The organism is Meiothermus luteus (assembly GCF_003574085.1).
Taxonomy (GTDB): domain Bacteria; phylum Deinococcota; class Deinococci; order Deinococcales; family Thermaceae; genus Meiothermus; species Meiothermus luteus.
Genome location: NZ_QWKZ01000008.1, coordinates 1 through 43,761 on the forward strand (window position 1 = coordinate 1; position 43,761 = coordinate 43,761).

The following is a 43,761-nucleotide window of genomic DNA, read 5'->3' on the forward strand; positions in this document are numbered from 1 at the left end:
GTGTTGGGACCAGCTCCTTCCAGCCGATGTGGCCCTTTTCCAGCAGGCCCTTGACCGTCCCCACCCCCACCCCGGCTGCACGGGCCAGGGCCGCCAGGCTTTCGGCCTGGCCCAGGTCGCGCAGGGCGTGCCAGGCCGCTTTGGCCCTCTCGCCCAGCTTTTCCGGGGGTTCTCCTAAGGCCACCAGCACCCGCCGCGGGGCACGCCGCTCGGCCACCTCTTCCTCCAGAACCCCGCCCTCCCGCAGGTAGTCCAGCAGCTTGGGGTCGAGGCCCCGGGCGTCCTGCCAGCCTTCGGCTAGGGCCTCCAGGCCCCGAGGCAGCACCGCTGGGTCGGCCCCCGGCAACAGCCGCACACGGTGCAGCAGAGGGGGCTCGAGGAACGGCAGCAGGTCATCCAGAAGGGTGCCCAAAGGGCAGAAGCTGTCCCGCGCGGCGGCCTGGAGGAAGTCCAGCTCCTCTTGACGCAGCCAGGGAAAGGGGTCTAGGTAGGCTACGGCCTCGCGCAGGGCAAAGCCCTTTTGGGGCCCCTCCTCGTACCCCAGCACCAGGCCTACCCGCAGCTCCCCCCGCCAGGGCACCACCACCCGGCGCCCTAGGCCCTCTGTCCTTTCCTCGCCGTGGGGCGGGAGGTAGGACATGGGCTCGAGGGGTAAGGGCAAGGCTACCTGCAGGCGCCGCATCTGCTTTAGTCGGCGGCCACCTCGAGCCGCTGCCCAATCTCGGGGATGCGGGCCAGGAAGGACCCGGTGGGGCTGCCAGAGCGGGCTACCTCCTCCGGAGTGCCCTCGGCCACAATCTCCCCACCCCGGGCCCCACCCTCCGGGCCCAGGTCAATCACCCAGTCGGCAGTCTTGACTACGTCCATGTTGTGTTCAATCACCACCACGGTATTGCCCCCGTCCACCAGCCGGTGCAGCACCGAGAGCAGCTTGGCGGTGTCCTCAAAGTGCAGGCCGGTGGTGGGCTCGTCCAGGATGTAGAGGGTGCGCCCGGTGGAGCGACGGCCTAGCTCGGTGGAGAGCTTAATCCGCTGGGCCTCGCCGCCCGAGAGGGTGGGGGAGGGCTGGCCTAGCTTCATATAGCCCAGACCCACGTCTACCATAAGTTGGAGCTTGCGGGCGATGGTGGGGATGTTCTCAAAGAAGGCCAGGGCCTCCTCCACGGTCATGTCCAGCACGTCGGCGATGTTCTTGCCCCGGAGCTTTACCTCGAGGGTTTCCTTGTTGTAGCGCTTGCCTTTGCAGACTTCGCAGGGCACGTAGAGGTCGGGCAGAAAGAGCATTTCAATTTTCACCGTGCCGTCCCCACCGCAGGCCTCGCAGCGCCCGCCCTTGACGTTAAAGCTGAAGCGTCCGGCCTCGTAGCCGCGCTTGCGGGCCTCGGGGGTTTTGGCGAAGAGCTCGCGGATTTCATCAAAGATGCCGGTGTAGGTGGCGGGATTGGAGCGGGGGGTGCGGCCGATGGGCGACTGGTCAATCTCAATCACCTTGTCCAGATGCTCCACCCCCTCGAGGCCCTCAAAGCGGCCGGGGATGGTTTTGGCCCGCATCAGGTCGCGGGCTAAGGCCGCATAAAGGATGTCGTGCACGAGGGTTGACTTGCCTGAGCCCGAGGGGCCGGTGATGGCCACGAACTTGCCCAGAGGGATTCTCAGGTTCACCCCCTTTAGGTTGTGCTCGCGGGCCCCCTTGAGCACCAGCCACTTGCCGTTGCCCTTGCGGCGGGTTTTGGGGACCGGGATGCGCTTGCTGCCCCGCAGGTAGGCCCCGGTCAGGCTTTCCGGGTGGGCCAGGATGTCCTCGAGCCGCCCCTCGGCCACCACCTCCCCCCCGTGTACCCCGGCCCCTGGCCCCATGTCCACAATCCAATCGGCCTCGCGCATAGTTTCTTCGTCGTGCTCTACCACCAAGAGGGTGTTACCTAGGTCGCGCAGCTTCTTGAGGGTGGCCAGAAGGCGCTGGTTGTCGCGGGGGTGCAGCCCGATAGAGGGCTCGTCCAGCACGTAGAGCACCCCGGTCAGGCCCGAGCCCACCTGGGTAGCCAGCCGGATGCGCTGGGCCTCGCCGCCCGAGAGGGTGTTGGCCGCACGGTCAAGGGTCAGGTAGTCCAGGCCCACGTCCTCCAGGAAGCCCAGCCGGTTCACAATCTCCCGCCAGATGGGGGCCGCCACCTGCATTTGGAACTCGTTCAGGTTGCGTTTCTCGCGAGGCTCGGCCAGACCCTCTAGCCGGATGCGGTAGGCGCTGAGCTGGGCCTCGGTCTCCACCACCCGGTTCTCCGCCAGGGCCTCAAAGAACCGCTTGGCCTCCCGTACTGGCATGGACGAAACCTCGGCGATGTTGAAGGGCCCCACCCGCACCGAAAGCACCTCCCGCTTGTAGCGGGTGCCCCCGCAGCCCGGGCAGGGTTTTAGGGTCATGTAGGCCTCGTAGGCTTCGCGCAGCCCTTCGGACTCGGTCTCGTGGTAGCGGTGGTGCAGCCAGGGAATTACCCCCTCGTAGCTCACCGAGACCCGCAGGGTCTCGCGCCCGCCCCGGCGGTACACCACCTCAAAGGGTTCGGGCAGGCCGTACAGCACCGCCCACTGGGCCTCCTGGGGAAGCTGCTTGAAGGGGGTTCTCATGTCAAAGCCCAAATGTTCCGCGAGGGCCCGCAGCCGATCCCACAGGTACCCCTTGCCGTTGTCCCGGCCCCGGCTCCAGGGGAGGATGGCCCCTTCGGCCAGCGAGAGCTCGGGGTTCACCACCAGCTCGGGGTCGAAGACCTGATTGTAGCCCAGGCCCGAGCAGTCGGGGCAGGCCCCGTAGGGGGCGTTGAAGGAGAAGATGCGGGGCTCGAGCTCCTCCAACACGCTGCCGTGCTCCGGGCAGGCGAACTTCTCCGAGAAAAGCTCCTCGTGGCCTGTATCGGGGTACAGAACCCGCATCAGCCCCTCGCCGCGCAGGAGGGCCAGCTCCACCGACTCGGCGATGCGGGCCCTTTCCTCCGGCTTCAGGACCACCCGGTCCACCACCAGGTCTATGTCGTGTTTCTCGTACCTTTCTAGCCTGAGCCCCAGGGCTTCCTCGAGGGTGTAGATTACGCCATCTACCCGCACGCGGGCGTAGCCCTCTTTTTGCAGTTGCTGAAACTCCTTGCGGTACTCGCCTTTGCGCCCCCGCACCAGAGGGGCCATCAGGATAGCCCTGGTGCCCTCGGGCTTTTGGAAAAGCCGGTCGGTAATCTCCGAGGCCGACTGTCGCTCAATGGGCCGCCCGCAGTGGGGGCAGTAGGCGGTGCCTACCCGGGCGAACAGGAGGCGCAGGTAGTCGTGGATTTCGGTTACGGTGCCCACGGTGGAGCGGGGGTTGTGCGAGGTGGTCTTCTGGTCAATGGAGATGGCCGGGGAAAGCCCCTCAATGCTCTCCACATCGGGCTTCTCCATCACCCCTAGGAACTGCCGGGCGTACGAGGAGAGGCTTTCCACGTACCGACGCTGCCCCTCGGCATAAATGGTGTCAAAGGCCAAGGTGCTCTTGCCCGAGCCCGAGACCCCCGTGATGACGATGAACTGCCCCCGCGGCAGCTCAACGGTAATGTTTTTCAGGTTGTGCTCCTTGGCCCCGCGGACGATAATTCTGTCCATCTGCGCAATATAACACCTGGCCGTGCTTATGTAAATAACATATACCCCTTGGAAAAAGGGTGTAGAATGAGGCTTTACTTTTTAGCGCACCGCCAGGTCGGCCACCCAGACGATCTCACAGGCCCCGTTGCCGCTGTCGTGCCGGGTGGTAGAGGTGCGCCAGTGGAAGCCGTCGGGCCGGCTCACGTTCACCAAGAACCCCTCTATTCGGACCAGGTGGCCGGGCTTCAGGCGCTTTAGGCGGAGTTCAATGTTGGGGTTGGCCGGAATCATGTGCATGTTGGCGCTGCTAACGATGATTTCTTCTGGTGGGATGGGCGGTTCCCCACGCCAGGCGTAGAAGTAGAAGCGGTCCGACTGCCAGATGTGCAGCTTGCGGATAACGCTGGTGTCGGACATCCGCCCCCAGCCTAGGGCCAGGTCCACCGGGGAGAGGGCCGAGGCGGCGTCAAAGCGGTAGAGCCGCTTGGAGAGGACCCGGGCCTCGAGCAGGAAGTAGGCCACCGGCTCCAGCCGATAGCCGGGCTTTTCCAGCCGCACCACACTTTCAGGGCTGAGCTGGGCTTGCAGGGGGGCCCTGGGCGCCAGCACCCCTGGTCGGCGGGCGAGGGGCTGGTTTTGCAACCAGACGATAAAACCGGCGGTAGCCCCTGCGAGGAGGAGCAGCCAGCCCAGAAGCCTCATCCCCGCAGTTTAGCGAAGGGAAGCGGAAAGGCCTGGTCAAATTTCGTCCTTGGCCAGGTCGTTGAAGCGCACATGCTGGGCATGGAATTGTAGCTCCACCACCCCGGTAGGGCCGTTGCGCTGCTTGCCCACGATGATCTCAGCAATGCCGGCCTTTTCGGAGTGCTGGTTGTAGTATTCGTCGCGGTAGATGAACATGACCAGGTCAGCGTCCTGCTCAATGGAGCCGCTTTCCCTAAGGTCGGAGAGCATGGGGCGCTTGTTGGGCCGTGACTCCACCGCCCGGGATAGCTGCGAGAGGGCGATGACCGGGATGTTGAGCTCACGGGCCAACCCCTTTAGACCGCGGGAAATCTGGGCAATTTCCTGCTGTCGGTTTTCACCGGCGTTTTTCCCACCGCCGGGGCCCGACATTAGCTGGAGGTAGTCAATCACGATCAGGCCCAACCGGTGGTGGGCGTGCAGCCTGCGGGCCCGGGCCCGCAGCTCCATGAGGGTCAGGTCGGAGGTATCGTCAATCAGAATGGGGGCCTCGGCGATGCGGCCGGCCACGTCCACCAGCCGGGAGAAGTCGCGGTCGGTGAGCTGGCCCTGGCGCAGGCGGTTCATGTCAATCCGGGCCTCTGAGCAGAGCATGCGGGTGACGAGCTGCACCGCAGGCATCTCCAGGGAGAAGATGGCCACCCCCACACCCTCCCTGAGGGCCACATTCTGGGCGATGGTGAGGGCAAAGGCGGTTTTGCCCATGCTGGGGCGGGCGGCGATGATGTTGAGGGAGCCGGGGGTGAGGCTGCCGATGATGGCGTCGAGGTCGCGGAAGCCGCTCCGCACCCCGTCCATCTGGCCCTTGTGCTCGTAGAGGCGCTGGATGTGCTCAAAGGTCTGGTGCACCAGCTCCCGCATGTTCTGGAACTCCGAGCGGCTCCCCTGGGTGGAAACCTCCAGCACCTTCCGCCCTGCCGCGTCGAGGATGTCCTCCAGGCTCCCCTCCTCCTCGTAGGCCATGCGCATGGCCTCACCGGCTGCGGCTATGAGCCTGCGCAGCGTCCACTTCTCGGCCACGATGCGCCCGTAGAAGTCGGCATAGGCCGCGGTGGGGGTGTTCTCGGAAAGCCCCACCAGGTAGGAGAGACCGCCCACGCTTTCCAGCTCCCCAGCCTGGCGCAGGGCCTCAGAGACCGTGACCAGGTCAATGGGTTCCCGCCGAGCCCGAAGCCCCACCATGGCCTCCCAGATTTTGCGGTGGGCCTCTTTGTAGAAGGCCTCGGCGGTGATGTAGCCCTCGAGCCTGTCCAGCACCTCGCTGTCCAGCAGAACCGCGCCCAGTAGGCTGGCCTCTGCGTCCAGGTTGTGGGGGGGCACGCGGCCCTCTAGGGAGGTGGAGGTCATGGCAGACTCCCACTTTAGCCGAGGCGGATGGGTTTGGAAAGCCGTCCGGCCCCTAGCCGCCTAGGGCCAGTTTGGCCGTGGGTTCCCCTTGAGCTAGGGCCAGGGCAACGGCCCGTTTTTGCGAGGCCACGAACAGGAATTCGCGGTTTTCGGTGTGGGAAACCTGCCCCACCTTTACCCCTTGAGGGTTATAGATGCCGATCCGGGCCCCCACGTAGCGGCGGTGGGGTCGGGAGAGCCGCACCACGAAGCCCCACCCCTCGAGCAGAGCCTCTATCTCCTCGGGCCGGAAGAAACCCTCGTCGCTAAAGGACAGCACCAGGTGAGGGGCCTTTATCCTCGCCAGGAGCTGCTCCAGGGCAGCCTTGGCTTCCTTCTTGGAGTTGAAGGGGCTTTTGCGCTCCCGCACATCGGTCCGCTTCTGGGCCACCCCATAGGTGGCGGGGTTGTCAAAGCGCACCAGGGTCTCCCAGACGTGGTAGTTGCCCAGGTAGGAGTGGGCGTTGTAGGGAGGGTCTAGGTAGAAGAGGTCCCCCTCCAGAGCCCCTGCCACCTCCAGCGCATCGCCCAGGTGGGCCTCGCCGGAGCCTGGCAGAAGGGGCGGGTAGGCCAGGTGGAGCTCGTTCCAGGCCCTAGGGGCCCAGCGCTTGAGGTAGGCCATCTGGATCCCGGTGGTGGAGTCCACCTTGTCGGCAGCCAAAAGCAGGCTGGTGAGGAGGATAGCCCTTAGGGTGGGGTCGGCCTGGTACGCCTCTATGGCCTCGCGTATGGCCTCTATGCGAGCGCCGTTTTTGGGCTGAAAGTAACGGGCCTTTAGGCAGTAGGTCTGGGTGAACCAACCGGTTTTGGGCTTGAGGGCGGCCAGCCTTTCCAGGATGGGCTGGATTTTGCCCACTGGGTACTTCCGCGCGTCGGCCCCCACCAGGGCCTGGGCTAGGACTTGGGCGTAGGCGTTGTGGTCGTTGGCGATCACGTAGAACCCCTGGGCTTTCAGCGCGTGGCCCACCCGGGCGCTGCCGGAGAACAGGTCAACCACCCTGCGCAGGGGGGTGACCTGGCTTACCCTGCAAATCGTCTCGGTAATCCAGGGAACGAGGACCCGCTTGGAACCGATGTACTTAATCATGGTGCATCGCAAAAGTCCCTGCTCGGGCAGGCTATATTATTTGTACCCCTGATTACTCGAGCCGGGCGGCCTTGGAGGTAGGTTGAGGGCGTGTTCGGTTCCTTTTACAAGCCCAAGCACCCGGCCCACCGGGTTCCGCCGGGGCAGGTGCTCACCGACAAGTTTCCCGTGCTCACCTATGGCCCCACCCCCAGCCTGCGCCCCGAGGAGGTACGGCTGGAGGTCGGTGGGCAGGTGGAGAACCCTTTGAGCCTAGGTTGGGATGAGCTTATGGCCCTGCCCCAGACCGGGCTAAAGGCCGATTTCCATTGCGTGACCCGGTGGAGCCGGCTGGACGTGGAATGGCAGGGGGTGCGGGTCCTCGAGCTGCTCCAGCAGGCCCGCCCCAGACCAGAGGCCCGGTACGTGCTGGTCTACTGCTACGGCGGCTACACCACCAGTCTGCCCCTAGAGGACTTCGCCCGCGAGGAAAACCTGCTGGCCCATACCCTCTTCGGCCAGCCCCTGCCCCGCGAGCACGGAGGGCCGCTACGGTTGGTGGTGCCCCACCTCTACGCCTGGAAGAGCGCCAAGTGGGTGCGGGGTTTCCAGCTGTTGGAGCGGGAGGAGCTGGGTTTTTGGGAGCGGAACGGATACCACCGAAGGGGCGACCCCTGGAGGGAAGAGCGCTTTAGTAGCCCCGGCGAAAACCTTTAGAGAGGGGCATCCTAGCTAACCTCGGGCTTGTGAGCTGCTATACAATGCCTGCGTGGAACTGGCGGCCTTACTCTTAGCCTACTTGTTCGGGGCCATCCCTGCGGGGGCCTGGCTGGCCCGGGGCTACGGGGTGGACATCCAGAAGGTAGGCTCGGGCAACATAGGGGCGACCAATGTGCTGCGCACCTTAGGGGCAGGCCCGGCCCTACTGGTAGCGGCTTTTGATGTGCTCAAAGGGGGTATTGCGGTCTTGGTGGCCCGGTGGATGGGCCTCGAGGGGCCCCTTTTGGGAGGGGTGGCGGTGGCCGCGGTGCTTGGGCACAACTACTCGGTCTTTCTGCGCTTCACGGGAGGTAAGGGAGTGGCCACCAGCTTCGGCACGCTCCTCTTCCTAGACCCAGGGGTAGCCTTGCTGACCTTTCCGGTAGGGGTACTGACCATGTTCTTGACCCGCTTTGTCTCGGCAGGCAGCCTGGTGGGGGGGGCGACCGCGGTGGTGCTGGCCTTTGCCATGGGGCGGCCGCTTTGGCTGGTGGCCACTGTGGGCCTTTTGGCGGGGCTTATCTTCTGGACGCATCGGGAAAACATCCGGCGTCTTCAGCAGGGCAGCGAGCGCCGTTTAGGTGAGAAAGCCACCCCCCCTCGTTGAGGGCTTCTGCCGTAGAATGCCCTTGTGCAGGGGGAAGCCCAGAGCATAAAGCGCGGTTTTTACCTGGCCGCGTTGCTGGTGGCCCTGCCGGTGGTGGGGCTTACCTGGTGGTTGAACCAGGAGCACCCCTACGTGCGCTACACCTATCCCCTATTCCTGGGAGGCTTCTGCTTATGGGCCTGGCGGCTTTGGGCGGGGGCCAGGCTCGAGCGTATTGAGCGGGAGGTCATCCTTGCGGTGGGCTTGGTCTTTTTGGGGAAGCTGGCCTACGGCTTTTTCTCCCCGGAGCCGGACTGGTCCGAGATCGAGAGCGCCTACTGGGTGCTGGCCTTTGTGATGGTGCTGGTCTACCTGTCCTTCTCCCCGCGGCAGGGGCTTTGGGTCGGGTTGGGGGTGGTGGGCCTGACCCTGGTCCTGGGGCTGCTCCGATTTGGCGGGGAGTGGGCTTCCTCGGAATTCTTGTCCTTTTTGCGCAGCGAAACGCGGCTTTTGGCCATGGCCGGGTTGCTCTACCTGCTGGCGGCGGTAAAGGACCACCTGGCCCGGGCGAACCGCCAGGTAGAGGAGATGCACACCTTGGCCCGCACCGACCCCCTGACCGGTCTGCCCAACCGCCTGGCCTTAAGCGAGCGGCTCGAGGCGGAGATTCAGTCCCCTCACGGGCTTTTCCTGGCGCTTTTGGATGTTGACCACTTCAAGCAGATCAACGACCGCCACGGCCACGCCACGGGCGATGCGGTGCTCAAGGAGGTGGCCCGCCGGCTGCAGGCTGGCCTGCGGGAGGGGGATGTGCTGGGCCGCTGGGGCGGGGAGGAATTCATGATCCTCCTGAGGGAGGAAAGCCTGCAGAACGTGCTGGCGGCGCTGGAGCGCATGCGGGAGAGCATCGCTTTCTGGCCCTTTGAGGGGGTGGGGGCGGTTTCGGCCAGCTTTGGGGTGGCCGAGGCCCAGTTTGGTGATACGGTTCACGGCCTGCTCGAGCGCGCCGACCAGGCCCTTTACCAGGCCAAGAGGATGGGCCGCAACCGGGTGGAGCTGGCCGGCCTGAGCCCCTAGTCGCTGGCCGCTTCGGGGGTCTTTGGGCCCACTAGGTAGACCGCCCGCCAAGGGCGGAAGTTGGAGTGAAGCTCGTGGACCTCCACGCTGCCGTCTGGGCGGGTAATGGTGCGGGTGATGCGAGTGCGGAAGCCGTCCACCGCCCAGTCTACCTGCTTCACCTCGCCGGGGCGCAGGCTGGGGTCCACGATGTACTGGGGGGGAGGGTGGGGGGTGCGGGAGAGGATGACCGGGGGAGAAACGGTGACCTTCCGGCCGTCGGGGATGCCGTAAAGCCGCACGGTCAGGCTCGAGCGGGTGTAGGCGGTGCGCACCACCAACGGGCCTGGGGTGTCGTTCTGGGCCCGCAGGTTCAAATAGGGCTGGTAAACCGCCGCGTCGTAGCCCACGATGGGGTCGTACCAGCGCACCCGGTAGGCGTGCGGGTTGCGCTCAACGATGGGCAGCCCGGCCTGGTAGAGGGCCCGGAAGGCGGTGGTGGAAACCTGGCAGACCCCGCCCCCGACCCCTTTCACGGTTCGCCCGCCGGAGATAACCAGGGCTTCCTTGAAGCCGTTTTCGGGACTGATGTGGCCCACCGCTTGGTTGAAGTCAAACATCCCCCCTGGCGGTACGACGTAGCCGTCTAGGTTGCGCGCAGCGGCGTGGACGTTGGCGATGCGCTCAGGGCTCGAGCCCGCGTAGGTGGTGGTGGCCTCGGCTAAGAGCTGGAGGTCTTCAGGACGGGGTAGGTCGGTCACCCGCACCTGGGCCCGCTTGGGCACCGCCACCAGGCGGAACTCGCTCAGGTCAGGGCGCAGGAGCTGGACCTCTAGGCGTCTTAGGCTCTCGGGCTGATTGAGCTTGAAGCCGTCCTTTTCCGGGCGTACCTCCAGCCGGCCCCCCGGGCCCACCACGTAGCGGGCGTTCTCGGGTAGGCGGTCGTGGCGGGCGGCCAGTTGCTCGAGCAGGCGGCCCAGCCTCTTACGGTTCACTTGGAGCTCTTCCCCTACTTGGAGCAGAGCCGCCACCTGGTCCACCCCCAGGGTGTGCCGGTGGGTTTGTCCGCCGGGCTCCTCGTAGACCAGGACAATCGGGCGCAGGAGCTGGTTGGCCTGGGTGGCGATCCCCTCGAGCATCCCCGCGGTGAGGCGAGGGGCGACGGGACGGGGGAAGAACTCCAGGGTTCTCAGCCCGGGGTGGCGCAGGTAGGTTTCCAGCGCTGCTTGGACATCAAGCTGGAGGCCCACCTCCTCGGGCAGCACCTGGTAGCGGCCCTTTTGGTAGACCACCCGGGCATCCCGGGGGGGACGCTCGAGGCGCTTCGCGATGGCCCTCAGGCGCTCCGCCACGGCTTTGGGGTCTAGACGGGCCACCAGCGGAACTTCCACCTGTCCCCTTAGGGCGGCCAGCCGTTCGGCCAGGCGGCCACGCCCCACTGCAAAGGCCTGCTCCGCGGTGGCCTTGGGGTCGGGCTGCCAGCCCAGCTCCGTTGCAAGGACCTCTAGGCTCTGCTCCCCCGCTTTGAGGGTGAGCCGGGGCGGGGCCTGGTGTTCTACAGTAGCAGCGATTCGGGCGGTGGCCTCCTCCACGGTCAGTCCCCCCACCTGCACCCCCGCGGCCACCACGCCAGGGTATATCCGCTGCTGGTGCAGGTATTCAAATAGGGCCCAGCCCAGCGCCAGCCCCGCAAGTCCAGCGGTGCCTAGCAACCACGCCCGCCTCATCAGGAGCTGAGTATAGCGGCTTGGCCCGTGGGCCGTGTGAAGTGGGTCCCTAAGTTCTGTTAAGCCGGCCTTCAGCTAAGGCCCTGAAGAGAGGCTTCTGAAGCGCATCCGCAGGGATTTTAGCCGTTCCCGCACCCGCTCTTCCCAACCCTCCCCATGGGCCTCGTAGAAGGTCAACCCCTCCAGCCCTTCGGGCAGGTAGGGCTGGGCAAAGCTGCCCTCGGGGTCGTCGTGGTAGTAGGCGTAGCCGTGGCCGTGGCCCAGCCCCTTAAGTAAGGCGGTGGGTGCGTTGCGCAGGTTTAGGGGCACGGGTGAGTCTGGGTAGCGCTGCGCAGCCTGCTGAGCCTTTTCCCAGGCCACGTAGACGCTGTTGGACTTGGGGGCTAAGGCCAGGTAGACCACCAGCTCGGCCAGCGCCAGCTCCCCTTCGGGGCTGCCCAGCAGCTCATAGGCCTCCTTGGCCGCCACGGCCAGCCGCAGGGCCAGGGGGTCGGCCAGCCCAACGTCCTCTACCGCAATGCGCACCAGTCGGCGGGCCAGGTAAAGCGGGTCGGCCCCCGCGGCGAGCATCCGGGCCAGGTAGTACAGCGCGGCGTCCACATGGCTGCCCCGCACGGCCTTGTGCAGCGCCGAGATAAGGTCGTAGAAGGCGTCCCCCCCCTTGTCAAAGGCCAGGGTCCCGCGCCCCAGGGCTTCCTTCGCGTGTTCTATGCCGATTCTCCCACCCCCCAGGCTGGCGGCCAGCTCGAGGGCCGAAAGGGCCCGGCGTGCGTCCCCTGAGGAGGCTTGGGCGATGAGCTGGAGTGCTTCGGGGCTGGCCTCTGCCCGCAGGCCCTCAGGGTGGGCCAGGGCCCGCTCCAGCAAGCGGTACAGCGCCGCCTCGTCCAGCGGGTTGAGCACGTACACCCGGGCCCGCGACCGCAGGGCCGGGTTGACCTCAAAGGAAGGGTTCTCGGTGGTGGCCCCAATCAGGGTCAGAAGCCCTGATTCCAGGTGGGGCAGGAGGGCGTCCTGCTGGGACTTGTTGAAGCGGTGAATTTCGTCTAGGAGGAGGACCAGCCCCCCTTGGCGCTGGGCCTGGGCCACGGCTTCTCGGATTTCCCGGACCCCCACCTCTACCGCTGAGAGGGCCTGGGTGGCCCGTCCCGCCTCCTGGGCCAGCAGCCGGGCCAGGGTGGTCTTGCCGCTGCCAGGGGGGCCCCAGAGGATGAGGGAGGAAAGGCGGCGGGTCTCCACCATTCTCCGCAGAGGCTTTCCTGGTCCGGTGAGGTGTTCCTGGCCCACCACCTCGTCCAGGCTGCGGGGCCGCAGGCGCTCGGCCAAGGGTACGCTCACGCCGAGATTGTACCAGGGCACGGGCTTATCCCCAGCGACATCCCTAGGCCCCAACCGTATGCTGTTGGGTATGGGGCTATCGTTTCTTCCCTGGGCGCTTACGCTGCTGGGGCTGCTCCCCCTTTGGTTTTTCCCTAGGCAACAAAGCCTCTACCCCGGCGTGCTGTTCCTCCTGGCGGCCCTTCTACTGGCCACCGCGGCCAGCCTTTACGCGCGGGCGCCCCTGGGGCCTAAGGTGCGCTTTTTCTGGGTGCTGGGGGTTTCCAGCGTGGCCGTCCAAGCGGCGTTTCTGGCCAGCGGTGAGCTGGCCCAAGTGCCCGATGACCTGGTGGTGACGGCCTCGGTGGCCAGCCTAATCGCTCCTGCCCTCTTCCTCGCGGGCCTTTTTGTCCTCCTTCGGGGGGAGGCGCTCGGCCCCCTGCCGGTGCAGGGCGAGGGAGGGGTGCTGTCCCAGAGCGCTTTGCAAGCCCTGGCCCCGAGCCTTGAGGCCCTCTCGAGGGTGCGGCCGGTGACGCTTCTTTTGCTGCACACCCACCCGGACCAGCCAGGGGCCTCCCTTTTGCGGTTTTTGCGTCGGCCGGACCTGGTCTTTGAGCTAAGGCCAGGGCATTTCCTGGTGGTCCTGCAAGGGAGCGGCCCCGAGGGGGCCCAGGTGGTGTTCCGCCGCATCCGGCAGAGCCTGGCGATAAGGGCCTATGCTGTCTTGCCTCTTCAGGGCACCGTTCAGCAGGTCCTGCGGCAGCTCGAGGGGGAACTGGCCCACTACTATCTAACCCAGCACTAACCCCAGCCGTTCCTCAAAGGCCCTCTCCAGCCCGCTTAGCCCCAGCACCTCCCCCAGCGCCCAGAAGAAAACCCGGTAGTGTTCGGGCCGGGCGCTTTCGCCCATCAAGCCCAGCCGCAGCACCTTACCGGCGGTAGGGCCGATGCCGCCGGCCACGGAAACCCCTCTGGCGTACAGCCCTTTGCGGATCTCGGCCTCGGTGAGCCCCTTGGGGGGGCGCACCACCAGCACAGTGGGTAGGCGGGCCTCAGGGGCCGCGTAGGCGCTGAAACCCAGCTCCTCTAGGAGCGAGAGCACCGTGGCGTACATCTGCTGGGCCCGCTTTTTGCGGTTCTCCAAGCCCTCTTCCAGGGCCAGCCGAAGGGCTTCCTCCAGGGCGTAGTGCAGCAGCACCGGGGAGGTGCAGAAGTACCCTTCCTGCTCCCAGTAGACCGCCACCCGGGAGAGGTCGGAGTACCACCCCCGCACCTGTCCCAAGCACTCCCGCCCCCGCTCGGAGAGGGCGAAGGGGGCCAGGCCAGGCGGGGCCGAGAGGCACTTCTGGCTCCCGGTGAAGGCGTAGTCAACACCTAGCTGCTGCATGGAAAGGGGCATCATCCCAGCGGTGGTCACCGCGTCCAGCATGAGGAGGGCCCCGTGCTCCTGCACTATGGGTGCGATGGCCTCCACCGGGTTTAGCACCCCGGTGCTGGTCTCGCCGTGGACCAGGGCCACCAGCTTGTAGGGGCGGTGCTTGAGCTCCTCGGCAACCGCCTGGGGGTCAATGGGGTGGCCCGGCTCGGAGCGCAGCACCCGGTAGTCCAGGCGGTAGGCGTGGGCGATCTCCACCATCCGCTCGCCAAAGGTGCCGCTTACTAGGAGGAGGACGGGGTCGCCCTCGTCGGCCAGGTTGGTCAAGCCGGCTTCCATGCCCAGGCTTCCCGAGCCGGGCAAGGCGGCCAGCAGGGCCCCTTCACCCGGGTCAAACAGGTGGCTCAGGTAGCCACGGATGCGTCGGTTGGAGGCCAGGACCTCGGGGTCAAGGTGGCCGCGCATCTCCTTGCTGAGCGCGGCCTGGACCCGGGGGTGGATGGGGGTGGGGCCGGGGGTTAGAAGCACCATGCTCGTTTCCTCCAAACAAAAAGGTGCCCCACCGAGCAAACCTGCGCGGCCTCTTCCCTATGGGAAGAGCGCCGTTAGCGGGTAGCTCGAGCGGGGCGGCTGTTCATCGCGTTCCCTGGGCGGCCCCTTGGTCGGCTTGAGTCCGCACGGGGGGCCGCTTCTGCCCTGAATATACCCGGGGGCTTTAGGCTTTGTCAAAGACGGGGCTAAGTGCCTAGTGCCACAGGAAAAATACCTAAGCCTGCTAGACTAAACTTCGATGAACGACTACTACGCAATACTGGGGGTGGAGAGGAACGCTAGCCCAGAGGAGATCAAGCGAGCCTACCGGAGGTTGGCCCTAAAGTACCACCCCGATAAAAACCCGGGGGATAAGGAGGCTGAGGAGAGGTTCAAGCAGATCAACGAGGCCTACGCGGTGCTCTCTGACCCGGAGAAGCGTGCTCAGTACGACCGCTACGGTACGGCCGCGCCGGCTGGAGGAGGGATAGGAGGGGTGGGGGACCTCTTTGACCTCTTTGAGCAGGTCTTCGGCTTTCGCTCCCCAGGAGGGGGGCGGGCCCCGCGGGGTGAGGACCTCGAGGTACGCCTCGGGCTCGAGCTCTCCGACCTACTCCACGACGGCGAGAAGGAGCTAGAGTACGACCGGTTGGTGCCCTGTGAGGCCTGTGGGGGTCAGGGCGGCCGGCGCCAGGCCTGCCGGAGCTGTGGCGGCCGGGGCACCTTGGAGCAGATACAGCGCACCTTTTTCGGCAGCATGGTGACCCAGGTACCCTGCGGGACCTGCCGGGGACGAGGGTATGTGCTGAGCGAAGCCTGTGCTGCGTGTCGGGGCCAGGGCCGGGTCCGGCGCAGGGAACGCATCCGGGTTACCGTTCCGGCCGGCATAGAGGAGAACCAGCTCCTTAGGGTCTCGGGTTACGGCAACATCGGCCCGGGGGGGCCAGGGGACCTCTTCGTGCGCCCGGAGATACGCCCACACCCCCACTTGGTGCGGCAGGGGGCCAATCTGGTCTATGAGCTTAGGTTGGGTCTGGCCCAAGCGGCCCTGGGAGCCCGGGTGCAGATACCCGGTCTAGAGGGAGAAGTGGCCTTTGAGGTGCCCCCAGGTACCGGTGAGGGGGAGGTGTTTGAGCTGGAGGGCCACGGCCTGCCCCGTCCCGGGGGCCGTGGTCGGGGTAAGCTGCAGGTGGTGACCCGGATTGAGGTGCCCCGCAACCTGCCCAAAAAGGCCCGCGAGCTCCTGCGGCAGTACGCACAGGAGGTAGGTGAGGAGGTGGCCCCAGAGGGTTTTTGGGAAAAGGTCAAGCGGGTATTCAAAGGTTAAGGGCTCTTCACCCGCCCACGGTGGCTTTTGGATAGGACCTGGTCAAAGCTGGCCCGGGCCCGGGTTTTCATCTCCTCAATGGCCTTCCAGTTTGGCTGATGGCGGGCCAACACTGCGCTGGCCAAGACCTCTGGGTCGCCGGGTGCTTCCACGAAGGCCGCTCCCGCGTCGCGGCAGAACCCGGCTACCTTGGGGTCGTAGGCGATGCCCACGAAGGGGGTGTGGGCGGCGGCGGCCAGGATGGCCCCGTGCAGCCGGACTGAGACCACATACCCAGCCTGGGCCAGCAGGTAGCTTACCCGCCGGGGGTCCCAGGCCAGCTCCCGGGTAAAGCTCCTGAACCGCTCCAGCACCGGCTCGTCAAAGCCCGGCTGGAGCGCCAGCACCACCACCTCGTAGCCTTCTCCCTTCAGCCGGTCGGCCAGTTTGTGCAGGTTGGCGTTGGCCGCCTCGGTGCCGTACTTGGGGATTAGCACCACCATGTTGGGCTCGCGCTCCACGGGGGGCGGGGAGAGGAGCAAGGCGGGGTCGGCCCCTAGCTGGGCCTCCAGACCCAACCGACGGGCGTAGGCCAAGGAGTCCCCGTCCCGGAAAAGGCAGGGCACACCCCGCAGGGCCCGCTGCACCCGCCGCTCGCCCCAGGGGCTTAGCGGGCCTAGGGACTGATTGAAGACGAACACGGGTTTGCCCCGCCGCCGGGCCAGCCCGATGATGGTCAGGTAGTACCACAGGCTTGTCCGGGAGGTTTTGTCCTGTAAGAGCCCTCCTCCGCCCGAGAGGAGCAGGTCTATCCGGCCTAAAGAGCGCCAGACCTCGAGGGGATGGGCACGCTTTGCTGCTTCCACCCCGTAGCGAGCTGCGGTCTCGCGGGGGTCACCGGAGAGCACCAGCGGTTCATGCCCGCGGGCTTTTACCTCCTGCACGATGGCCTCTAGAATAGCCTCGTCGCCTGCGTTTTTGAACCCGTAATAGCCGCTCACCCCCACGCGCATGGCAACCCTCCGGACAATGCTATATATTGGCACGCCCAGCGGGGGCCTGCCCCTACCTGAACCACCATTGGCGCAACCGCCGGATGAGCCAAACCCCCGCTAGACCCAGGCCCAGGCCGATCAGGATGCCGTTGAGCACCCGGAAGAAGGAGATGCTGAGGGGGGTGTGGTAGTGGGAGAAGGTGTTTAGGATGGAGCCCATGCCCACCGCCACCAGGACCAGGAGGGTGTTCCTGAGCCAGTTGGGCCAGGGCAGGAGGAGGGCCACCGGGGCCAGGGCATGGGCGAAGATTTCCTTGAAGCGGGGCCGCACCATCACGTCCTGCAGGAAGGCCCTAAGCTGTAGCTCCCACTCCGGCACCAGGCTGGGGGCCGCATCGTTCCCGCGCCGGAGTACCGCCAGCCCCACCAGGGCCAGCCCCACCAGGGCCAGCCCTACCTCGCCCAGCCGTAGGGGATGGTTGTACAAGGCGGTGAGGGCAGGCTTGTAGGCGCGGGGTAGGAAGGAGAGGGCCACCAGCAGGGGAGGAACCAGCAGGGTGAGCGAGACCCCTCGGAACGGCTCCAGGCCCAGCACGCTCTCAGGGGTGCTGCCCAGGGCGGCCAGGAACACCACGCCGGCGAGCGCGTAGAGCACCCCGAGAAGCCACAGCCTGAGCCCTGGCTGGCGCTCCAGGAACCCTAGGGCTGGGAAGACCATGGCCGCCAACAGAGGTCCGGCTCCCTCTTGGGCCACCCCTAGGGCCAGCAGCACCAAGAACCCTGCCACCGGAAGGCCCAGGGGTTGGGGCAGGCTCAGCGCCAGCAAGGCCAGCCCTGACGCCACCCCTACCCAGGCCAGATGGCGCAGGGGCCAGGGGGCAAAGTCGCGGCTTTGGGGCTCGCCGAGGGGAATGTGGGAGCGCTCGAGGTCGTGCCTAAGGATGCGCAGGAAGGCCTCGGTGTCCCCAGGTTCCCGGTAGGGCCGTAGATACAGGAGTTGGTGCCCCCGTTCCCGGGCGGCCAGTACGAATTTGTCGGCCGTCTCGGCAGGGGCCAGCCGGTCTTGCCACTCCGGGCGGATGCTGAAGAGGCGGCGCACCGGTAAAGTCTGGGCCAAGGTGGCGAAACCGCGTTGGGGGGTTCCCTCAATCCAGGCGATGGGCTTTCCTGCTAGGCCCGAGGCCACCTCCTCTAGGTGGGCCTTGTAGCCCAACACGTCTAGACCGGTAAAAATCACCACCTCTGCCTCGGGGGGCACCAGCTCCACGTCGTAGCGGCGGTAAGGGTGGTCAAAGGGGCGGGCGGCCAGGTAGAAGCCCTGGTCCTTCAGGGCCCGGGCTAGGGCCTGGTCGTACCCGGCCGGAAAAAACTCCACGTTGACCGGGGTGGCCAGCCAGCTTTGACCGCCAAACTCCGCTCGTTCGGTGGGGATGGTCCAGCGGGCGGCTAGCTGGTCCAGCCACTCCCTAGGGCCGCCCAGGTAGAACCAGCCCGGGCGGAGGGGGGCCTCTGGGTAGAGCAGCCTCAGGGTGTTGTAGGGGTGGTAGACGAGCATCCCCCGGTTGACCCAGCTTCGCACCGGCTGCTCGTAGAGGGCCACCCCCTCTACCCCCAGGGTCCGGTAAGCTTGCATGAGCTCCAGGAAGTCCTTGCCCTGGGCCCTAGCCCGCTCCGCTACTTCCTCCCCATCCATGATGAGCACCACCGGGCCGGGACGCTCAACCTGCATGCGGGGCAGCAGGGCCGGGAAGGAGAGCAGCGCCGAGGCCGCTACTGTGATTCGCAACAGGGGTTTCCAGTCCACCTTGGGGCCTCCTAAAGCGCCTGTAGGCTGTGTATCAGGCTCCTGACCCGTGCGGTAAGCATGGCCAGGGCTTCTTGGTTGTGTCCGCCGTGGGGGATGATTACATCGGCGTAGCGCTTGGAGGGCTCCACAAAGGAGAGGTGCATGGGCCGCACCTGCTCGAGGTACTGTTGGATCACGCTTTCCACGCTGCGCCCTCGTTCCAGCAGGTCCCGCTGTAGGCGCCTTATAAACCGCACGTCGGGGTCGGTGTCCACGTAGACTTTGAGGTTCATCTCGGCCCGCAGGCGTTCATCAAAGAAGAGCAGGATGCCCTCCAGCACCACCACCGGGGCGGGCTGGACCAGGATGGTTTCGGGGGTGCGGGTATATTCCCTAAAGGAGTAGACCGGCGCTCGCACGGCTTGGCCTTGGGCCAGGCGCCGCACGTGTTCTAGGTAAAGCTCGAGGTCAAAGGCCTCAGGGTGGTCGTAGCTTAGGCGGCGGCGCTCCTCCAGGGGGAGGTGCTGGTTGGCCTTGTAGTAGTTGTCCATGGGCAGCAGGGCCACGGACTCCGGCCCCACCGCTTCCAGGATGGCCTCGGTTACGGTGGTCTTGCCGCTGCCGCTGCCCCCTGCAATGCCGATCACGAAGGCTCGACCCACGGCGCCCATCATACGCCGCGCCCACGCCCCTGGGTAGCCGCGCCGGGGTGTAGAGTGTAGGCAGCAATGGTGGTTCTAACCGGGGAGATATTCGTAGACCTGCTGGGCCGCAACCCCATGGGCCACACGACCCTGACCTACGCGGGTGTCCTGGGAGGGGCGGCCCTCAATGCGGCCTCCACCCTGGCCAGGGTGGGCGTTCCCACCCGTTTTGTGGGTGAGGTGGGGCAGGATTTTCTAGGCCGGTGGGCCCTGGCCCGTATCGCCGAACGCCGGATAGAGACCCGCTTCATCCAGGAGGTTCCGGGCATTGCTACCCCCCTTTGCCTGGCCGAACTGGACCCCCAGGGCGAGGCCCACCACAGCTTCTACCGGAGCTACGGGGCAAGCTCCTTTGAGCCCGACAGCGCGGCCATGGCCCGGGCCAAGTGGTTCCACTTTGGCTCGCTCTCCTCATTTCAGCCGCGCAACGTTCCCGGCATCCAGAAGCTTTTGGAGATTGCCCTTGAGCACGATGTCCCGGTCAGCTTTGACCCCAACCTGCACGCTCCGCCCGACGAGGGCTACTGGGAGCAGCTAAGGCGCTACATGCCCTATGTTTCGGTGCTCAAGGCCAGCCTGGGCGACGCCCGTAGGCTTTTCCCCTTGGTTCCGGCAGAGCCCCAGGCCCTGCTGGAGTGCCTGGTGGAGCTAGGGGCTCCGGTAACGGTGCTAACCCTGGGGGAGCGGGGGGCCTGGGCGGCCTTCCGCACCCGGGTCTACCGGGTTCCAGGGGTGCGGGTGCGGGTGGTGGACACCGTGGGCGCAGGGGATGCCTTTACCGCCGGGCTAATATACGGCTTTTTGAAGCAGGAGCTTACCTCCCGGCTCGAGCTGCTGGCCTGGGACGGTGCCCAGCTCCCGGTCATTCTGGCCGCCTCCTGCCATCTGGCCGCCATCACCTGCACGGTGGAAGGGGCCCACCCCCCCGAGGAGCCCCTCAACGCCTGGTGGGAGCGCTTTGGGTGAATTGTCCGCTCAGACCTGGGCCAGCGAGCGGGCGTCCTGGGCCATGGCGTGGCCGATGGCCTTCTCGTGGCCATCCACCTCAAAAGCGTGCAGCTTCCCGGTGTCAATAAGGAGCTCTACGGTGTCCCCGGGGCGCACCACGGCGTGGCCGTCCACCTTGGCGGTAAGCATGTGGCCGCCGATTTCGGCGTGGATTTCGGTATCGGCCCCCAGCGGCTCCACCACCTCCACCTTAGCCCGCACCACGTTTTCCCCCTCTGGGATGGAGGTCCAGCCTTTCAGGCCGATGTGTTCAGGGCGAACGCCCATCCAGACCTCCTTGCTGTTGTAGGGCATCAGGCTGGTCCCCAGGGTGCTGTTGGTCCGTACCTTGAAGCCTTCGCCCACCAGATAGACGTTGCCCCCTTCTAGCTGCACCCTGGCGCGGATGAAGTTCATGGAGGGGGAGCCGATAAAGCCCGCCACGAACTTGTTGCCCGGGTAGTCGTAGAGGTTGAGGGGGGTGTCCACCTGCTGGATCTCCCCGTCCTTCATCACCACGATGCGCTGCCCTAGGGTCATGGCCTCCACCTGGTCGTGGGTGACGTAGATGGTGGTCACCCCCAGCCGGCGCTGGAGCTTGGCGATCTCGGCGCGCATCTCCACCCGCAGCTTGGCGTCGAGGTTGGAAAGGGGTTCGTCGAACAGGAAGACCTTGGGCTCGCGCACGATGGCACGGCCCATGGCCACCCGCTGGCGCTGGCCGCCCGAGAGCTCGCGGGGCTTGCGCTGCAAAAGGTGGTCAATCTTGATGATGCGGGCCGCTTCTTTTACCCGCCGGTCAATCTCGTCCTTGGGCACCCGGCGCAGCCTCAGGCCAAAGGCCATGTTCTCGTAGACGTTCATGTGGGGGTAGAGGGCGTAGTTCTGGAAGACCATGGCGATGTCCCGGTCTTTGGGGGGCACATCGTTCACCAGCCGGTCGCCGATGTAGAGCTTGCCCTCGGTGATGTCCTCCAGGCCCGCGATCATGCGGAGGGTGGTGGTCTTGCCGCAGCCCGAGGGGCCTACAAAGACCACGAACTCGCCGTCTTCGGTCTCGAGGTTGAAGTCCTTGACCGCCGTGACCTTGTTGCCGTAGCGCTTGTAGACGTGCTCCAGCCTAATTTTTGCCATTTCGGCCTCCTAGTAGTACCCCTCCCACGCTGTGAGTCGCCGCAGTGCGGGCCCATCGGGGATTGCTGGGTACACCGCCAGTTTACCCGGCCATGGGAGTCGCCCGCAAGGGTAGCCTGGGGCTACCTGGCTGGAAGACCCCGGTAGAGTTCTTCCAGGCTCACGGCTACGTTGACGCAGGGCAGCCACAAGGCCCCCTTCTCTACCGCCTCATAGCGTCAGCCACCGTCTTCCATCCGCCGGTAGATTCCCAGCCGTTTCTCGAGCTGGGAGGCCAGCACGTAGGCCTGCAAACCCGGCAGCTTCTGATAAGCGAGCAGTTTTTCGCCCCGGTCAATGGCTTCTGTGGAGTCAGAAAGTACCTCCACCACCAAGCGGGCGGTTCTCTTGAAGCTCGCCCCCTCGAGGGGCTCTTCACGGCACAAACACATCCGGGTAGTAGGCCGCGGAATCCACTTTGAGCAACATGTTTTCGGAAAAAGTCTCGCAGCCTGCCTCTTCGCCAGCATTGAAAATCGTGAGCAATAAGCGGGTAACCAGTCGGTTGTGGTAGTCGGTCCTGCCCGCCATGGCGAACACGAACCCGTCCACAAACTCATGCCGGGTCTGGGATTTGGCCTCCAGTTCAAGAAACTCTTCAAAGGTTGCCTGGCGAACAGGGTTCTGCCTGGGCATGGCTACAGTGTAGCAAAACCCAAATAAAGCCTAGTCTGTGGCCTCACCCGCTTTGGCGGGCTCGCGTTTGAGGTTTTGCACCACCAGCTCGGAGATGTCCAGCACGCGGGGGGCCTGGCCTTCGGGCTCCTGGGTGGCTTCCAGGTTCATCATCTGCATACAGAAGGGGCAGCCCACCGCGATGGTTTTGGCCCCGGTTCCTTTGAGCTCGCGGTAGCGCTTCGTGGAAACCCGCTCGTCGCCGGGTTCTTCTTCCTTCCAGAACTGGGCCCCGCCCGCGCCACAGCAGAAGCTCTCCTTGCCGTGCCGGGGGGGTTCTTGCAGCTTAAGACCGGCGGCTTGAATGACCTGGCGGGGTTCGGCGAACACCCCGTTGTGCCGGCCCAGGTAGCAGGGGTCGTGGTAGGTGACTTCGCCGGCCATGGGGAGGAGCTCGAGCCGCTTGGCGCCAATGAGCTCGGCAATGAACTCGGTGTGGTGCTTGACGGTGTAGACACCGCCAAAGTCCCGGTACTCGTTGGCCAGCGTGTGGAAGCAGTGGGGGCAGGTGGTCACGATGGTCTTGGGTTTGGCCTCCATGGCGGCGTTGAGCGTCGCTACGTTCTCAGTGGCAAGCTGCATGAACAAAAACTCGTTGCCGGCCCGCCGGGCCGCATCCCCGGTGCAGCGCTCCTCCTTGCCCAGCACCGCCCAGCTCACCCCGGCCTCGTGCAGGATTTCCGCAAAGGCTCGAGCGGTCTTCTGGGCCCGGGGGTCGTAGGCGGGGGCGCAGCCCACCCAGTAGAGCACCTCAGCCTCGGGGTTCTGGGAGAGAGTCTTGACCTCAAAGGGGAGGCCCTCCGCCCAGGCCAGGCGCTTGTCGGCCCCTAGGTTCCAGGGGTTGCCGTTGCGCTCCATGCCCCGGAAGGCGTTGTTGAGCTGAGCCGGGAACTCGCCCTGCATCATCACCCGCTCGCGCCGCACATCCAGGATGTGCAGCATGGGCTCGTTGCCCACCGGGCAGACCTCCACGCAGGCGTTGCAGGTGGTGCAGGCCCAAAGGGCCTCCTCGTTCAGGGCGAACTCCATCAGGGGCCGTGGGCTCTCCTTGCCGGCGGCAAAGTCGGGGAGAATTTGGTTCAGCTCGTAGCGCTCGCTGATCAGGATGGCCGCCGGGGAGAGGGCCTTGCCGGTGGTGTAGGCTGGGCAGACCTCCTGGCAGCGGTTGCACATGATGCAGCTGTAGGCGTCCAGCAGCCGGGGCCAGGTGAAGTCCTCCAGCTTGGCCACCCCGAACTTCTCCATCTTTTCCAGCGCCTCAAAGTCCTGGGCGATGGGCAAAAGGGCCCCCGGTTTTTCCTTTTTGAAGGCCAGGTTCAAAGGGGCCAGGAACAGGTGGATGTGCTTGGAGCGGGCAAAGTAGGGGATGAAGAGCAGAATAGAGCCGATGGCGAACCACCAGAAGAGATGCTCGAGGATCACAATCCGGTCCACATCCACCCAGAGGAAGAGCCCTGAGGCCAGGCTGGCCACCGGCTGGTAGGGGTCGGGGCCGTAATCCAGGTTGGCGGCCTGGGCCGCTTTGTGGAGCAGCCGGCTGCCCACGTGAAAGAGGATGAAACCCCCCACGATGGCGCTGTCGGTGGGGATGCCCTGCCGCACCCGCTCGTGCAGGGGGGTCTTCGGGTTCCAGCTAAAGGTCTTGCGGCCCGCAGGGGAGTAGCGCCGGATTAGCAGGCCCACGATGCCCAGCAGAATTAGGGCGGTGAGGAGGTCGGCCACCAGGTTGTAGCCGTTCCAGAAGCCCCCCCGGGCCTTGAAGGGAAAGAAGCCCTCGAGCACGTCCACCAGGTTCACGCTCAGGTAAAACACAAAGCCGTAGAACACAAAAGCGTGCAAGAGGCTTACCCAGGGCCGCTTCTTGAAGACCGTCTGCATGGTGAGGGTCTGCCAGAGGGCCCTACCAAGACGCGCGGGCAGGTGGTCAAAGCGGTCTTCCGGCTGGCCACGGCGGATGGCCCGGTAGACGCGCAACAGCGCCCCGCCGCCGAAGTAAAGCGAGCCCAGCAGCAGGAGCAGGAAGAGGACTTTTTCAGGTACGGTCAGCATGGAACTCCTTTTGGGCTACAAAATTATACTTGGTACAAGTTTATCCACGCCCCCGCTTTCCGGCAAGATAGGCCCCGCGCGTGTGTACCTATCCCCGCTTGCGCCCTTCGACAGGGGGAGGGGCAGCCGTTATTATCGTGAGCGGCAAAGACGGGCGAAAGCCCGGAAAGGAGCTTTAGCGATGAAATCCCCTGTGCGTGTAGCGGTAACTGGTGCGGCGGGCCAAATTGGGTACAGCTTGCTCTTTCGCATCGCGGCGGGCGAGATGCTGGGCAAGGACCAGCCGGTGATTCTCCAGCTTTTGGAAATCCCCCCAGCGATGAAGGCCCTGAATGGGGTGATTATGGAGCTGGAGGACTGTGCCTTCCCCACCTTAGCGGGCATTGTGGCCACCGACGACCCCATGGTGGCCTTTGCCGATGCCGATTATGCCCTGCTCGTGGGGGCAATGCCCCGCAAGCAAGGCATGGAGCGGGCCGACCTGCTGCAGGCCAATGGGGCCATCTTCACCGCCCAGGGGCGGGCCCTCTCGGAGGTGGCCCGGCGGCAGGTGAAGGTGCTGGTGGTGGGCAACCCAGCCAATACCAACGCCCTCATCACCTACAAGAATGCCCCCAACCTCTCGCCCCGCCAGATTCACGCCATGACCCGCCTTGACCACAACCGGGCCATCTCCCAGCTGGCCGCCCGGCTGGGGGTGCCGGTGGGCGAGATTAGGCGGATGACCGTCTGGGGCAACCACTCCCTTACCCAGTACCCTGACCTCTTCCACTGCGAGGTGGGGGGCAAGAACGCCTACGAGCTGGTGGGGGACCACGACTGGTACGTCAACACCTACATCCCCAAGGTGGCCCGGCGGGGGGCGGAGATCATAGAGGCTCGAGGGGCCTCCTCAGCGGCGAGCGCAGCCAGCGCCGCCATTGACCACATGCGGAACTGGGCCTTGGGCACCCCTGAGGGCGACTGGGTGAGCATGGCGGTGGCCTCCGATGGCTCTTACGGGATTCCCGAAGGGTTGGTCTACAGCTACCCCTGCGTTTGTAAGGACGGCGACTTCCAAATTGTGCAGGGGTTGGAGATTAACGAGTTCAGCCGCGCCCGGATGGACGCCAGCGCCAAGGAACTGGCCGAAGAGCGGGATGCGGTGTTGCAACTCGGGCTGATTAAGTAGCCAGGCGGCTGGCCGCGCGGGTCTGGGGGCCTGTGCTACCCTGGGGTAGATGCGCCGCCGGGCCTTCTTGGGGCTTCTTTTGGCTGGAATTCTGGTGACCGGGGGGGGCGGGAAGGCCCCGGATGGTCCACCCCGGGCCTACAGCGCCACGGCCCAGGTGGTGGCCTTAAGGCCCCTGGAGGGTGGGGGATGCTGGGTGCGGGTGCGGCTACACCAGTGGGTTTCTCTCAGCCAAGGCTTTGCCTTGGGGGAGATACCCCAGCGCGGCCGGTTTTATGTCCTTTGGGCCAGCTCTGAAGGGTGTGTAGCCCTCCAGGTGGCTCAGGCCGAGGCCGCAGGGCACATCTACTACCAGGCCCGCGAGGCCCCCCGGGGGGGCTGGCGTATGAGCGGCGTTCCTGCCGTTCCGCTGGGATGCGCTGGGCCTTAGGCGGGCTTGGGGCCATACCGTTTTTGGATGTACTCCTCCACCATCGCGATGAACTCCTCGGCGATGCGATCGCCCTTTAAGGTAGTGGCGAGCTGGCCGTCTATATAGACCGGGGCCCTCGGGGCCTCTCCGGTACCGGGCAACGAAATGCCGATGTCGGCGTGTTTGGACTCCCCAGGGCCGTTGACCACGCACCCCATTACGGCCACCTTTAGGTTTTCCACGCCGGGGTAGAGGCTCCGCCAACGGGGCATCTGGGCGCTGAGGTAGCTTGACACCCGTTGGGCGAGCTCCTGGAAGAAGGTGCTGGTGGTGCGGCCACAGCCGGGACAGCTTGCCACGCTGGGGGCGAACTGCCGGACCCCCACCGCTTGTAGGATTTCCAAGGCCACCTCTACCTCCTTGGTGCGGGGCTCGCCGGGGGCAGGGGTGATGGAGACCCGGATGGTGTCCCCGATACCCTCGGCCAGCAGGGGCACCAGCCCGGCCGTGCTGTTGACGATGCCGCTGACCCCCATCCCTGCTTCGGTGAGGCCGAGGTGGAGGGGGGCAGGGGTGCGCCGAGCCAGCTCCCGGTAGACCCACCAGAGGTCGGGGGCTCGGGAGACCTTGGCCGAGAGGATGATCTGGTCTTCGCCAAGGCCGTACCTCAGGGCCCACTCGTAGCTGCGCACCGCCGACTCCACGATGGTCTTTAGGGTTACCTGGTGGGCTTCCTGAGGTTCGGGGAGCTTGGCGTTGGCCTCCATCATCTCGTCCAGCAGCTCCGCGTCCAGCGAGCCCCAGTTCACACCAATCCGCACCGGTTTGCCGAACTCCAGGGCCACCTCGCACATGGTGCGGAAGTTAGGGTCTTGCTGCTTGCCCCGGCCCACCGTGCCCGGGTTGATGCGGTATTTGTCCAGGGCCTGGGCCATCCCGGGGTACTTGCGGAGGAGGATGTGGCCGTTGAAGTGAAAGTCCCCCACCAAGGGCACCTCTACCCCCAGGTCAAGGAGCCTGCGTTTGATCTCGGGCACCGCCCGGGCAGCCTCGTCGTGGTTGACGGTCATGCGCACCACCTCGGAGCCGGCTCGAGCCAGGGCCCAGACCTGCCCTACCGTGGCCTCCACGTCGGCGGTGTCGGTGTTGGTCATGGATTGCACGATCACCGGGTGATCGCCCCCTATGGGTACCTTGCCCACCCAGACCGTAGGGGTTTTGCGGCGCTTCACCATACCTGTCCCAGTCTAATACGCGCCCCGGTTCGGTGAGTGGGTGGCGTAGGCTTTTTCGCAGACGAAAAAGCAGAGCGGTTCCCCGCTCCGCAAGGGCAAGAAGGCGAGGGCTAGGCCGGCTCTTGGGGAGTGGGCTCGGCCTTGGCCTTTGCGGCTTCGCGGGCCGCCTGGGCTTTGGCCTCCACGTCCTGGTTGAGCCGCTTGCGGTCGCCTTTGATGCGGGCCGCTTTTCCGCGCAGGGCGCGCAGGTAGTAGAGCTTGGCCCGGCGTACCTTCCCCCGGCTGACCACCTGGACGCTCTCAATAAGGGGGGAGTTGAAGGGGAAGATTCGCTCTACCCCTTCGTTAAAGGAGATCTTGCGCACCGTGAAGGAGCTGTTGTAGCCATTGCGCTTGATCTTGATGACCACGCCCTCGTAGGCCTGGATGCGGCTACGGTTGCCCTCCACGACCTTGTAGTTGACCCGCACGGTGTCGCCGGGTTTGAACTCTGGGATATCGGTGCGGGTGTACTTCCTCTCAACCACCTTGAGCAAAGCGCCACGGTTCATGTTTTCTCCTCAGCTCCAGCGGAACCTTCTTTGGGGTTCATGGAAAGGGGCCCTGGGGCGTATCCGCCAAGCAGATACTCGGGCGAAACCAACGCTAGATTCTAGCAGCCACAGGAGGGCTTGTCAAAAACCGGCTTGAAGGATGGGGGCCTACCCCTTATAATCCCAGCTTGGCACTCGTTTGGAGTGGCCGAAGACAGCGACGGGCCATGGCCTTAAAAATGTCGCCGAGGCGCTAGTAGGGAAGCGTTTTCGCAACCTTAGGCTTCGGATTTCCCTAAATCCGAGCGGTTTTGGCTGCGCTTGAAGCGCGAGAGGAGGGACTTTGCCGAGTAAGCGCAACGTAGAGAACCTCGAGGCGCTCACTGGGGCCCTTAGGGCTGCGCAGGGTTCGTTCTTCCTGGTGAACTACCAGGGGCTGGCGGCGGGGCCTACCGGCAAACTTCGCAAGGCCGTGCGGGAGAAGGGTGGGGAGCTTATCGTGGCCAAAAACACCCTGATTCGCAGGGCTATGGGCGACCTGGGGCTACCCCCCATTGAAGGGCTTAGCGGCCCTTCGGCGGTGGTGGTCTTCAACGACCCGGCCGCTGTGGCCAAAGCTCTAAAGGAGTTTGCCAAGACGAACGACAAGGGCATTCCGGCCTTCAAAGCGGGGATGCTCGCGGGCCAGGTTCTGACGGCCAAACAGGTGGAGGCCCTGGCTGATCTGCCCAGCCAAAAGGAGCTGCAGGCTGAGCTGGTGGGAGTGCTTTCGGCCACACTCTCCAACCTGGTGGGTGTGCTGGGGGCCAAGGCGCAAGAGCTGGTGGGCATCCTAGAAGCCCGGGTACAGAAGCTAGAAGCTGCGTAAGGAGGTACAAGGATGGCTTTGGATATCGCTGCGATTAAGGCCCAACTTTCCAACGCGACCGTTTTGGAACTCAAGCAGCTCATTGACGAGCTCAAGGAGGAGTGGGGGGTAACCGCGGCTGCTCCGGTGGCCGTGGCTGTTCCGGGGGCTGCTGCGGGCGGGGCCGCAGCTCCGGCGGCCGAGGAGAAGACGGAGTTTGACGTGGTCCTCAAAGAGGCCGGTGCCAACAAGCTCAACGTCATCAAGGAGCTGCGGGCCATCACCGGCCTGGGCCTGAAGGAGGCTAAGGACCTCGCCGAGCAGGGCGGTGTGGTGAAGGAAGGCGTTTCCAAGGAAGAGGCTGAGAAGATTAAGAAGCAGCTCGAGGACGCCGGGGCTAAGGTGGAACTCAAGTAAGCGCGGCGCTAGAGACCCCCGGCCATCGCCGGGGGTTTTTCCCGTGCTTCGGGGGCCCCCGGGGAAACCCGGGGGCCTCCTCTGGGTAGGGGAGCTAGCCCTCGGGCTGCAGGGCGGTGGGGGCTATGGCCTCGGGGGCTTGGGTCTGGGCGAGGATTTCCCTTACCCGCTCGCCCTGCACCACCTCCCGCTCCAGCAGCTCGGCGGCCAGCTTGTGCACCGCTTCGGCGTGGGCCGCTAAGACCTCCTTGGCCCGTTCATAGGCCCGGTCCAGGATAGCCCGGATGTCGGCGTCAATGAGGCGGCTGGTTTCCTCGGAGTGGTCCTGCTTTTTGGCGATTTCCTCGCCCAGGAAGATGGGCCCCGTGTTGGAGCCCCAGGCCACGTTTTTGAAGTGGTCGCCCATGCCCCAGTCCAAAACCATCTGTTTGGCCAGGGCGGTGGCCTGCTTGAAGTCGCCTGCAGCGCCAGTGGTAATGGTTCCCACAAAGAGCTCCTCGGCCGCCCGGCCCGCCAGGGTCATGGCCAGGCTGTCCTCGAGGTGTTCCTTGCTCATCAGGATGCGCTCCTCGGGCCTGCTCCAGCGTACCCCCAAGGCCATCCCGCGGGGCACGATGGAGACTTTCTCGGTCTTATCGGCATAGGGCAGCACCTCGCCGGCGATGGCGTGCCCGGCCTCATGGTAGGCCACCGCCCGCTTTTCCTGCTCGCTGAGCTTTAGGGTGCCCCGCTCGAGCCCCAGCATAATCTTGTCCAGCGCGGCCTGGAAGTGGGCCTGGGTGATCTCGCTGGCGTTCTCGCGGGCGGCCTGTAGGGCAGCCTCGTTGACCAGGTTCTTGAGGTCAGCCCCGCTGAACTGCGGGGTGAGGCGGGCCAGGGCCTCTATGTCCACGTCGGGGCCGAATTTCTTGCCCCGCATGTGCACCTGCAGTATCTCCTTCCGCTCCTCCAGGGTGGGCAGGCCAATCACCACCTGCCGATCAAAGCGGCCCGGGCGCAGCAGGGCTGGGTCCAGGATGTCGGGGCGGTTGGTTGCGGCCAGCACAATCACGCTGCTGTCCTTTTCAAAGCCGTCCATCTCGGAGAGGATTTGGTTTAGCGTCTGCTCACGCTCGTCGTGGCCCCCGCCGATGCCAGCCCCCCGCTTGCGCCCAATTGAGTCAAGCTCGTCTATGAAGATAATCGCCGGGGCGTTGCGTCGGGCCTCCTCAAAAAGGGTGCGAACCCGGCTGGCCCCCACCCCCACGAACATCTCCATGAACTCCGAGGCCGAAACCGAGAAAAAGGGCACGCCGGCCTCCCCCGCCACCGCCCGGGTCAGGAGGGTCTTGCCGGTGCCGGGCGGTCCCACCAGGAGCACCCCTTTTGGAATCTCCGCGCCGATGGCGATGTATTTTTGGGGATTCTTCAAAAAGTCCACCACCTCCATCAGCTCTCGCTTAGCCTCGGTGTGGCCCGCTACGTCCTTGAAGGTGGTGTTGACCCGCTTCTCCTTCCCGTATAGCCGGGCCCGGCTCTGTCCGAACTGCATCACCTGGCCGGCCCCGCCCTGGGCGCGCATGAAGAAAAACCACCAGAAGCCGATAAGCACCAGGATGGGCACCAGCGTATAGAGGAGCTGGGGCCAGATGCTCGGGGGGCGGTTCTCAATGACCACGCCGTTTTGCCGCAGGAGCTGGGTGAACTGGGGGTCGGTGTAGCCCGAGGGCAGCGCAATCACCGTGAAGCGGTCGGTGGTTTCAGTGGAGTTGCCCACCCGGACCCGCTCGGGGGCCTTGAAGAAGCCGTTGATGCGGCCCTCCTGCAGGATGACCCGGGCTACCTTGCCCTGCTCCACATAGGTAAGAAAGTCGGTGTAGGAGATGTTGCTGCGGGTGTTGCTGCTGCCGAAGAGGGTAAAAAGCCAGTAGGCCAGGATTACGACAAGAACCAGGCTCCAAGGGTTGATGCGTGTAGGCAAAACCAGACCTCCGTGGGATACCCTAAGTGGGGCGCCGACTACCTTGCGCCCAGACCCGCAGTATATGGTACCCAATTTGCCATCAGGGAATGGGTGCTAGGGGGGGTTGGCGGGAAAGTGGGTTGGCTCACCCCCAGGGGTTCTGGGGCTTCCCCCTTATCATGGGGTGATGCGGGTGGTTTTGGAAGCCCTCCACCAGGGAGACTACGATACCGCTTTCGATGTGCTGGTGCGCACCTTGGCGCTGGCCCAGGGCGAGGAGGCGGCGGAGGTGGCCATGCTTCTGGCCGAGGCCTACTCGCTTTATGGGGAAGGCGGGATAGAAGGGGTCAACCGGGCCCTGGAGGAGGGATTGGAGAGTTCGCCGGGCCTCGAGGCCCACCCTCGCTACCGCTCGCTTCTGGGAGAGGTTCGGGCTTTGGAGGGGGCCTCCGAGGAGGATGTGCGGCGCCTTTTGCCTGAAACCGACGACCCACAGGCGCTTTACCACCAAGCCCAGGCCCTGATGTACCTGGGCTTGGTGGAGGAGGCGTTGGGGATACTGGAGCGGCCCCTCGAGCTGCCCGCGTTCCTCCAGTGGCGGGCCCACACCCTAAGGGGCAAGGCCTACGAGCGACTGGGCCGGGCCGCTGAGGCGGCTTGGGCCTATAAGGAGGCGGCCCGGTTGGCAGTGGGAATGGAGCGCTACTGGAACCTGATTGACGCCGCGGCGATGTTCGTGGAGGCCGGGATGGGGCAGGAGGCCCTGGAAACCCTGCGCGAGGCAGCTTCCGAGACCCTCGAGCTGGAGGACCCCGAGGACGCCGCCACCCGCTTTTACCTCGAGGCCCGCAGCCATCTCTTACTGGGCAACCCCGGGCTGGCCCTGGAGGCCATCCAACGGGCTTTGGAGCGGGAACGGCAAGGGGCCGAGCCCGCCTATGGAACCCCCTTGGTCCACGGCCAGACCCTTATGCAGCTCGGCCAGCCTGCGGAGGCTGCGGAGGCTTTTCGCGAGGCGGTGCGCCGCGCTGAGCCCTCTGAGCGGAGCTACGCCCTACACGAGCTGGCAGTGGCCTACTTGGAGGCGGGCAAGCTGGCCGACGCCGAGGCCACCCTGCGGGAGGTGCTGCGCGACCCGGAGTACGGCTACCAGGGGGAGGCCTACGGTGACCTGGCCGAGACCCTCTACCGCCAAGGGCGCTACGAGGAGGCGGAGCAGGCTGCCCGTCAGGCCATCCGGCTGGGCAACGCGGGGACCGGCTACCTCATCCTGGGCAACCTGGCCTATGACCTGATGCACTACGAGGAGGCCCTCGAGCACTACACCAAGGCCTGTGAAGAGGCCCCTGAGGGCAGCCGGGACTGGATTACCGCCCAGCAGATGGTGGTGGACACCCTAGCCCAGCTCGGCTTTCGCCGACCCGAGGAGATTATTTCCCGCAGCGAGGCGGTGCTGCCGTACATCCACCCCTCCGACGAGTGGTACCAGACCCTGAGCAGCTACGCCGAGCGGGCCCGGAATCTAATGGGGGGGAGCCGGACGCTGAACTGAGCGGCGGTGGCTTACAGAGGCGTCTTTCGGTTTGTGCTATGGTGCCGGTTATGGTTGAGCGTGTTTACCTGGCTAAGCCCCGGGGGTTCTGCGCCGGCGTGGTGATGGCCATTGAGGCGGTGGAGAAGGCGGCGCAGACCTTGCGGGAAGAAGGGGAGCTGGTGGTCTACCACGCCATCGTGCACAACGAGGTGGTGACCCGGCGCCTCCAGGAGCGCTACGGCGTACACTTTGTGGAGGACCTGGCTGAGGTAGACCGCCTGCGCGAGGAACGGGCCAAGGAGGGCAAGAAGCTTGCCAACACGGTGGTCTTCTCGGCCCACGGAATCCCCCCTTGGCTGCGCGCTGAGGCGGCGGAGCGCAACCTCTACCAGATAGACGCTACCTGCCCTTTGGTCACCAAGGTACACAACGAGGCTAAGCGCTACGCCCGCGAGGGGTACTGGATTCTCCTGATCGGCGATTCTGCGGACCACCAGGAGATTAAAGGCACCCGCGGGGAGGCCCCGGAGCGCACCATCCTGGTGGCGGTGCACACCCAGGTGGGCCGTGACCCACGTCTGGCCGACCCCCACACGGTGGAGGTGCCGGACCCGGAGAGGGTGGTGGTGCTGACCCAGACCACCCTCTCGGTGGACGATACCCTGGCCACCATTGCGATTCTGAAAGAGCGCTTTCCTAAGCTGGTGGTGCCCGCTCGCAGCGACCTTTGCTACGCCACCAAAAACCGCCAGGATGCGGTGAGGCGCATCGCCCCGCACGTGGACCTTTTCCTGGTCCTCACCAGCCCGGCCTCTTCTAACGGGATGCGCCTCTTGGAGCTGGCCCGGGCTTTGGTGGGCCGGGCCGAGCGCATAAACACCGTGGAGGATATCCGGCTCGAGTGGCTTCAAGGGGTGCGCTCGGTGGGGGTTACCTCGGCGGCCTCCACCCCGGACGACCTGGTGCAGGAAGTGGTGGCCTACTTCCGGCAACAAAACCCCCGCTTGGAGGTTGTGGAGGAGGGGGAGTGGGAGGACATTGAGTTCCGTGAGCCCAAGCGGGTATCCCCCGAGGAGTGGTGGGCCAGCCAGCGTTAACTCCAATGTGGCCCTTAGCAACCCCCCAGCCCCTATTTGCGCCCCCCCTGAAGTGGGCCGGGGGCAAGCGTTGGTTAGCCCCTTTGATCCGGGAGCGTTTCTGGGAGAAGCACAGCGGACGGCGTTTGGTAGAGCCGTTCGTGGGTGGGATGGCGGTTGCCCTTTCGCTGCTGCCACGGAGGGCTTTGCTCAACGACATGAACCCTCCATCTGATCAACTTCTACCGGCACCTCAAAAGAGGCCTGAGGGTTCAAGGGGTGCGGTTTGAGAACAGCCGCGAGGTTTACCTGGCTAATCGGAAGCGCTTCAATACGCTTATCAAGGAGGGGCAGGCCGAGAGTGAGGAGGCCGCTTTGCTGTTCTATTACCTAAACCGAACGGGCTATAATGGGCTTTGCAGGTTTAACCGGGAAGGGCTTTTCAATGTTCCTTTCGGTAAGTATAGAAGCGTTGCCTATAGTAAGGACTTTGGAGCCTACGCCTCCTTGCTCAGGGAGTGGACTTTTTAGGGGACTTTGCCTCCCTTTCCGTAGAGCCAGGGGATTTTGTCTATGCTGATCCGCCCTACGACGTAGAATTCACTCAGTACAGCGCAGAGGGTTTCGGGTGGGACGATCAGGTGCGGCTAGCGCATTGGCTGGCTGCCTTAGACGTGCCTGTGGTGGCCTCCAACCAGGCCACGGATCGTATTCTCGCCCTGTACTCAGACCTAGGCTTCAAAGTGGAAACCATTCAAGCACCTAGAAGAATTAGCTGCAACGGCGACAGAACACCTGCTAGGGAGATGGTGGCTTACAAGGTATAGATGGCGGCCCGCACGCGCTCGGGAAAGATATTTGAGTCCATGCTGGAGACGGCTTTACGGGAGAATGGATACGATTTTTTGGTCCAGGGTAGGGTAAAAGGCTCCTTGGCGGGCCGCAGCCACAAGGTAGACTTCGCTATCAGGGCTCCAAGCCAGGTTTTTGTTTCGCTGAAGTGGCAGGGTACGAGCGGCACCACGGAGGAAAAGGTGCCGTTTGAGGTGGTCCGCTTGCTGGACCTTTTGAGAAAGGCAGAACAGGTTGTGTCTAGAGGTTCAGAAGAGGTAACTTTGAGGGCAGAAAGGGCCTATGTGGTTTTGGCGGATGATGGGTGGAACCGCCACCTCAAGGAATGGTATGAAAGGGGTGGCCTTAAGGAATTTATCCCCCACGAAGGGGTGGAGATACTGGACTTTTACGCTTTCATGAATCGGGTCAATTCCAAGCAGTTATGAAAGCGTCTGCTCTGAACCCCTGGCTCCTGTCCGTTGCACCCATGATGGACTGGACCGACCGGCATTTTCGCTACCTGCTCCGGCTGATCAGCCAGTGGGTGCGCCTGTATACCGAGATGGTGGTGGACCAGTCTATTCTGCTGGGCAATCGGGCCAAGCTCTTGGACTTCAACCCCGAGGAACACCCGGTGGCCTTGCAGCTTGGGGGTTCGGTGCCCGAGAGGCTGGCCGAGGCGGCCAGGATTGGGGAGGCCTGGGGCTACGACGAGATTAACCTGAACCTGGGCTGCCCCTCGGAGCGGGTGCAGGGGGGTGGGTTTGGGGCCTGTTTGATGCTCGAGCCCGAGCGGGTCGCAGCGTGCATGGCCGCCATGCGGCAGGCGGTCGGGGTTCCCGTCACCGCCAAGCACCGGCTGGGGGTGGACGAGATGGAGGATTACCGCTATGTTGCCCGGTTTGTTGAGAGGCTGGCCGGGGTGGGCGTTGGGGTTTTTATCGTTCACGCTAGAAAAGCCTACCTGAAGGGGCTTTCGCCCGCTGAGAACCGTACTGTACCGCCCCTGCGCTACGACTGGGTTTACCGGCTAAAGGAAGACTTCCCCCACCTGACCATCGTGCTCAACGGCGGGGTGCGCACCCTGGAGGAGGCCGAGGCCCACCTGGAGCGGGTGGACGGGGTGATGCTGGGCCGGGCGGTCTACGAGGACCCCTTTGTGCTGGCCGAGGCCGACCGGCGGTTTTTTTCCTCGAGCCGCCAGGTAGACCGATTCTGGGTGGCCCGGCAGATGATGGGGTACGCCCGGGCCCAGCTCGAGCGGGGCCTTCCCCTCTGGGCAGTTGCCCGGCATATGCTCAACCTCTTCAAGGGACAGCCTGGTGGCCGGCTTTGGCGCAGGCTGCTCTCTGAGGGGGCCTGCCGCCGGGGGGCTGGGGTGGAGGTGTTGGAGGCGGCCCTGGAGCGGGTTATGGCCGAAAGCGAGCGGCGGCTGGGGGTTCAAAGCGGGCGGTAGCGTCCCCCGTTGGCCTGCGCCAAGCCCTTTATCTCCAACAAGGTGAGCAATGAGAGAACCTCGCTGGGGGGTAGGCCGGTGGCCTGGGCCAGATCGTCGGGTAGGGCCTCGGAGAGTTCGAGCAGGGCCCGGTAGACCCGGGCCTCGGGGCCTTGAAGGGAAGGGGGCTTGGCTGCCGGGGCCCTGAGGCCCAAAGCGTTCAGCACATCCTCGGTGCCCATCACCAGCCCGGCCCCGTCCTGGATCAGGCGGTTGCAGCCCAAGGAAGCGGTGTCGCCGGGGCGGCCCGGCACCGCCAGCACATCCCGGCCCAGCTCCAGGGCGAAGCGCGCGGTGATGAGGCTGCCGCTTTTTTCCCCAGCCTCCACCACCAGCACCGCTTTGGCCAGCGCGGCCACGATTCGGTTGCGCCTGGGAAAGAGGCCGGCCTGAGGGGGTGTTCCTAGGGGAAACTCCGAGAGCAGGTGCATCTGCTCGGCTAGGGTGCGGTTCTGAGGGGGGTAGAGCCGGTCCATACCGCTGCCCAGCACCCCCAGGGTGTAGCCGCCCCCTTCCAACGCTCCTCGGTGGGCGGCAGCGTCAATTCCCAGGGCCAACCCCGAGATCACCCCTACCCCGGCCTCGGCCAGCTCCCGGGCCACCCTCTGCGTCCAGGCGATGGCCCAGGGGCTGGCCCTACGGGTGCCCACAATGCCGATGTTGTGGGGGATTTCGGGCAGCCTGCCCTTCAGGTAGAGCACTGTGGGCGGGCTGTCCAGATGCCGCAGCCGCTCAGGGTAGGCCTCTTCCCAAAGCCCGATAAGGCGCAGACCCATCCGCTGGGCCTTTTCCCGCTCCCGTTCGGCCCGGCCCTCGCGCAGGGCCTGGTGGTAGGCCCGGCCCACCTCGCTGCCCAGGGTCTTGACGATGGCCTCTGGGCTCAGGTCGGTCTTCAGGGCTAGGGCCAGGCGCTTGGGGCCGACGCCGGGGGTGAGGGCTAGGGCCAGGGGGTCGGGCATAGCACGCCCTAGGATAGCCGATGGGGTAGGTCTATACTGAAGAAGTGAGGGAAGGAACCACCTATTCCGGCTTTGTGGCCCTGGTGGGCAAGCCCAACGTGGGCAAGTCCACCTTGCTCAACGTGATGCTGGGGGCCAAGGTGGCCCCCATCAGCCCCAAGCCCCAGACCACCCGCAAGCGGGTGCGGGGGGTCTACACCGAGGACAACCGCCAAATTGTGTTTGTGGATACCCCAGGCTGGCACGAGGCCGAGGATGCCTTGGGGGAGTATATGATCCGCCAAATTACCGAGGCCTTGGCCGAGGTGAATGCGGTGGTCTGGGTGGTTGACCTGCGCCATCCACCTACCCCGGAGGACGAGCGGGTGGCCCGGGCCTTGGCGCCCTTGCGGGGCCAGGTGCCCATTTTGTTGGTGGGCAACAAGGTGGATGCGGCCAAGTATCCAGAGGAGGCCATGCGGGGCTACGCGGACCTCCTGCCGGGCCTGGAGACCCGCATGATATCGGCCCAGGATGAGCGGGATGCCCGGTCCCTGCGCGGTGAGCTTTTGGCCCTTTTGCCTGAGGGGCCCTTTTTCTACCCTGAGAACTACGCCCGGGGCGACCAGAGCGCGGAGGAGTGGGCTGCCGAGATTGTGCGCGAGGAGGCCATGAAGCGTCTAAAGGAGGAGGTTCCCTACACCATCGCCACCAAAACCGAAGAATTTGAGCCGCGCGAGAACGGGATGTTCTACATCCGGGTGAACATCTACGTGGAGCGGGAGAACCACAAGCCAATCCTAATTGGGGCGGGGGGGCGGATGCTCAAGGAGATTGGGGCGGCGGCGCGCAAACAGCTCGAGGTCTTCCTAGGCCGCAGGGTTTACCTGGACCTTCAGGTCAGGGTCTACCCCAACTGGCGCAAGGACCCCGAGGCCCTGCGGGAGCTGGGGTACATTTAGCGCGGGCAGGCTTGGAGGGTTTGAGGATGGAAGTGGGCCGGTTGCTGCTGTGGGTAGGGTTTATTTTGGTGCTGCTGGGCCTCATCTGGTTGTACGCCCCGGGGCTTTTGGGCTGGTTTGGCCGGTTGCCGGGGGATATTCGCATTGAGCGGGATGGGTTTCGCTTGTACTTTCCCCTTACCTCCATGCTCCTACTGAGCCTGGTTCTGAGTCTGGTTTTCAACCTTCTCCAGCGCTTTTTCCGCTAGAATCCGCCAAAAGCCCCAGGCTGGCTGGGCTGGCCGTTGGGAGGTGTTGCCGCTGGCTGGACCGGCGCTGAGGCTGGCTAGGGCTTTTGGTCTGCTAGACTTTTTTAGCCCCGGGCCACGGGGAGCCTCCCCTGGCCGCCCCGAGTTCGGAGGTATAGCTATGGCAAACGCGCCCGTCACCCAGTTCCTCAAGCACCATTTCCGTCATTTCAACGCCGCTACCCTGGTGGAGGCGGCCGAAGCCTACCGGGCCCACCTGGAGGGAGGTGGGGCGATGATGGTCACCCTGGCCGGGGCCATGAGCACCGCCGAGCTGGGCCTGTCCTTGGCCGAGATGATTCGCCAGGAAAAGGTCCACGCCATTAGCTGCACCGGGGCCAACCTGGAGGAGGACCTCTTCAACCTGGTGGCCCACCACCACTACGAGCGCATTCCCAACTGGCGCGAGCTGACCGCCCAGGACGAAAAAAGGCTGCTGGACCGCCACCTCAACCGGGTGACGGATACCTGTATTCCCGAAATGGAGGCCATGCGGCGGCTCGAGGCAGCCCTTTTGGAAGAGTGGGTGGCCGCCGACAGGGCAGGGGAGTGCCGCTTTCCCCACGAGTTTGTCTACCGCGTCCTTCGCTCGGGGCGGCTCGAGCCCTATTACCAGATTGACCCCCGGGATAGCTGGGTGGTGGCCGCTGCGGAAAAGGAGCTTCCCATCTATGTGCCAGGCTGGGAGGACTCCACCACCGGCAACATGTACGCCGGCCACTGCCTGAGCGGAACCATCAAAAACGTGCACACGGTGCGCACCGGGATTGAGTACATGATGGAGCTGGCCCGGTGGTACGAGCAAACCAGCAAGACCCGCTCCATCGGCTTCTTTCAGATTGGCGGGGGGATTGCCGGGGACTTCCCCATCTGCGTGGTGCCCATGCTGCACCAGGACATGGGCCGGGCCGACATCCCGGTCTGGGGCTACTTCTGCCAGATTTCTGACTCCACCACCAGCTACGGCTCCTACTCGGGCGCGGTGCCCAACGAGAAGATTACCTGGGGCAAGCTGGGGGTAGAGACGCCCAAGTTCATGATTGAGTCCGACGCCTCCATCGTGGCCCCTCTGGTTTTCGCCATCGTGTTGGGTTGGTAGAGGCCGGCCTTGACAACCCTGGCCCTGGGGTGTAGCTTTGCCCCCAGTGGGTTCAATCAGCAGCTAGGTGGTTCTTCCAATGAAACCCGACCGCTCCGTCCCCACCCTCGAGCGCCCCCTGTACCTGCTGGGCTTCTTCAGCGAGGAACGGCCCTACTGGGGGCTTTCGGAGCTGGCCCGGGCCAGCGGGTGGTCCAAGGCCACCTGCCTGCGCAGCCTCCGGGTGTTGGAGCGCTATGGGATGCTGGTGCGGGAGAACGGGCGCTATCGGTTGGGCACCCGGTTTTTGCACCTGGGCACCCTGGTCAAAGCCGCCTACCCGGCTCGAGGGGTGGCCCTACCCCTGATGCAGGCCCTGCGCGACGCCACGGGCCAGTCGGTGCAGTGGGTGGTGCGGGATGGCCTGGAGGGGGTGTACCTGGAGGTCTTGGAGGCCCGGGTAAGGGTGCGGCTCTACATCGCCCCAGGCCGGCGGGCCCCCCTTTACGCCGGAGCCTCTACCCGGCTCTTGCTGGCCTTCGCGCCGGAGGAGGTGCAAAAGGCGGTTTTCTCCGCCGAGCGCAAGGTCTACACCCCAGCCACCCCGGTAGACCCGGTGCGGCTGCGGGAGCTCTTGGCGCAGACCCGAGGAACCGGTTTTGCGGCCAGCTTTGGCGAGCTCGAGCCCCACTCCGCCGAGCTGGCCGCTCCTGTTCGCGGGCCGGAAGGGGAGGTGTTGGCGGCCTTGAGCTTAGCCGGCGCGGAGGCCCTCTATCGGGAGGGGAGGCGGCTTGGGGAGTACCTGCACGCTCTAAACCGGACGGCCTTAGAGGTTTCGCGGCGGCTCGGCTTCGCCGGTGCTTGGCGGGCCGACCCCGAGGGTTTTTTGGCGTCGCTTGCGGCGAAGGTGCCGTAGCGCAAAGGAGGTTCTTATGCAGCGATGGATTGGAGTTTTGGCAGGCCTAGCCCTGGGCATCGCCAGTGCCCAGACCCAGACCTGGACGATGGCGACCCCTTACCCCGACGGGAACTTCCACACCGTCAACATCCGCGAGTTCGCCAAGGATGTGGAGACCGCCACCCAGGGCCGTTTGGTCATACGGGTGAACAGCGGGGGCTCCTTGCTGCCCCACCCCCAGATTCTGCCCGGGGTACGCAACGGGCAGGTGCAGCTGGGCGAGGTGCTGATCTCGTTGCTGGCCAACGAGAACCCCATCTTCGCCCTAGACTCCATTCCTTTCCTGGTGGGTAGCTATGAGGATGCCCAGCGGCTTTACCGGGTTTCCAGGCCTGAGATAGAGAGCTGGCTGGCCCGGCGAGGCATGGTGCTCTTGTTCTCGGTGCCTTGGCCTGGGCAGGGCCTTTACACCAAGCAACCGGTGAATAGCGTGGCCGACCTCCGGGGGGTGCGCTTCCGGGCCTACAACCCGGCCACCGCCCGCATCGCCGAGCTCACTGGCATGGTGCCCACCCAGGTGGAGGCTGCCGATATCCCCCAGGCCTTCGCCACCGGCATTGTCGCGGCCATGATCACCTCTCCCTCCACAGGAGTAGACAGCCAGGCCTGGGACTTTGCCCGCTACTACTACGACCTTAGGGCCTGGATTCCCAAGAACATGGTGATCGCGAACCGGCGGGCCCTGGACGCCCTGAGCCCTGCTGACCGCGAAGCGGTGCTGGCAGCCGCCCGCCGGGCCGAACAGCGGGGCTGGCAAGCCAGCCAGCAAGAGGCGGCCAGCAAGACCGCCATCCTGGCCCAGCGGGGTATGCAGGTTTTGCAGCCCAGCCCGCAGCTTGCGGCCGACCTCAAAAAGGTGGGGCAGACCATGGCGAACGAGTGGCTCCGCCGGGCCGGGGCCACCGGGGTCAAGATCTACCGGGAATACCTAGGCAGATAGGCTTGCGGCCCCTGGCGCCCTGGGGGGTTTTACCTGCAGCGCTGGGGGCCCTGCCCTTTTGAGGGGGGGTTGTGCGCAGGTTTTTGGATGCCCTGTACCGCTTCTCGAGCTTTGTGGCGGCGGCCCTGGTGATTTTTATCTTTCTGGTCATCCTAGCCCAGATTGTGGGTCGGCAGTTTGGCCTCGTTGTTCCTTCGGCCAACGAGCTCTCTGGTTTCGCTACGGCGGGGGCGGTCTTCCTTGCGTTGGCCCCCACCCTGCGGGCTGGGGGGCATATCCGGGTAGGGGTGCTGTTGCGCCGGCTGCAGGGCCGGGCCCGGCTTTGGGTGGAGGCCGTCGCGGGGGGGGGTTCTCTGCTGGTCTCGCTGTACGCCGCTTTTCACCTCTGGCGGCTGGTTTTGGACTCCCACGCCTACGGCGACCTGGCCCCAGGTCTGCTGCCCTTGCCGCTCTGGCTGCCCCAGAGCTTTTTGGCCCTGGGTATGAGCGTCTTTTGTGTTGCCCTAGCCGAGGCCTGGGTGGCCTTGTTGCGGGGTGAGGTCCCGGCCCACCTTTCTGAGGGCGGGGGGCAGGAGTAGGCCATGGAGCTGACCCAGGTTGCGCTTTTTCTGGTTCTACTGCTGCTCTTGCTCCTGGGTGGAGGGGTCTGGATCGCCCTGGCCCTGCTGGGGGTGGGCTGGGTGGGGTTGCAGTTCTTCACCAACACCCCCCCGGGGGCCAGCGTGGCGGGAAGCCTTTGGAGTTCGGTTTCTAGTTGGTCCCTGGCGGCTTTGCCGATGTTCATCTGGATGGGGGAGATTCTCTACCGCACCCGCCTGGCCGCCGACCTCTTTGAGGGGCTTTCCCCCTGGCTGCGCAGCATCCCGGGCCGCCTATTGCACATCAACGTGCTGGCCTCGGGCATCTTTGCGGCGGTGATCGGCTCTTCCGCGGCCACCACCGCCACCGTGGGCAAGATTGCCCTGCCCGAGCTGCTTAAGCGCGGCTACCCCGAGCGGCTGGTGCTGGGCTCGCTGGCTGGTTCGGGCACCCTGGGCCTCCTGATTCCCCCCTCGGTGGTGATGATTGTCTACGGGGTGGCCGCTGAGGTCTCGGTGGCGCGGCTCTTCATTGCGGGTCTGCTGCCGGGTCTGTTGGTGATGCTCCTGTTCATGGGCTGGGTGATGCTCGCAGGGCTCCTAAACGCGAAGAGAATGCCCCCACCTGACCCGCCTATGCCGCTTGGGCAGCGCCTGCGCGGGCTTCTGAAGATTCTGCCGGTGCTGCTTTTGATAGTGGCCGTCATTGGCTCCATTTATGCGGGTGTAGCCACCCCTACCGAGGCGGCCAGCCTAGGGGTGCTGGGGGCCCTTTTAATCGCCTTTTGGACGCGCAGCCTGAGCTGGCAGGGGCTTCTGGAGAGCCTGATGGGGGCGGTGCGCACCACCAGCATGATTGGGTTTATCCTGGCCGGGGCCGCGGTGCTCTCCATCGCCATGGGCTTTACCGGAATCCCGGCGGCGATGGCGGCCTGGGTGGCGGAGCTGGGGCTTTCTAAGTACGCCCTGCTGGCGGTGCTGATGGCTCTGTTTCTGGTGCTGGGGGCCTTCCTAGACGGCATTTCCATCATTGTGCTGACCACCTCGGTGATCCTGCCGCTGGCCAAGGCGGTGGGGATAGACCTGCTGTGGTTTGGCATCTTCCTGGTGATTGCGGTGGAGCTGGCCCAGATTACCCCGCCGGTGGGCTTTAACCTGTTTGTGCTGCAGGGCCTTTCGGGACGGGACATCTTCACGATTGCCCGTTCGGCCCTGCCGTTTTTGTTCTTGCTGCTCCTGGCGGCGGCCATCATCACGGTCTTTCCGGAGATTGTGACCTGGTTGCCGCGGAACATGGTGGGGCAGTAGCCTTGGCGAGGCACCATGTGGATTGACCTGAACGTTGATGCAGGCGAGTCTTTTGGCAACTGGAAGCTGGGCCAGGACGAGGAACTATTCCCTTTGGTCAGCTCGGTCAATGTGGCCTGCGGTTTTCACGCCGGCGACCCGCTCACCATGAGGCGGACCCTCGAGCTGGCCCAGCGGGCGGGGATTGCGGTGGGGGCGCACCCCGGTTTCCCTGACCTGGTGGGCTTTGGGCGGCGGGAGATGGCCGCTGGGCCTGAGGAGGTGTACGCAGACGTGCTATACCAAGTGGGGGCCCTGGCCGCCTTTCTCAAGGTGGCCGGGATGCCCCTGCACCATGTGAAGCCCCACGGGGCCCTTTATAACCGGGCCACCCGCGACGCCCCTACCGCGGCGGCCATCGCCAGGGCGGTTCGGGACTACGACCCCGGCTTGCCGCTGGTGGTGCTGCCCGGCACGCCCCTCGAGGCGGAGGCCCAGAGGCTGGGTTTGCGGACCGTGGCCGAGGCCTTCCCTGAACGGGGCTACACCCAGGACGGCCGGCTGGCCCCCAGGGGGACGCCGGGGGCCTGGATTCACGACCCGGAGCTGGCTGCCCGGCGAGCGGTGCAGATGGTGCTTTGGGGCCGGGTGGAGGCGGTGGACGGGGGGGTGGTGCCGGTGCGGGCCCAGACGCTTTGCATCCACGGCGACAACCCCCAGGCCTTGGCCATCGCGAAGGCGGTGCGGGAGGCCCTGGAGCGGGAAGAGGTCGCCATCCGCACCTACTGAGGTGGCGGCTTTCGCATGGCCCTGCGTGGTTTTTACCTGGCCTTCTCCGAGAGGCTGGACCCCAAGGCCAACGCCCGGATGCTGGCCCTGCTGCGCCTCTGGCTGGTGAGCCCACCGCCTGGGGTGACCGACCTGGTCCCGGGGTACCGCAACCTTTACCTGGAGTTTGACCCTGAGCGAACCTCCTTGGCCCGCCTGCGGGGCTTGGTGCAGCGGGCCCTACGGGAGCTGCCCGAGGGGGAGGAGGGCCAGGAGGTGGAGGTGCCCGTCCGCTACGACGGCCTGGACCTGGCCTGGGTGGCCGAGCAGACGGGGCTCTCGGTGAAGGAGGTGGTGGGGCTCCACAGCCAGCCCCTCTACCGGGTCTTCGCCACCGGTTTCACCCCTGGGTTTCCCTTTTTGGGGCCGCTGCCCGAGCGCCTTCGGCTGCCCCGGCGGGCCACCCCGCGCCCGCAGGTTCCCGCCCACGCGGTGGCCATCGCGGGGGATCAAACCGGCATCTACCCCCTACCCTCCCCAGGCGGGTGGCACTTGCTGGGTACGGCCCTGGTGCAGGTGTACAACCCCCATCGCCCCCAGCCCTTCTACCTTCAAGCCGGCGACCGGGTGCGCTTCGTTCC

43 protein-coding genes and 1 pseudogene are annotated in these 43,761 nt (G+C 65.3%); 26 read left to right on the top strand and 18 right to left on the bottom strand.

Annotated features, from left to right (window positions below):
- From Mlute_RS02120 to Mlute_RS02140, 5 genes are all read right to left on the bottom strand, one after another.
- A partial coding sequence (locus Mlute_RS02120) for a primosomal protein N' family DNA-binding protein (protein ID WP_456237802.1) occupies window positions 1-682 on the bottom strand: 682 nt, incomplete at its 3' end.
- 5 nt (window positions 683-687) lie between these two features.
- Window positions 688-3,627, bottom strand: coding sequence for an excinuclease ABC subunit UvrA (gene uvrA, locus Mlute_RS02125; protein ID WP_119359111.1), 2,940 nt, complete (start codon window positions 3,625-3,627; stop codon window positions 688-690).
- Between the two features lie 81 nt (window positions 3,628-3,708).
- Complete coding sequence (locus Mlute_RS02130) at window positions 3,709-4,311, bottom strand: hypothetical protein (protein WP_119359112.1); 603 nt, start codon at window positions 4,309-4,311, stop codon at window positions 3,709-3,711.
- Between the two features lie 36 nt (window positions 4,312-4,347).
- A complete protein-coding gene (gene dnaB / locus Mlute_RS02135; protein WP_119359113.1) occupies window positions 4,348-5,700 on the bottom strand; it encodes a replicative DNA helicase in 1,353 nt (450 codons plus the stop codon).
- Window positions 5,701-5,752: 52 nt separating this feature from the next.
- On the bottom strand, window positions 5,753-6,826 hold the full coding sequence (locus Mlute_RS02140; protein ID WP_119359114.1) for a DNA adenine methylase: 1,074 nt from the start codon (window positions 6,824-6,826) through the stop codon (window positions 5,753-5,755).
- A gap of 90 nt (window positions 6,827-6,916) precedes the next feature.
- On the opposite strand from Mlute_RS02140, the gene Mlute_RS02145 reads away from it, so the two are divergent.
- From Mlute_RS02145 to Mlute_RS02155, 3 genes are read left to right on the top strand one after another with little or no spacing between them, the layout of a single operon-like run.
- Window positions 6,917-7,522 carry a sulfite oxidase-like oxidoreductase gene (locus Mlute_RS02145; RefSeq protein ID WP_119359115.1) on the top strand — a complete coding sequence of 202 codons (606 nt, stop codon included), beginning with the start codon at window positions 6,917-6,919 and terminating at the stop codon, window positions 7,520-7,522.
- A 52-nt stretch (window positions 7,523-7,574) separates the two neighbouring features.
- On the top strand, window positions 7,575-8,171 hold the full coding sequence (plsY, locus tag Mlute_RS02150) for a glycerol-3-phosphate 1-O-acyltransferase PlsY (RefSeq protein ID WP_119359116.1): 597 nt from the start codon (window positions 7,575-7,577) through the stop codon (window positions 8,169-8,171).
- A gap of 24 nt (window positions 8,172-8,195) precedes the next feature.
- Window positions 8,196-9,227 carry a GGDEF domain-containing protein gene (locus Mlute_RS02155; protein WP_119359117.1) on the top strand — a complete coding sequence of 344 codons (1,032 nt, stop codon included), beginning with the start codon at window positions 8,196-8,198 and terminating at the stop codon, window positions 9,225-9,227.
- Here the strand turns inward: Mlute_RS02155 and Mlute_RS02160 are convergent.
- Entirely contained in the window at window positions 9,224-10,933 is a 1,710-nt protein-coding gene (locus Mlute_RS02160; protein ID WP_119359118.1) for a VanW family protein, read from the bottom strand. The genes Mlute_RS02155 and Mlute_RS02160 overlap by 4 nt on opposite strands.
- Window positions 10,934-11,008: 75 nt before the next feature.
- A complete protein-coding gene (locus Mlute_RS02165) occupies window positions 11,009-12,268 on the bottom strand; it encodes a replication-associated recombination protein A (RefSeq protein WP_182482455.1) in 1,260 nt (419 codons plus the stop codon).
- 70 nt (window positions 12,269-12,338) lie between these two features.
- Between Mlute_RS02165 and Mlute_RS02170 the strand changes: the two genes are divergently transcribed.
- A complete protein-coding gene (locus Mlute_RS02170) occupies window positions 12,339-13,052 on the top strand; it encodes a diguanylate cyclase (RefSeq protein WP_119359120.1) in 714 nt (237 codons plus the stop codon).
- On the opposite strand, the gene Mlute_RS02175 is transcribed toward Mlute_RS02170, so the two are convergent.
- Window positions 13,038-14,153 (bottom strand): aminotransferase class V-fold PLP-dependent enzyme, encoded by a 1,116-nt coding sequence (locus tag Mlute_RS02175; RefSeq protein WP_119359121.1) that lies wholly within the window; start codon window positions 14,151-14,153, stop codon window positions 13,038-13,040. The genes Mlute_RS02170 and Mlute_RS02175 overlap by 15 nt on opposite strands.
- A 259-nt stretch (window positions 14,154-14,412) precedes the next feature.
- Between Mlute_RS02175 and Mlute_RS02180 the strand changes: the two genes are divergently transcribed.
- Window positions 14,413-15,480 carry a DnaJ C-terminal domain-containing protein gene (locus Mlute_RS02180; RefSeq protein ID WP_119359122.1) on the top strand — a complete coding sequence of 356 codons (1,068 nt, stop codon included), beginning with the start codon at window positions 14,413-14,415 and terminating at the stop codon, window positions 15,478-15,480.
- Here the strand turns inward: Mlute_RS02180 and csaB are convergent.
- The 3 genes from csaB to udk all read right to left on the bottom strand — a co-directional run bounded on the left by csaB (window position 15,477) and on the right by udk (window position 18,914).
- Entirely contained in the window at window positions 15,477-16,472 is a 996-nt protein-coding gene (gene csaB, locus Mlute_RS02185) for a polysaccharide pyruvyl transferase CsaB (RefSeq protein WP_119359123.1), read from the bottom strand. The two genes, Mlute_RS02180 and csaB, sit on opposite strands and share 4 nt — an antisense overlap.
- Window positions 16,473-16,524: 52 nt before the next feature.
- Window positions 16,525-18,183 (bottom strand): DUF5693 family protein, encoded by a 1,659-nt coding sequence (locus Mlute_RS02190; protein WP_220452053.1) that lies wholly within the window; start codon window positions 18,181-18,183, stop codon window positions 16,525-16,527.
- Window positions 18,184-18,269: 86 nt separating this feature from the next.
- Window positions 18,270-18,914, bottom strand: a complete 645-nt coding sequence (gene udk / locus Mlute_RS02195; protein ID WP_119359124.1) for a uridine kinase — start codon at window positions 18,912-18,914, stop codon at window positions 18,270-18,272.
- A 54-nt stretch (window positions 18,915-18,968) separates the two neighbouring features.
- On the opposite strand from udk, the gene Mlute_RS02200 reads away from it, so the two are divergent.
- Window positions 18,969-19,910: a carbohydrate kinase family protein gene (locus Mlute_RS02200; RefSeq protein WP_119359125.1), complete on the top strand. Its 942-nt coding sequence runs from the start codon at window positions 18,969-18,971 to the stop codon at window positions 19,908-19,910.
- A gap of 9 nt (window positions 19,911-19,919) precedes the next feature.
- On the opposite strand, the gene Mlute_RS02205 is transcribed toward Mlute_RS02200, so the two are convergent.
- From Mlute_RS02205 to Mlute_RS02215, 3 genes and pseudogenes are all read right to left on the bottom strand, one after another.
- Complete coding sequence (locus Mlute_RS02205; RefSeq protein ID WP_119359126.1) at window positions 19,920-21,065, bottom strand: ABC transporter ATP-binding protein; 1,146 nt, start codon at window positions 21,063-21,065, stop codon at window positions 19,920-19,922.
- A 218-nt stretch (window positions 21,066-21,283) separates the two neighbouring features.
- A pseudogene (locus Mlute_RS16530) lies at window positions 21,284-21,740 on the bottom strand (Uma2 family endonuclease).
- A 30-nt stretch (window positions 21,741-21,770) separates the two neighbouring features.
- Complete coding sequence (locus tag Mlute_RS02215; protein WP_119359127.1) at window positions 21,771-23,828, bottom strand: (Fe-S)-binding protein; 2,058 nt, start codon at window positions 23,826-23,828, stop codon at window positions 21,771-21,773.
- Between the two features lie 181 nt (window positions 23,829-24,009).
- On the opposite strand from Mlute_RS02215, the gene Mlute_RS02220 reads away from it, so the two are divergent.
- Window positions 24,010-24,999, top strand: a complete 990-nt coding sequence (locus Mlute_RS02220) for a malate dehydrogenase (RefSeq protein ID WP_119359128.1) — start codon at window positions 24,010-24,012, stop codon at window positions 24,997-24,999.
- 49 nt (window positions 25,000-25,048) lie between these two features.
- A complete protein-coding gene (locus Mlute_RS02225) occupies window positions 25,049-25,429 on the top strand; it encodes a hypothetical protein (protein WP_119359129.1) in 381 nt (126 codons plus the stop codon).
- Here Mlute_RS02225 and ispG read toward each other — a convergent pair.
- Both ispG and rplS read right to left on the bottom strand, forming a co-directional pair.
- Entirely contained in the window at window positions 25,426-26,646 is a 1,221-nt protein-coding gene (gene ispG / locus Mlute_RS02230) for a flavodoxin-dependent (E)-4-hydroxy-3-methylbut-2-enyl-diphosphate synthase (protein WP_119359130.1), read from the bottom strand. The genes Mlute_RS02225 and ispG overlap by 4 nt on opposite strands.
- Before the next feature lie 110 nt (window positions 26,647-26,756).
- A complete protein-coding gene (rplS, locus tag Mlute_RS02235) occupies window positions 26,757-27,197 on the bottom strand; it encodes a 50S ribosomal protein L19 (RefSeq protein ID WP_119359131.1) in 441 nt (146 codons plus the stop codon).
- A 325-nt stretch (window positions 27,198-27,522) separates the two neighbouring features.
- Between rplS and rplJ the strand changes: the two genes are divergently transcribed.
- Together rplJ and rplL are read left to right on the top strand one after the other, a co-directional pair.
- Window positions 27,523-28,047 carry a 50S ribosomal protein L10 gene (rplJ, locus tag Mlute_RS02240; RefSeq protein ID WP_119359132.1) on the top strand — a complete coding sequence of 175 codons (525 nt, stop codon included), beginning with the start codon at window positions 27,523-27,525 and terminating at the stop codon, window positions 28,045-28,047.
- Window positions 28,048-28,059: 12 nt separating this feature from the next.
- Window positions 28,060-28,443 (top strand): 50S ribosomal protein L7/L12, encoded by a 384-nt coding sequence (rplL, locus tag Mlute_RS02245; protein WP_119359133.1) that lies wholly within the window; start codon window positions 28,060-28,062, stop codon window positions 28,441-28,443.
- Window positions 28,444-28,537: 94 nt separating this feature from the next.
- Here rplL and ftsH read toward each other — a convergent pair whose 3' ends face one another.
- The gene (gene ftsH / locus Mlute_RS02250) at window positions 28,538-30,403 is read right to left on the bottom strand and encodes an ATP-dependent zinc metalloprotease FtsH (RefSeq protein WP_119359134.1); all 1,866 of its coding nucleotides are present in this window, start codon (window positions 30,401-30,403) and stop codon (window positions 28,538-28,540) included.
- Window positions 30,404-30,572: 169 nt separating this feature from the next.
- On the opposite strand from ftsH, the gene Mlute_RS02255 reads away from it, so the two are divergent.
- The 7 genes from Mlute_RS02255 to dusA are packed head-to-tail and all read left to right on the top strand — an operon-like array spanning window position 30,573 to window position 35,285.
- Window positions 30,573-31,937: a tetratricopeptide repeat protein gene (locus Mlute_RS02255; RefSeq protein WP_119359135.1), complete on the top strand. Its 1,365-nt coding sequence runs from the start codon at window positions 30,573-30,575 to the stop codon at window positions 31,935-31,937.
- A gap of 50 nt (window positions 31,938-31,987) precedes the next feature.
- Window positions 31,988-33,016 (top strand): 4-hydroxy-3-methylbut-2-enyl diphosphate reductase, encoded by a 1,029-nt coding sequence (gene ispH, locus Mlute_RS02260; protein WP_119359136.1) that lies wholly within the window; start codon window positions 31,988-31,990, stop codon window positions 33,014-33,016.
- Window positions 33,017-33,021: 5 nt separating this feature from the next.
- Entirely contained in the window at window positions 33,022-33,285 is a 264-nt protein-coding gene (locus Mlute_RS16585; RefSeq protein ID WP_407942634.1) for a DNA adenine methylase, read from the top strand.
- Window positions 33,275-33,526 (top strand): DNA adenine methylase, encoded by a 252-nt coding sequence (locus tag Mlute_RS16390; RefSeq protein ID WP_281270823.1) that lies wholly within the window; start codon window positions 33,275-33,277, stop codon window positions 33,524-33,526. Before Mlute_RS16585 ends, Mlute_RS16390 begins: the two co-directional genes overlap by 11 nt.
- Entirely contained in the window at window positions 33,514-33,822 is a 309-nt protein-coding gene (locus Mlute_RS16395) for a DNA adenine methylase (protein ID WP_281270824.1), read from the top strand. Before Mlute_RS16390 ends, Mlute_RS16395 begins: the two co-directional genes overlap by 13 nt.
- Window positions 33,823-34,275 carry a PD-(D/E)XK nuclease superfamily protein gene (locus tag Mlute_RS02270; protein ID WP_119359137.1) on the top strand — a complete coding sequence of 151 codons (453 nt, stop codon included), beginning with the start codon at window positions 33,823-33,825 and terminating at the stop codon, window positions 34,273-34,275.
- Entirely contained in the window at window positions 34,272-35,285 is a 1,014-nt protein-coding gene (dusA, locus tag Mlute_RS02275) for a tRNA dihydrouridine(20/20a) synthase DusA (protein ID WP_119359138.1), read from the top strand. Before Mlute_RS02270 ends, dusA begins: the two co-directional genes overlap by 4 nt.
- Here the strand turns inward: dusA and dprA are convergent.
- Window positions 35,270-36,283: a DNA-processing protein DprA gene (gene dprA, locus Mlute_RS02280; protein WP_119359139.1), complete on the bottom strand. Its 1,014-nt coding sequence runs from the start codon at window positions 36,281-36,283 to the stop codon at window positions 35,270-35,272. The two genes, dusA and dprA, sit on opposite strands and share 16 nt — an antisense overlap.
- Window positions 36,284-36,327: 44 nt before the next feature.
- Here dprA and era point away from each other — a divergent pair, with 44 nt between their 5' ends.
- The 9 genes from era to pxpB form a co-directional block, all read left to right on the top strand.
- Window positions 36,328-37,224, top strand: coding sequence for a GTPase Era (gene era, locus Mlute_RS02285; protein WP_119359140.1), 897 nt, complete (start codon window positions 36,328-36,330; stop codon window positions 37,222-37,224).
- A 26-nt stretch (window positions 37,225-37,250) separates the two neighbouring features.
- Complete coding sequence (locus tag Mlute_RS02290) at window positions 37,251-37,472, top strand: DUF2905 domain-containing protein (protein ID WP_119359141.1); 222 nt, start codon at window positions 37,251-37,253, stop codon at window positions 37,470-37,472.
- 160 nt (window positions 37,473-37,632) lie between these two features.
- On the top strand, window positions 37,633-38,610 hold the full coding sequence (locus Mlute_RS02295) for a deoxyhypusine synthase family protein (RefSeq protein ID WP_119359142.1): 978 nt from the start codon (window positions 37,633-37,635) through the stop codon (window positions 38,608-38,610).
- 79 nt (window positions 38,611-38,689) lie between these two features.
- Entirely contained in the window at window positions 38,690-39,505 is an 816-nt protein-coding gene (locus Mlute_RS02300; protein ID WP_119359143.1) for an IclR family transcriptional regulator, read from the top strand.
- 16 nt (window positions 39,506-39,521) lie between these two features.
- Window positions 39,522-40,487, top strand: a complete 966-nt coding sequence (locus Mlute_RS02305; RefSeq protein ID WP_119359144.1) for a TRAP transporter substrate-binding protein — start codon at window positions 39,522-39,524, stop codon at window positions 40,485-40,487.
- 71 nt (window positions 40,488-40,558) lie between these two features.
- The gene (locus Mlute_RS02310) at window positions 40,559-41,065 is read left to right on the top strand and encodes a TRAP transporter small permease (protein WP_119359145.1); all 507 of its coding nucleotides are present in this window, start codon (window positions 40,559-40,561) and stop codon (window positions 41,063-41,065) included.
- Window positions 41,066-41,068: 3 nt separating this feature from the next.
- On the top strand, window positions 41,069-42,373 hold the full coding sequence (locus Mlute_RS02315) for a TRAP transporter large permease (protein ID WP_119359146.1): 1,305 nt from the start codon (window positions 41,069-41,071) through the stop codon (window positions 42,371-42,373).
- Window positions 42,374-42,388: 15 nt separating this feature from the next.
- Window positions 42,389-43,141, top strand: a complete 753-nt coding sequence (locus tag Mlute_RS02320; RefSeq protein WP_119359147.1) for a LamB/YcsF family protein — start codon at window positions 42,389-42,391, stop codon at window positions 43,139-43,141.
- A gap of 15 nt (window positions 43,142-43,156) precedes the next feature.
- On the top strand, window positions 43,157-43,761 hold a 605-nt coding region (gene pxpB / locus Mlute_RS02325), incomplete at its 3' end, for a 5-oxoprolinase subunit PxpB (protein ID WP_119359148.1).

What these genes read in the sequence shown, in the direction of transcription:
- Mlute_RS02270 (WP_119359137.1), top strand. Translation starts at nt 33,823, where the DNA reads ATGGCGGCCCGCACGCGCTCGGGAAAGATATTTGAGTCCATGCTGGAG.
- csaB (WP_119359123.1), bottom strand. Translation starts at nt 16,472, where the DNA reads ATGCGCGTGGGGGTGAGCGGCTATTACGGGTTCAAAAACGCAGGCGAC.
- Mlute_RS02290 (WP_119359141.1), top strand. Translation starts at nt 37,251, where the DNA reads ATGGAAGTGGGCCGGTTGCTGCTGTGGGTAGGGTTTATTTTGGTGCTG.
- Mlute_RS02140 (WP_119359114.1), bottom strand. Translation starts at nt 6,826, where the DNA reads ATGATTAAGTACATCGGTTCCAAGCGGGTCCTCGTTCCCTGGATTACC.
- ispH (WP_119359136.1), top strand. Translation starts at nt 31,988, where the DNA reads ATGGTTGAGCGTGTTTACCTGGCTAAGCCCCGGGGGTTCTGCGCCGGC.
- Mlute_RS16585 (WP_407942634.1), top strand. Translation starts at nt 33,022, where the DNA reads ATGTGGCCCTTAGCAACCCCCCAGCCCCTATTTGCGCCCCCCCTGAAG.
- Mlute_RS02315 (WP_119359146.1), top strand. Translation starts at nt 41,069, where the DNA reads ATGGAGCTGACCCAGGTTGCGCTTTTTCTGGTTCTACTGCTGCTCTTG.
- Mlute_RS02180 (WP_119359122.1), top strand. Translation starts at nt 14,413, where the DNA reads ATGAACGACTACTACGCAATACTGGGGGTGGAGAGGAACGCTAGCCCA.
- dprA (WP_119359139.1), bottom strand. Translation starts at nt 36,283, where the DNA reads ATGCCCGACCCCCTGGCCCTAGCCCTCACCCCCGGCGTCGGCCCCAAG.
- rplL (WP_119359133.1), top strand. Translation starts at nt 28,060, where the DNA reads ATGGCTTTGGATATCGCTGCGATTAAGGCCCAACTTTCCAACGCGACC.
- Mlute_RS02130 (WP_119359112.1), bottom strand. Translation starts at nt 4,311, where the DNA reads ATGAGGCTTCTGGGCTGGCTGCTCCTCCTCGCAGGGGCTACCGCCGGT.
- ispG (WP_119359130.1), bottom strand. Translation starts at nt 26,646, where the DNA reads ATGGTGAAGCGCCGCAAAACCCCTACGGTCTGGGTGGGCAAGGTACCC.
- Mlute_RS02220 (WP_119359128.1), top strand. Translation starts at nt 24,010, where the DNA reads ATGAAATCCCCTGTGCGTGTAGCGGTAACTGGTGCGGCGGGCCAAATT.
- Mlute_RS02170 (WP_119359120.1), top strand. Translation starts at nt 12,339, where the DNA reads ATGGGGCTATCGTTTCTTCCCTGGGCGCTTACGCTGCTGGGGCTGCTC.
- Mlute_RS02300 (WP_119359143.1), top strand. Translation starts at nt 38,690, where the DNA reads ATGAAACCCGACCGCTCCGTCCCCACCCTCGAGCGCCCCCTGTACCTG.
- Mlute_RS02255 (WP_119359135.1), top strand. Translation starts at nt 30,573, where the DNA reads ATGCGGGTGGTTTTGGAAGCCCTCCACCAGGGAGACTACGATACCGCT.
- uvrA (WP_119359111.1), bottom strand. Translation starts at nt 3,627, where the DNA reads ATGGACAGAATTATCGTCCGCGGGGCCAAGGAGCACAACCTGAAAAAC.
- Mlute_RS02200 (WP_119359125.1), top strand. Translation starts at nt 18,969, where the DNA reads ATGGTGGTTCTAACCGGGGAGATATTCGTAGACCTGCTGGGCCGCAAC.
- dnaB (WP_119359113.1), bottom strand. Translation starts at nt 5,700, where the DNA reads ATGACCTCCACCTCCCTAGAGGGCCGCGTGCCCCCCCACAACCTGGAC.
- Mlute_RS02295 (WP_119359142.1), top strand. Translation starts at nt 37,633, where the DNA reads ATGGCAAACGCGCCCGTCACCCAGTTCCTCAAGCACCATTTCCGTCAT.
- Mlute_RS02305 (WP_119359144.1), top strand. Translation starts at nt 39,522, where the DNA reads ATGCAGCGATGGATTGGAGTTTTGGCAGGCCTAGCCCTGGGCATCGCC.
- Mlute_RS02190 (WP_220452053.1), bottom strand. Translation starts at nt 18,183, where the DNA reads ATGCAGGTTGAGCGTCCCGGCCCGGTGGTGCTCATCATGGATGGGGAG.
- Mlute_RS02160 (WP_119359118.1), bottom strand. Translation starts at nt 10,933, where the DNA reads ATGAGGCGGGCGTGGTTGCTAGGCACCGCTGGACTTGCGGGGCTGGCG.
- Mlute_RS02215 (WP_119359127.1), bottom strand. Translation starts at nt 23,828, where the DNA reads ATGCTGACCGTACCTGAAAAAGTCCTCTTCCTGCTCCTGCTGCTGGGC.
- Mlute_RS02225 (WP_119359129.1), top strand. Translation starts at nt 25,049, where the DNA reads ATGCGCCGCCGGGCCTTCTTGGGGCTTCTTTTGGCTGGAATTCTGGTG.
- udk (WP_119359124.1), bottom strand. Translation starts at nt 18,914, where the DNA reads ATGATGGGCGCCGTGGGTCGAGCCTTCGTGATCGGCATTGCAGGGGGC.
- Mlute_RS02320 (WP_119359147.1), top strand. Translation starts at nt 42,389, where the DNA reads ATGTGGATTGACCTGAACGTTGATGCAGGCGAGTCTTTTGGCAACTGG.
- Mlute_RS02205 (WP_119359126.1), bottom strand. Translation starts at nt 21,065, where the DNA reads ATGGCAAAAATTAGGCTGGAGCACGTCTACAAGCGCTACGGCAACAAG.
- Mlute_RS02175 (WP_119359121.1), bottom strand. Translation starts at nt 14,153, where the DNA reads ATGGTGCTTCTAACCCCCGGCCCCACCCCCATCCACCCCCGGGTCCAG.
- rplS (WP_119359131.1), bottom strand. Translation starts at nt 27,197, where the DNA reads ATGAACCGTGGCGCTTTGCTCAAGGTGGTTGAGAGGAAGTACACCCGC.
- dusA (WP_119359138.1), top strand. Translation starts at nt 34,272, where the DNA reads ATGAAAGCGTCTGCTCTGAACCCCTGGCTCCTGTCCGTTGCACCCATG.